The 45,898-nt window shown below is 65.1% G+C and carries 45 protein-coding genes; 22 read left to right on the top strand and 23 right to left on the bottom strand.

Annotation, left to right across the window (positions count from 1 at the left end; translation table 11 throughout):
* Positions 1-168 precede the first annotated feature (168 nt).
* Positions 169-1,281 (bottom strand): alginate lyase family protein, encoded by a 1,113-nt coding sequence (locus KBI52_RS16545; RefSeq protein ID WP_210808773.1) that lies wholly within the window; start codon positions 1,279-1,281, stop codon positions 169-171.
* Between the two features lie 230 nt (positions 1,282-1,511).
* On the bottom strand, positions 1,512-2,672 hold the full coding sequence (locus tag KBI52_RS16540; RefSeq protein WP_210808771.1) for a DUF2778 domain-containing protein: 1,161 nt from the start codon (positions 2,670-2,672) through the stop codon (positions 1,512-1,514).
* 301 nt (positions 2,673-2,973) lie between these two features.
* Here KBI52_RS16540 and KBI52_RS16535 point away from each other — a divergent pair, with 301 nt between their 5' ends.
* Entirely contained in the window at positions 2,974-3,594 is a 621-nt protein-coding gene (locus tag KBI52_RS16535; RefSeq protein WP_173946528.1) for a class I SAM-dependent methyltransferase, read from the top strand.
* Between the two features lie 41 nt (positions 3,595-3,635).
* Here the strand turns inward: KBI52_RS16535 and KBI52_RS16530 are convergent, their stop codons facing one another.
* Positions 3,636-3,788 (bottom strand): DUF1127 domain-containing protein, encoded by a 153-nt coding sequence (locus KBI52_RS16530; protein WP_371823179.1) that lies wholly within the window; start codon positions 3,786-3,788, stop codon positions 3,636-3,638.
* Between the two features lie 37 nt (positions 3,789-3,825).
* Entirely contained in the window at positions 3,826-3,978 is a 153-nt protein-coding gene (locus tag KBI52_RS16525) for a hypothetical protein (protein ID WP_173946529.1), read from the bottom strand.
* Positions 3,979-4,250: 272 nt separating this feature from the next.
* On the opposite strand from KBI52_RS16525, the gene KBI52_RS16520 reads away from it, so the two are divergent.
* A complete protein-coding gene (locus tag KBI52_RS16520; protein WP_210808769.1) occupies positions 4,251-4,916 on the top strand; it encodes a class I SAM-dependent methyltransferase in 666 nt (221 codons plus the stop codon).
* Between the two features lie 123 nt (positions 4,917-5,039).
* Here the strand turns inward: KBI52_RS16520 and KBI52_RS16515 are convergent, their stop codons facing one another.
* The gene (locus KBI52_RS16515; RefSeq protein ID WP_173946531.1) at positions 5,040-6,050 is read right to left on the bottom strand and encodes a zinc-binding alcohol dehydrogenase family protein; all 1,011 of its coding nucleotides are present in this window, start codon (positions 6,048-6,050) and stop codon (positions 5,040-5,042) included.
* 136 nt (positions 6,051-6,186) lie between these two features.
* Between KBI52_RS16515 and KBI52_RS16510 the strand changes: the two genes are divergently transcribed.
* A complete protein-coding gene (locus KBI52_RS16510; protein ID WP_210808767.1) occupies positions 6,187-6,963 on the top strand; it encodes a hypothetical protein in 777 nt (258 codons plus the stop codon).
* 212 nt (positions 6,964-7,175) lie between these two features.
* Here KBI52_RS16510 and KBI52_RS16505 read toward each other — a convergent pair whose 3' ends face one another.
* A complete protein-coding gene (locus KBI52_RS16505; protein WP_173946533.1) occupies positions 7,176-7,874 on the bottom strand; it encodes a GntR family transcriptional regulator in 699 nt (232 codons plus the stop codon).
* A 169-nt stretch (positions 7,875-8,043) separates the two neighbouring features.
* Here KBI52_RS16505 and KBI52_RS16500 point away from each other — a divergent pair, with 169 nt between their 5' ends.
* The 8 genes from KBI52_RS16500 (at position 8,044) to KBI52_RS16465 (ending at position 18,414) form a co-directional block, all read left to right on the top strand.
* Positions 8,044-9,984, top strand: a complete 1,941-nt coding sequence (locus KBI52_RS16500; RefSeq protein ID WP_210808765.1) for an ABC transporter substrate-binding protein — start codon at positions 8,044-8,046, stop codon at positions 9,982-9,984.
* A 72-nt stretch (positions 9,985-10,056) separates the two neighbouring features.
* Positions 10,057-11,043 carry an ABC transporter permease gene (locus tag KBI52_RS16495; protein WP_173946535.1) on the top strand — a complete coding sequence of 329 codons (987 nt, stop codon included), beginning with the start codon at positions 10,057-10,059 and terminating at the stop codon, positions 11,041-11,043.
* On the top strand, positions 11,040-12,194 hold the full coding sequence (locus KBI52_RS16490) for an ABC transporter permease (RefSeq protein ID WP_210808763.1): 1,155 nt from the start codon (positions 11,040-11,042) through the stop codon (positions 12,192-12,194). Before KBI52_RS16495 ends, KBI52_RS16490 begins: the two co-directional genes overlap by 4 nt.
* Entirely contained in the window at positions 12,191-13,891 is a 1,701-nt protein-coding gene (locus KBI52_RS16485; RefSeq protein WP_210808761.1) for an ABC transporter ATP-binding protein, read from the top strand. The genes KBI52_RS16490 and KBI52_RS16485 overlap by 4 nt, the downstream gene beginning before the upstream one ends.
* Positions 13,892-13,895: 4 nt before the next feature.
* On the top strand, positions 13,896-15,104 hold the full coding sequence (gene manD, locus KBI52_RS16480) for a D-mannonate dehydratase ManD (protein ID WP_210808759.1): 1,209 nt from the start codon (positions 13,896-13,898) through the stop codon (positions 15,102-15,104).
* 12 nt (positions 15,105-15,116) lie between these two features.
* Positions 15,117-16,271: a mandelate racemase/muconate lactonizing enzyme family protein gene (locus KBI52_RS16475; protein ID WP_210808757.1), complete on the top strand. Its 1,155-nt coding sequence runs from the start codon at positions 15,117-15,119 to the stop codon at positions 16,269-16,271.
* A 58-nt stretch (positions 16,272-16,329) separates the two neighbouring features.
* The gene (locus tag KBI52_RS16470; RefSeq protein WP_210808755.1) at positions 16,330-17,223 is read left to right on the top strand and encodes an NAD(P)-dependent oxidoreductase; all 894 of its coding nucleotides are present in this window, start codon (positions 16,330-16,332) and stop codon (positions 17,221-17,223) included.
* A 294-nt stretch (positions 17,224-17,517) separates the two neighbouring features.
* On the top strand, positions 17,518-18,414 hold the full coding sequence (locus tag KBI52_RS16465) for a DMT family transporter (protein WP_210808753.1): 897 nt from the start codon (positions 17,518-17,520) through the stop codon (positions 18,412-18,414).
* Between the two features lie 6 nt (positions 18,415-18,420).
* On the opposite strand, the gene KBI52_RS16460 is transcribed toward KBI52_RS16465, so the two are convergent.
* The 7 genes from KBI52_RS16460 to KBI52_RS16430 form a co-directional block, all read right to left on the bottom strand.
* Positions 18,421-19,431 carry an ornithine cyclodeaminase family protein gene (locus KBI52_RS16460; protein WP_247654441.1) on the bottom strand — a complete coding sequence of 337 codons (1,011 nt, stop codon included), beginning with the start codon at positions 19,429-19,431 and terminating at the stop codon, positions 18,421-18,423.
* A complete protein-coding gene (locus tag KBI52_RS16455) occupies positions 19,416-20,270 on the bottom strand; it encodes an alpha/beta fold hydrolase (RefSeq protein WP_210808751.1) in 855 nt (284 codons plus the stop codon). The genes KBI52_RS16460 and KBI52_RS16455 overlap by 16 nt, the downstream gene beginning before the upstream one ends.
* 82 nt (positions 20,271-20,352) lie before the next feature.
* The gene (locus KBI52_RS16450) at positions 20,353-21,111 is read right to left on the bottom strand and encodes an ABC transporter ATP-binding protein (RefSeq protein ID WP_173946543.1); all 759 of its coding nucleotides are present in this window, start codon (positions 21,109-21,111) and stop codon (positions 20,353-20,355) included.
* On the bottom strand, positions 21,108-22,046 hold the full coding sequence (locus KBI52_RS16445; RefSeq protein ID WP_210808749.1) for an iron chelate uptake ABC transporter family permease subunit: 939 nt from the start codon (positions 22,044-22,046) through the stop codon (positions 21,108-21,110). Before KBI52_RS16445 ends, KBI52_RS16450 begins: the two co-directional genes overlap by 4 nt.
* 16 nt (positions 22,047-22,062) lie before the next feature.
* Positions 22,063-23,025 (bottom strand): ABC transporter permease, encoded by a 963-nt coding sequence (locus KBI52_RS16440; protein WP_210808747.1) that lies wholly within the window; start codon positions 23,023-23,025, stop codon positions 22,063-22,065.
* Between the two features lie 104 nt (positions 23,026-23,129).
* Positions 23,130-24,062 carry a siderophore ABC transporter substrate-binding protein gene (locus tag KBI52_RS16435; RefSeq protein ID WP_210808775.1) on the bottom strand — a complete coding sequence of 311 codons (933 nt, stop codon included), beginning with the start codon at positions 24,060-24,062 and terminating at the stop codon, positions 23,130-23,132.
* 107 nt (positions 24,063-24,169) lie between these two features.
* Complete coding sequence (locus KBI52_RS16430) at positions 24,170-26,293, bottom strand: TonB-dependent receptor domain-containing protein (RefSeq protein WP_210808745.1); 2,124 nt, start codon at positions 26,291-26,293, stop codon at positions 24,170-24,172.
* A gap of 346 nt (positions 26,294-26,639) precedes the next feature.
* Here KBI52_RS16430 and KBI52_RS16425 point away from each other — a divergent pair, with 346 nt between their 5' ends.
* The 3 genes from KBI52_RS16425 to KBI52_RS16415 all read left to right on the top strand — a co-directional run bounded on the left by KBI52_RS16425 (position 26,640) and on the right by KBI52_RS16415 (position 29,131).
* Positions 26,640-28,082: a glycosyl transferase family protein gene (locus KBI52_RS16425; RefSeq protein WP_262265655.1), complete on the top strand. Its 1,443-nt coding sequence runs from the start codon at positions 26,640-26,642 to the stop codon at positions 28,080-28,082.
* 131 nt (positions 28,083-28,213) lie between these two features.
* Complete coding sequence (locus KBI52_RS16420; protein ID WP_210808740.1) at positions 28,214-28,723, top strand: CopG family transcriptional regulator; 510 nt, start codon at positions 28,214-28,216, stop codon at positions 28,721-28,723.
* Positions 28,724-28,975: 252 nt separating this feature from the next.
* The gene (locus tag KBI52_RS16415; protein WP_173946548.1) at positions 28,976-29,131 is read left to right on the top strand and encodes a hypothetical protein; all 156 of its coding nucleotides are present in this window, start codon (positions 28,976-28,978) and stop codon (positions 29,129-29,131) included.
* A 327-nt stretch (positions 29,132-29,458) separates the two neighbouring features.
* Here the strand turns inward: KBI52_RS16415 and KBI52_RS16410 are convergent, their stop codons facing one another.
* Positions 29,459-29,608 carry a hypothetical protein gene (locus KBI52_RS16410; protein WP_173946549.1) on the bottom strand — a complete coding sequence of 50 codons (150 nt, stop codon included), beginning with the start codon at positions 29,606-29,608 and terminating at the stop codon, positions 29,459-29,461.
* Between the two features lie 236 nt (positions 29,609-29,844).
* Between KBI52_RS16410 and KBI52_RS16405 the strand changes: the two genes are divergently transcribed.
* Positions 29,845-30,024 (top strand): hypothetical protein, encoded by a 180-nt coding sequence (locus KBI52_RS16405; protein ID WP_173946550.1) that lies wholly within the window; start codon positions 29,845-29,847, stop codon positions 30,022-30,024.
* 492 nt (positions 30,025-30,516) lie between these two features.
* Positions 30,517-30,690 (top strand): hypothetical protein, encoded by a 174-nt coding sequence (locus KBI52_RS16400; RefSeq protein WP_173946551.1) that lies wholly within the window; start codon positions 30,517-30,519, stop codon positions 30,688-30,690.
* 234 nt (positions 30,691-30,924) lie between these two features.
* On the opposite strand, the gene KBI52_RS16395 is transcribed toward KBI52_RS16400, so the two are convergent.
* Complete coding sequence (locus KBI52_RS16395; protein ID WP_247654440.1) at positions 30,925-31,221, bottom strand: hypothetical protein; 297 nt, start codon at positions 31,219-31,221, stop codon at positions 30,925-30,927.
* A gap of 56 nt (positions 31,222-31,277) precedes the next feature.
* Between KBI52_RS16395 and KBI52_RS16390 the strand changes: the two genes are divergently transcribed.
* The 3 genes from KBI52_RS16390 to KBI52_RS16385 all read left to right on the top strand — a co-directional run bounded on the left by KBI52_RS16390 (position 31,278) and on the right by KBI52_RS16385 (position 32,747).
* Positions 31,278-31,430, top strand: coding sequence for a hypothetical protein (locus KBI52_RS16390; protein WP_173946552.1), 153 nt, complete (start codon positions 31,278-31,280; stop codon positions 31,428-31,430).
* A gap of 81 nt (positions 31,431-31,511) precedes the next feature.
* Positions 31,512-31,646: a hypothetical protein gene (locus tag KBI52_RS33470; protein WP_256439494.1), complete on the top strand. Its 135-nt coding sequence runs from the start codon at positions 31,512-31,514 to the stop codon at positions 31,644-31,646.
* Positions 31,647-32,165: 519 nt separating this feature from the next.
* On the top strand, positions 32,166-32,747 hold the full coding sequence (locus KBI52_RS16385; RefSeq protein ID WP_247654439.1) for a Crp/Fnr family transcriptional regulator: 582 nt from the start codon (positions 32,166-32,168) through the stop codon (positions 32,745-32,747).
* A gap of 91 nt (positions 32,748-32,838) precedes the next feature.
* Here the strand turns inward: KBI52_RS16385 and KBI52_RS16380 are convergent, their stop codons facing one another.
* The 4 genes from KBI52_RS16380 to KBI52_RS16365 all read right to left on the bottom strand — a co-directional run bounded on the left by KBI52_RS16380 (position 32,839) and on the right by KBI52_RS16365 (position 38,276).
* The gene (locus KBI52_RS16380) at positions 32,839-33,435 is read right to left on the bottom strand and encodes a transglutaminase-like cysteine peptidase (protein ID WP_210808736.1); all 597 of its coding nucleotides are present in this window, start codon (positions 33,433-33,435) and stop codon (positions 32,839-32,841) included.
* 235 nt (positions 33,436-33,670) lie between these two features.
* Positions 33,671-34,765 (bottom strand): patatin-like phospholipase family protein, encoded by a 1,095-nt coding sequence (locus KBI52_RS16375; protein WP_247654438.1) that lies wholly within the window; start codon positions 34,763-34,765, stop codon positions 33,671-33,673.
* Between the two features lie 118 nt (positions 34,766-34,883).
* The gene (locus KBI52_RS16370) at positions 34,884-36,203 is read right to left on the bottom strand and encodes an HlyD family type I secretion periplasmic adaptor subunit (RefSeq protein ID WP_210808734.1); all 1,320 of its coding nucleotides are present in this window, start codon (positions 36,201-36,203) and stop codon (positions 34,884-34,886) included.
* A 150-nt stretch (positions 36,204-36,353) separates the two neighbouring features.
* On the bottom strand, positions 36,354-38,276 hold the full coding sequence (locus KBI52_RS16365) for a type I secretion system permease/ATPase (protein ID WP_210808732.1): 1,923 nt from the start codon (positions 38,274-38,276) through the stop codon (positions 36,354-36,356).
* Between the two features lie 250 nt (positions 38,277-38,526).
* On the opposite strand from KBI52_RS16365, the gene KBI52_RS16360 reads away from it, so the two are divergent.
* Positions 38,527-39,252 (top strand): Crp/Fnr family transcriptional regulator, encoded by a 726-nt coding sequence (locus KBI52_RS16360; protein WP_173946557.1) that lies wholly within the window; start codon positions 38,527-38,529, stop codon positions 39,250-39,252.
* Positions 39,253-39,258: 6 nt separating this feature from the next.
* Here KBI52_RS16360 and KBI52_RS16355 read toward each other — a convergent pair whose 3' ends face one another.
* From KBI52_RS16355 to KBI52_RS16345, 3 genes are all read right to left on the bottom strand, one after another.
* The gene (locus KBI52_RS16355; RefSeq protein WP_210808730.1) at positions 39,259-40,266 is read right to left on the bottom strand and encodes an adenylate/guanylate cyclase domain-containing protein; all 1,008 of its coding nucleotides are present in this window, start codon (positions 40,264-40,266) and stop codon (positions 39,259-39,261) included.
* Between the two features lie 25 nt (positions 40,267-40,291).
* A complete protein-coding gene (locus KBI52_RS16350) occupies positions 40,292-41,713 on the bottom strand; it encodes a serine/threonine-protein kinase (RefSeq protein WP_173946559.1) in 1,422 nt (473 codons plus the stop codon).
* A 62-nt stretch (positions 41,714-41,775) separates the two neighbouring features.
* Complete coding sequence (locus tag KBI52_RS16345; RefSeq protein ID WP_247654437.1) at positions 41,776-42,546, bottom strand: DUF3365 domain-containing protein; 771 nt, start codon at positions 42,544-42,546, stop codon at positions 41,776-41,778.
* Between the two features lie 183 nt (positions 42,547-42,729).
* Here KBI52_RS16345 and KBI52_RS16340 point away from each other — a divergent pair, with 183 nt between their 5' ends.
* On the top strand, positions 42,730-44,079 hold the full coding sequence (locus KBI52_RS16340) for a peptidoglycan-binding protein (RefSeq protein WP_210808728.1): 1,350 nt from the start codon (positions 42,730-42,732) through the stop codon (positions 44,077-44,079).
* A 143-nt stretch (positions 44,080-44,222) separates the two neighbouring features.
* Here the strand turns inward: KBI52_RS16340 and KBI52_RS16335 are convergent, their stop codons facing one another.
* The gene (locus KBI52_RS16335; protein ID WP_210808726.1) at positions 44,223-44,678 is read right to left on the bottom strand and encodes a hypothetical protein; all 456 of its coding nucleotides are present in this window, start codon (positions 44,676-44,678) and stop codon (positions 44,223-44,225) included.
* Between the two features lie 129 nt (positions 44,679-44,807).
* On the opposite strand from KBI52_RS16335, the gene corA reads away from it, so the two are divergent.
* On the top strand, positions 44,808-45,821 hold the full coding sequence (gene corA / locus KBI52_RS16330; RefSeq protein WP_173946563.1) for a magnesium/cobalt transporter CorA: 1,014 nt from the start codon (positions 44,808-44,810) through the stop codon (positions 45,819-45,821).
* Positions 45,822-45,898 lie beyond the last annotated feature (77 nt).

The following is a 45,898-nucleotide window of genomic DNA, read 5'->3' as shown; positions in this document are numbered from 1 at the left end:
GACACGGGAGGAGGGGGGCGCGACAGGCAGAGGGTGTCAGGACGGACGGAGGGTGTCGGGACGAGCGGAGGGTACCATTACGGGCCGAGGGTGGCGGGACGGCCGCGGGAAGACGGGAGAGGTGTGCCGGCCCGGAGGTGCGGGATCAACCTGCGCTCAGAACCCCGCTCAATCCTCGTCGTGGAACAGCAGCGTCGTGTTGCCGCCGATGCCGCTGGACGCGACGGGGCGTTTCGCGCTCAGGATCGCCGCGGCCTTCGGGGAGGGATGCCGGTTCTCGTGGATCTCGAGCCACGCGATGCGATGCGGCGGCACGGTGCCGTCCCCGGAATAGGGCTCCTGCGGGGTGCCCGTGGCCTTCTCGAAGAAGGCCGGATCGTCCAGCGACTCCACCACGCGGTTGACGAGGCGCGACAGGGCGCCGCCATGCTCCGCGTAGAGATCGACGCCCTGGCTGTGCGCGAGCTCCGCGGTGGCGACCAGCGGCTCGACGGCGAAGACATGGTAGTCCCGGGCGCGCTTGCCGCGGTTGATCTCGAGCGGGAGCGTGCCGTCGGGCGTGACCTGCGCGAGGCCGATCCGGGAGCTGTCGAGGCCCCACTCGGTCAGCCGCCTGTCGCCGCTGGCGATCCCGGCGGCCGTGGCGCTCAGGCCCGCCCAGTACCGGTGATTGTTCCGGCCCGAAACGCCCTTGCCCACGTCCTTCGCGTCGGCGATCTGCCGGCCCAGCGCCTTGAGCCAGCCTTCGACGCGCTTCTTCTGCTCGTCGTCGAGGCCGGGCGCGTTGCGGATCTGCAGATAGGCCAGCGCAAAGCCGGCGAGCGCTTGGCCCAGATTGAAATGCGCCTGCCGGGAGCGCAGGTCGGTCATGGCCTTCGCCGAAGCCCAGTGATCGAGCCAGGTGAGCGCGCAGGCCGCGGCGGCCGTGTTCTTCGGGGTGGATTTCACATAGGCGTTGGCGATCCGCGCCAAAGTCTTGCCGTAGGCGCGCAGGGGCTCGACGGCCTCGGAATAGGCCTCCTCGGCCTCCTCGTCGATGGTCGCGCGCCGGGCGTCGTCCTGCCGGTATTTGCTCTGGGTATCGAGGGTGATCACCGGTGCGTCCGGCGCGTCGCATTCGTATTTCGGCTTGGCCTGCACGGCGTCCTTCGCGGGTGCCGGAACGAGATAGCCGGCGCCCTGCGCGTGCGACGGTGCAATGCTCGAGAGCACTCCAAGAAGAGCCGCGACGGCGAGCACGGGTCGAAGCACATGACGCGACACAGCCCATACCATCATCATTCGCAAACCCCCGTCGCGCCGTCCCCGGTCGGCGGGGCGATCATGAACTAGGTGCAGGACCGCGCAATGCCAGACGGCCGAACCTTCGGAGGTAGACGATCCATTGGGGGTAGGGTGGGCCGATCCCGGCGGGTTATGGAGGGAGCAGCAGCGCCATCGACACCCTTCCCGCGTCATGGCCGGCTTTGTGCCGGCCATCCAATGCGATGACAGACCGACGATGGTCGTCGTCAAATCGCCCGGTCGGAGCGCCGGGCCGTGCGGCTCCTGGCGGCGAGAGGAGGCACGAGATCCTGCCCGCGCCCGGCGGTGACGACCAGCCGCTTCACCTCGCCGCGCAGGTAGGCCTGCAGGAAGCGGTCGTAATTCCTGAAGGACACGCAGCCGTTCGAGTCGCCGCGCGGACCGAGCATATAGGTATGGGCGAGAATGCCGTCGCGGCCGTAGATGGCGGCGCTGCCGCCGACCGGCGTGAGGCGAAGCGCGCGCACCCCGTGGAACAGCGCCTCGCGTTCGGTGACCATGTAGGTGCCCGGCGGCGTCGCGCCCCTCATCCGCACGTTCACGTGGCGCGGATTGTCCATCATGTCACCGAGGCCGGAATGGGCCTCCAGCCTTTCGCCGTTGGGCATGATCACCACCTGGGCGCTGATGTCGTAGACGGCGGTGCCGCCGCCGCCGGTCTCGGGTGCGGGAACGAAGCGCGATGTCGGCGCGATGCTGCCGGTGCCGTTGTCGAGGGACGCGTAGCTGAGCGCATCCGCCGGCGGGGAGGCGGGCTTGATGCCGAAGAATTTCTCAATGAAGGAGCGGGAGTCGGCGGGTGCGGCGGCCGATGCGCTGGCGGCGATCGCGGCCCGTTGCGTCATCGGGGCGCGAACCGGCGCGTTCGCCATCTGGGTGGCCGCCGCGGGCCTGGCGGGGAACAGGTCGGCCGGGCGCGGCACGGGCAACGGCACGGGTGCGGACGGAGGGACCGGCGCGGGCTGAACGGCTTCCGCCACATCCTGGACCGGTGCCGGCTGGGCGGGCCCCACCGGCGGCGGGGGAGCGACCGGCGCAAGGCTTGCCTGGCGCTGCACGGGCGCTGCGAACTCAGCCGGCAGCGGCGTGTTGCGGGCGAAGCGATGCGCCTCGGTGGTGATCAAAGGCGTCGGGCTGACCAGCGCCGGATCGAGGTTCGCCACGGCCGCCACCCGAGCCGTGTCAGGGGCGGCGACGCTGCTCACGGGTCCGACCGCCGGCGCATCGCTCTGGCGGGCGAAATCGACGAAGTAGGCGAGAGGGCTCATCGAGATCGCCACAAGAGCCGCCGTCGGAAGGAGATTGCGCCGCTTTCTGCGCGGGCTGCGGGGGGCGCGGCCGCCCGACGGATAGGAGGTGTGCAACATGGCGAACTCTACGCAACAACTCGATTGCGCATGATCGGCGTCGAGCCCGGGATGGCGGCGAAACGGATGCCGGACGGGTCGGGGCGTTCATGCGTGAAGCAATATCTTCACGAGCCTGATTAGACGACGGCTTGGTTAAATTAGGGATAACCGGGCGCGCTTCTGTCGTCGGAATGTGGCGCCCTTCTGCTCAATTCGCGGCAGCGAGACGGCGTGCGCTGGCTCACAGATCCCCCTGTGCGCGCGGGGTATGGATAGGACAAGCGGCGCTTTTCCATTTTTTCGAACAGGAGACCTCGAAATGGGGTTCTATGCACGTCACATCGGCCCGCGCTTCGTCAGCTGCCTGTGCGGGATGGAGGGCATCACGGCCGAGCGCGAGAAGGTCGTTCCGCAGGCCTCGGGCGTCGTGCTGGAGATCGGGATCGGTCCGGGGCTGAACCTGCCGCTCTACGACCCGGCCCGCGTGATCCGCGTGATCGGGGTCGATCCCATGGCGGAGTTCCTGAACCTGGGCCGCGAGCGCCGCCGCCATTCACCGGTTCCCCTCGAGGTCATCCGGGCCCCGGCCGAGGCGCTGCCGCTCGCGGACGGCATCATCGATACGGCGGTGATCACCTATACTCTGTGCTCGGTGGAGGATCCAGCCCAGGCACTGCGCGAGGTGCGGCGCGTTCTGAAGCCCGATGGCCGCGTGCTGTTTCTGGAGCACGGCCTCTCGAGCGATGCCGGCGTGGCGACCTGGCAGCACCGGCTCAATCCGATCTGGCGCCGGCTGGCGGTCGGCTGCAACCTGACCCGTCCCGTCCAGCAGCTTCTCGACGAGGCCGGATTCACGATCCGCCGCATCGAGCACTATTACCTCGACGGCGCACCGCGGCCGGTCGGCTTCCTCTGCCAGGGCGTCGCGCAGGCCGCCTAGGCGCAGCCCCGCGCCAGGGACCAGGGTCCCCGAGGCGGAGACTAGCGGGAAGCCTGGCGGGCGACGACGCGGATGTCGCGGCGACCGAGGCCGAGATCCGCCAGTTCGCGGTCGTTGAGCGCTTCGAGTTCGCGGAAGGTCTGGCGGTAGCGGCGCCAGGAGGCGAGGCGGGCGAGGATCATGGACGTGATCATGGATGTATCTCCGTAAGGGGTGTTCCGGCTCTCCGGATTACCAGTCGAGCCCGGGGTGACGACGGGCCGCCTCGCGCTGCATCTGGCGGGCCTCCGACAGGATGCTGCGGAAGAGGCGAAGGAAGCTGACGATGATCATCATGGTCTCCTGAGCGAGGGGCCTGGTCGGCCGGGCGGTGGGTCGAGCCACGAAGCCGTGTCTCATACTTTGGTATAGGTAATATGGATGTTTTTGTGCGCCGCAAAAGACCGATTATCGGCATGATCGATATGCACTGCTCGCATGCTATAATGGTAAACGCTTTCTTGCTATGCGCCATGCGCCCGTTCTGAAGGCAGACTGCCTCGGTGTTGAGCAGCGGGGTGCAACCGTCTCGTCCGGTCTTCCTGAACCTTGTCGGCAGGAACGCTGTTGTTCCTGGAGGGCAGGATGCCCACCATCCATGAGGAGCGAGGCCCGGAATGACGCAGATCCGCGAGGCGCTGGTGAACCGGATGTGGCGCGGTCAGGATCCGTTCCGGAACTTTCCGGCCCGGCTGTACCGGCAGGACCAGCAGGGCTGGGGCTCGCAGCACCCCTACCTGACCGACGCGATCGAGACGCTGCGGCCGTCGGTGGTGGTCGAGGTGGGGGTCTGGAAGGGCGGTTCGGTCATCTCGCTCGCCTCGACCATGAAGGCGATGGAGCTCGACGGGGTCGTGATCGCGGTGGATACCTGGCTCGGCGCCTGGGATCACTGGAACAACGACGAGTGGTTCGCACACCTGAACTTCATCAACGGCTATCCGGCGCTCTACCACACTTTCGCGGCCAACATCGTCGGGGAAGGCCTGCAGGATTACGTGCTGCCCCTGCCGCTCGACTCGGTGAATGCCGTGCATGTGCTGAAGCACAACGACGTCCGGCCGGACGTGGTCCACATCGATGGCGGCCATGACGAGCACGCGGTCACGTCGGACCTGCGCGAATGGTGGCCGATGATCCGGCCCGGCGGCGTGCTCATCGGCGACGATTATCCGCACTGGCCCGGCGTCAAGCAGGCGTTCGACGAGTTCTTCGCCCCCAAGGGCAAGGTCCCGTTCGAGTTCGATCCGCCCAAGTGCCGGATCTTCAAGGACCCGGCCTGATCTCCTGCGACCGGCTAAAGCATCGGACCCAAAAGTGGACTTGCACCTTTGGGTCCGATGCTTCTTTCTGAATGAGCGGATCATCGGGCGCGGACAGCCGGATCCACTTTTCCGCACGATGCGCTAGATCTCGACCAGCGCCTTGATGACCCCGGCTTCGGGAGCCGACCACAGGGGAATGAGCCCCGGCGCGTCGTCGAGGCCGCCGCGGTGGCTCGCCAGCGCGGCCGTCGGCACGCCGCCGCCGAGCATGACGTCCAGCACGGTCTCGAAATCCTGCCGCGTGGCATTGCGGCTGCCGAGCAGCGACGTCTCGCGCTTGTGGAATTCCGGGTCGTTGAACGTGATGTCGGCGCGCACGATCGACAGCAGCACGTAGGTGCCCCCGTGGCCGACATAGGAGAAGCCCTTCATCATCGCGTTCGGGTTCCCGGTCGCGTCGATGACGACATCGAAGAAGTCGCCGTCGGTGATCGCCTTGAGGCGGTCGCCTACATCGGGCGACACCTCCACCACGTGGTCGACGCCGAGCTCGTCGCGGCAGAAGGCGAGCCGCAGGGCATTCATGTCGAGCACCGAAATCTCGGCCCCGCGGGCCTTCGCGAAGATCGCCGCCGCGATTCCGATCGGGCCGGCCCCCACCACGGCGACGCGGCTTCCGGGGCCCGCTCCCGAACGCCGCACGCCGTGAGCGCCGATCGCCAGGAATTCGACCATGGCGGCCTCGTCCAGGCCCAGGCCCGTCACCGGCACCACGTTGCGCTCCGGCACGGCGATGTACTCGCAGGCACCGCCGTCGCGATGCACGCCGAGCACCTGCAGGTGCTGGCAGCAATTGGTCTTGCCCTGGCGGCACGCGCGGCACGTGCCGCAATACAGGTAGGGCTCGATGCAGACGATGTCGCCGGTCTTGAACGCGCTGCCGCTCGGTGCCTCGGCGATCTCGCCCGCAAGCTCGTGGCCGATCACCCGCGGGTATTCGAGGTAGGGCTGGTTGCCCTGGACGATGTGATAATCGGTTCCGCAGATCCCGACCCGCCGGATGCGCACCAGCACCTCGCCTGGGCCTGCGCTCGGGACATCCCGCTGGATCACGCTCAGGCGTCCGGGCTCGTCGCAGCGTAGGGCTTTCATTGGCGTCTCTCCCAGCGGGTCTCTTGCTCGTATTGCGTGAGCTTATGGCGGGAGCGGCAAAGCGCAATGCCCATATTCACCTCGACGCGTCTTGCCGCTACAGACGGGTGGCGATTCACACGAGACGGCCATCCGCATGTCGACCTGGCGAGACGAGAAGAACCAGAAGGCGAGGGCGCGACTCGAGAAGCGCCTCTCGGCGCTCTTTCCCGCCTGCGTCCTGTCACACGCGCTGCGGCAGCCGCTGATTCCGCCGACCCAGCGCCGCGCCGTGGAATCCTACTGGCGCCATCGCCCGCTCCTGGCCGACCGGCTCGCCCGGGCGCTCGCGGCCCGGAGCGGCCAGCCGGCCGGTTGGCAATGGCGTCTCGGCTCCGACAAGGACACCGGGCTGCCGCTGTCCTTCCGCGCGCCGCCGGCGCCGTATCGGGAAGCAGCCTTCGCCCGGGGACCGGGGCATTGCTGCGTGTGCGGGCAGCCGGTCTACCGGCTGGGCTGGCATCGCGACCTCTGGGATGACGGCAAGCCGAACCGCAACGCCACCTGGCACGCCGCCTGCGTGGTCGCCTGGCAGTTCTGGACGTCGCCGCCCGATCACCTCCGGATCCTCAAGCTGCGCCAGCAGCGGCGCTGCGCGACGAGCGGACGCCGCCTGCTCAGGACCGCCGAGGTCGATCACCGGGTTCCGCTCTTCGCCATCTGGTCCGAGCATCGCTCGACGCCGTGGCCGGCGCTGCTCTCCTTCTGGGGGGCGCCCAACCTGCAGGTGATCAACCGGGCGGCGCATGTGGAGAAGAACGCCGAGGAGGCCGCGGGCCGGGCCAGGCGGCGGATTTCCGAGCTTGAACCCACCCTGGAAGAAGAGTTCGCCGCGCCCCTTGCGGATGGCGATCCGATCCCCATATCAGGCTGACCCAGCGGACATTGTTGTGGACTTCGACAGCGGCGGGCGTCACCGCCAGCGTCGATGGGACCGTGCCAGGACGGATGTACTCCGGCATGGTCCGTTCCTGCGCTTGCCTGACGATGCAGGCGCCCGTCTGGACCCCATCAGCCCAGGCCCGTAGCAGGCGCGGCGAGAGATGCGAAGGCATCCTGCCCGTTCGCCCCGGAGCCTGGGCTTTTTCATGTCGGCGTGGACAGGCGGGCGAGGCGCATGCGTTCCATGATGTGACGGCCGGACCCGCCCACGTGCCGGGCGATCACCTGGGCGGCGCCTTCGGCATCCTGCGCCTTGATGCAGGCGATCAGCTCGCGATGCTCGTCGAGAACGTTCGATTGGCGGCTGAGCGACGTGGGAAAGCGCCGGCTGATCGCCCAGAGGATCTGCCGGTGGCGCACCCACAGGTCGACCGCATGGCGGTTGTAGTGCCGGTCGTACATGAGCTGGTGGAATTGCAGGTCGAGATTGGAGTGCTTCATCTCGTCGCCGAAGTTCAGCGCCTCGATCTCCGCCTGAATGCGCTCCAGCTCCTCGATCTCGGCCTTCGTGACGATCCCGACGAACCAGCGGGTCAGGGCCGGCTCGATGAGGACCTCGATCTCGCAGATGTCCCGCACGAAATCCTCGTCGATGGGCCGCACGCGTGCGCCGCGGTTCGGCGTCATGATGACGAAGCCTTCCCCGCGCAGCTGCTGCAGGGCCTCCCTGACGGGGTTGGTCGACGTACCCATGCGGGTCGCCAGCTCGGACACCTTGAGGCGCTCGTTCGGCTTGACGCGCCCATGGATGATGTCGTCCCGCAGGCGGTCGTAGACCGAAGACCCGGACTCCTCGTCGTCACGCTCAGGGGCGGCTTGTCGGATGCTGGCGATCGTTCTCATGGCCATGTTTCTTTATTCGCATTTCCTGGCTCTGCCAAGGACGAAACATCATAAACGATACATTCGCATTGACAAATAATGTACGATTTGAAAGCCTCCCGGTACGGCAGCTCCAAGGCGGCCGTTCGGGAGGAAACCGGCGGAAAGCCGGCCAAGAGGAGAAAACGCGATGGGCTATCCGCACAAGCTGCCCGGCCTCGTCATGTCGACGGGTCTGCTGGGCGCCATGCTTTTGGGCGCGCTGTCCCCGGCCGGGGCGGCGGATTACAAGCAGGCTCCCATGCTCGACGAGCAGGTCAAGGCCGGCAAGCTTCCGGCGGTCTCCGAGCGTCTTCCGGAACACCCCTATGTGGAGACGATGGTCGAGGGCGTCGGCAAGTACGGCGGCACCCTGCGTACCACGATCCTCGCCAACGGCGACCAGTACAACCTGACCCGCACCATCGCCAACGAGCTCCTCGTGCGCTGGGATCCGCAATGGAAGAAGGTCATGCCGTCGCTCGCCGAGGAGTTCAAGGCCTCCGACGATGCGACCACCTACACGTTCAAGCTCCGCAAGGGCCTGAAGTGGAGCGACGGGAAGCCCTTCACGACCGACGACATCATGTTCTGGTACGAAGACGTGTTCATGAACAACGCGTTGTCGCCCGCCAAGAACCCGACCTTCACGGTGGCCGGCAAGCCCGTGAAGGTGACCAAGATCGACGACCTGACGGTGGAGTTCAAGTTCGAGTCGCCCTACGGGCTCTTCCTGCAGCAGCTCGCCTACGGCCAGGGCCATCTGCCCGTCATCTATCCCAAGCACTACCTCAGCCAGTTCCACGAGAAGTACAACAAGGAAGGCATCCCGGCGCTGCTGAAGGCCAATCCGGCGGCCGGAGACTGGGTGGCGCTGTTCAATTCCAAGGTTTCGCTGACCTTCCAGCCGCCCTATTGGCAGAACCTCGCGCTGCCCACTCTCAATCCCTGGGTGCTGACGGTTCCCTACGCGGACAGCGAGCGCGTGGTCGCGACCCGCAACCCCTATTACTGGAAGGTCGATACGGCCGGCAACCAGCTCCCCTACATCGACGGCATCACCTGGGCCAAGCTCGACGACCCGCAGCTCATGGCGCTCAAGATGACCTCGGGCGAGTTCGATTTCGCATTCCGCCACATCAACAACTCCACCTTCAAGTCTGTGCTCTTCGACGGCCAGAAGACCGGCAACTACCATTTCGTGGACGTGAAGGACCTGCCGGCGAACGACGCGGTCATCCTGCTCAACCTGAACTCGACCGATCCGGTCAAGCGCAAGATCTTCCAGAACAAGGATTTCCGCATCGCGCTCAGCCATGCCATCAACCGGCAGGAGATCATCGATCTCGTCTATGTGGGGCAGGGCGCTCCGGCCCAGGTGGCCGTTCAGCCAGAGCACGAGCTCTTCAACGAGCGCGAGGCGAAGCAGTACACCGAGTACGATCCCAAGCGCGCCGCCGAGATCCTCGACAAGGTCATGCCGAAGAAGGACGCCGAAGGCTTCCGCCTCGATGAGACGGGCAAGCGCTTCACCATCAACTTTATGGTCGCGGACGTGTTCGGCCTGTCCTACCCGGACGTGATGCAGATGGTGCAGCAATATGCCAAGGACGTCGGCGTTGACATCCAGCTGCGTACCACCGACCGCGCACGCCTCAACACCATGTGGTCGGCGAACGAGCAGGACGCCTATATCTGGAACTGCGTCGGCGGCCTCTCCGAGGTCTACACGGACCCGCGCTGCTACATGCCGTTCCAGAAGGCCGACATCTTCTTCGCCATGAAGTGGAGCGAGTGGTATTCGAACCACGCCACAGGCGAGGAGCCGCCGGAATCGATCAAGGCCCTGATGGCCGCCTATGACAAGGTGAACGCCGCCGTCACGGACGACGACCGCCGCCAGAAGATGAAGGAGTTCCTCAATCTGTCGGCCGACAACTTCCTCAACATCGGCATCTCGCGGCCCATGCCGAAATACATGATGACGTCGAACAACCTGAAGAACGTCGTCAACGGCATTCCGATCACCGGCAACCTCTGGCACCCGGCTCCGACGCTGACCCAGTGGTATTTCGACAAGCCGGCCAAGTAAGGCGCCGTCCGGTTCCGGCGGCAGGTTCGCTGCCGCCGGAACCCTCTTCGATTCCATCGAACGGTCAGGTTCATGCTTCGCTACATTGCCAAGCGAATGGTGTTCGCGATTCCGACGCTGTTCGCCGTCTCCATCGTGGCCTTCATCATCATCCAGCTCCCGCCGGGCGACTATCTCACGACCCTCATGGCCGACTGGGCCAGCCAGGGCGGCGCCGTGGAAGCCGGCACGGTCGCGGCCATGCGCGAGCGCTACGGCCTCGATCAGCCGATCTACTTCCAATATTACAAGTGGATCGCCGGGATTTTGACGAGGGGCGATTTCGGCATCTCGTTCGAGCTCGGCAAGCCGGTCACTGAACTCATCTGGAACAGGCTGGGCTTCTCGCTGCTGCTCTCGGTGCTGACGCTCTGCTTCGTCTGGGCGATCGCCATCCCGATCGGGATCCTGTCGGCGGTGCGCCAGTACTCGATTTCCGACTATGCGGCGACCTTCCTGGCCTTCTTCTTCCTGGCCGTGCCCGACTTCCTGATGGCGCTCTCGGCCATGTACATCATGTCCGCCTGGTTCGGTCAGAGCGTCGGCGGGCTGTTCTCGCCCGATTACGTCGATGCTCCCTGGAGCTTCGGGAAACTGGTGGACTTCGCCCAGCATGTCTGGCTGCCGGTGATCGTGATCGGCCTCGGGTCGCTCGCGGCGCTCGTGCGGATCATGCGGGCCAACCTGCTCGACGAGCTCTCCAAGCCCTATGTCACCACGGCCCGGGCCAAGGGCATGTCGGAGCTGGAGCTCCTGCTGCGTTATCCCGTGCGCCTTGCCCTCAACCCGCTGATCTCGACCCTGGGCTGGATCCTGCCGGCCGTCATCTCGGGCGAGATCATCGTGTCCGTGGTCATGAGCCTGCCGACCACGGGACCGCTGCTGCTCCGGGCGCTGCTCGCCCAGGACATGTATCTCGCCGGCTCGCTGATCCTGCTGATCTCGGTGCTCACCATCATCGGCACGCTGATCTCGGACATCCTGCTCGCCATCACCGACCCGCGGATCCGGCTCCAATGACCGACATCACCAGCCTTCCGCCCGAAACCACCGCGTCGCTCGACCTGCACGGCCGGGACATGGCCGTCGCCGGCCAATGGCGCCTGTTCTGGCTCAAGTTCAAGAAGCACAAGATCGCGCTTCTGAGCCTCGTGGTGATCGTGTTCATGTATCTGGTCGCGGCCTTTGCGGACTTCATCGCGCCCCTCGATCCCAACGCCACGAACTCGCGCTTCACCTACGCGCCGCCGCAAAGCCTCTCGCTGTTCCAGAACGGCTCCTTCCAGCCGCATGTGAACCAGCTCAAGATGACGCTCAACACCGAGTCGATGCGCCGGGAGTTCACGCCCGATCCGACGAAGCCGCTCCCGGTCTCGTTCTTCGTGCCGGCGCAGCAGCCCTATTATCTCCTGGGCTTCATCCCGATGAAGACCAAGCTCTTCGGCCTCGCGAGCCCGAAGCCCGGCGACAGCCTCTACGTCTTCGGCGCCGACCGGCTGGGGCGCGACATCTTCTCGCGCGTCGTCCACGGGGCCAAGATCTCGCTCTCCATCGGACTCGTGGGCGTCTTCATCAGCCTGATCCTCGGGGTGACCATCGGGGGCATCTCGGGCTTCTTCGGCGGCTGGGTCGATCTGGCGATCCAACGCCTCATCGAACTCCTGCGCTCCATCCCGACCATTCCTCTCTGGATGGGCTTCGCAGCCGCGATTCCGGTCGGCTGGCCGCCGCTGCGAACCTATTTCGTCATCACGCTGATCGTCTCGCTGATCGGCTGGACGAGCCTCGCGCGTGAGGTGCGCGGCAAGTTCCTGTCGCTCAGGAACGAAGATTTCGTGATCGCCGCCCGCCTCGACGGCATGAGCGAGATCGGCATCATCTTCCACCATCTGGTTCCATCTTTCATCAGCCACATCATCGCCACCCTGACGCTCGCGATTCCGTCGATGATCCTGGCCGAGACGGCGCTCTCGTTCCTGGGCATCGGCCTGCAGCCGCCGATCATCTCCTGGGGCGTCCTCCTGCAGGAGGCGCAGAACATCCGCGCGGTTGCGCAGGCGCCGTGGCTGCTGTTCACGCCGGCCACCGCGATCGTGATCTCGGTCCTTGCCCTCAATTTCCTCGGCGACGGCCTGCGCGATGCCGCCGATCCCTACGAGTCGGTATCATGAGCACGACCATGGACACGATCCTGGAGGTCAGGGACCTGAAGACGGTCTTCCCGACCCGCACCGGCCTCTTCCAGGCGGTGGACGGGGTCTCGTTCGACTTGAAGCGGGGTCAGACCCTCTGCGTCGTCGGCGAATCCGGCTCGGGCAAGTCCGTGACGGCACGGTCGATCCTGCAGATCGTCGACCGGCCCGGCCGCATCGAGAGCGGCTCGATCCTGCTCACCCGGCCCGACGGCTCGAAGACCGACCTCGCCAAGCTCGACCCGCGCGGCCGGGAGATCCGCGGCGTGCGCGGCAAGGAGATCGCCATGATCTTCCAGGAGCCGATGAGTTCACTCTCGCCGGTTCACCGCATCGGCACGCAGATCGGCGAGGCCCTGCGCATCCATTTCGGCACGCCCAAGCACGAGCAGCGCGAGCGCGTCCTCGAGCTGCTGCGCCAGGTCGAGATCCCGCGTCCGGAATCGGCCATCGACCGCTATACCTTCGAGTTCTCGGGTGGCATGCGCCAGCGCGTGATGATCGCCATGGCGCTCGCCTGCAACCCGTCGGTGCTGATCGCCGACGAGCCGACCACGGCGCTCGACGTCACGACGCAGGCCGAGATCCTCGACCTCATCAAGAAGCTTCAGAAGAGCCACGGCATGGCCGTGCTCTTCATCACCCACGACATGGGGGTCGTGGCCGAGATCGCCGACGAGGTCTTGGTCGTGTATCGCGGCAAGGTGATGGAGCGAGGACCGGTCGAGCAGATCTTCCACGCCCCGCACGACGCCTATACGCGCCGGCTCATCGGGTCGGTCGTCAAGCTGGAGACGAAGGCGGAAGCCCGGCTGGCGCGCGCTCCGATCCCGGCCGGGACGCCGCCGCTCCTCGAGGTGCGCAACCTTTCGCTCACCTTCCCGTCGGGCGTCAAAGCGGTCGACGACGTATCGCTGATCGTGCGGCCCGGCGAGACGCTCGGCATCGTGGGCGAGTCCGGTTCCGGCAAGACCACGATGGGGCGCTGCCTGCTGCGCATCTACGACGCGCAGGAAGGCGCCATCGACTACCGCCGCCCCGACGGCCGGACGGTTGATATCCGCACGGCCGACAAGGCGGACCTGGAGAAGGTCCGCCGCGAGGTCCGGATGATCTTTCAGGACCCGGTCGGGTCGCTGAGCCCGCGCAAGACCGTCGGCCAGATCATCGCCGAGCCGCTCAAGATCGCCGGCGTAAAGGGCAGGGCGCTCGACGAGCGTGTCGCCGACCTCATGCAGCAGGTCGGGCTGGAGCCCGCCTGGCGCGAGCGCTATCCGCACGCCTTCTCCGGCGGCCAGCGCCAGCGCATCGGCATCGCCCGGGCCATCGCGCTGAAACCCCGCCTCATCGTGGCCGACGAGGCGACCTCGGCGCTCGACGTCTCGTTGCGCTCGCAGATGCTCGATCTCATGATGAAACTGCAGGACGAGCTCGGCCTCTCCTACGTGTTCATTTCCCATGACATGTCGGTGATCCGCTACATGTGCGACCGCGTCGCGGTCATGTATCGCGGCAAGATCGTCGAGGTGGGCGACACCGACCAGGTCGTCAACGATCCGGAGCACGGCTACACGCGGGCGCTGCTCTCCGCCATTCCCCATCCCGATCCCAGCAATCGGCGCATGCACAACCGCTTCCGGTACGAACCCGGTCGCACGCTTTCTGCCAACGGATAAACCGATGAAAATCACCGACGTCAAAATCATCGTCTGCTCGCCCGGGCGCAACTTCGTTACGGTCAAGATCGTCACCGACGAGGGACTGACCGGGGTCGGCGACGCGACGCTGAACGGCCGGGAGCTCGCCGTCGCCTCCTACCTCAAGGACCATCTCGCGCCGCTCCTGATCGGTCGCGATCCGAGCCGCATCGAGGACATCTGGCAGTACTTCTACCGGGGCGCCTACTGGCGCCGCGGCCCGGTCACCATGGCGGCGATCGCCGGCATCGACACGGCGCTGTGGGACATCAAGGCCAAGGCGGCCAACATGCCGCTCTATCAGCTCCTCGGCGGCGCGAGCCGCGAGAAGGTGCTGTGCTATACCCACGCCCAGGGCCGCGACATCGCCGAGGCCGTCGAGGCGGTCGGACGGCGCAAGGAGCAGGGCTACAGGGCGATCCGCGTCCAGGTCGGCATCCCCGGGCTCCCGGACGTCTACGGCACGGGCGCGAAGTCGGTCACGAACAACGCCCTCGACGACGCCGTCCCGCACGAGGAGACCTGGTCGACGTCGAAATACCTGCGCTACGTGCCCGAGCTGTTCACGGCGGTGCGCGAGGCCCATGGCTGGGACGTCGAGCTCCTGCACGACGCCCATCACCGCCTCACGCCGATCGAGGCCGCGCGGCTCGGCAAGGATCTGGAATTCGCACGCCTGTTCTGGCTCGAGGACGCCGTGGCGGCCGAGCACCAGGAGGGCTTCCGGCTGATCCGCAAGCACACGACGACGCCCCTCGCGGTCGGCGAGGTGTTCAACACCATCTGGGATGCGCGCCTTCTGATGGAGGAGCAGCTGATCGACTACATCCGCATGACCACCGTGCATGCGGGCGGCGTCACGGCGCTGCGCCGCATCATGGATTTCGCCAGCGTCTACAACGTGCGCACTGCCTGCCACGGCGCCATGGACATGTCGCCGATCTGCCTCGGCGCCAACCTGCATCTCGACCTGTGGGTGCCCAATTTCGGCATCCAGGAATATTCCGGCTATCTGCCGGAGATCCTCGAGGTTTTCCCGGGCGCCTGGAGCCTATCCGACGGCTACCTGCATCCCGGCGACGCGATTGGCCATGGCGTCGACATCGACGAGAGACTGGCCGAGAAATACCCATACCAGCGCGCCTATCTGCCGGTGAACCGTCTCGAAGACGGCACCCTGTGGCATTGGTAAACCGAGGACACGATGAAGATCACCGCGATCAAGAGCTATGCCGTCAAGGTCGGCATCCGCAACCAGCTTCTGGTGAAGGTCGAGACCGACGAGGGCATCTTCGGATGGGGCGAGAGCGGCCTGTCCGGCCGCGAGAAGGCCGTCGTCGGCGCGCTCGAACACTACGCCGAGTTCCTGCGCGGGCGCGATCCGTTCAGGATCGGGGCCCTGTGGCAGGAGATGTACCGCAGCCAGTATTTCGAGGGCGGCCGCGTGCTGCAGGCGGCGATCTCGGCCATCGACATCGCGCTCCATGACATCAAGGGCAAAGCCCTCGAGGTGCCGGTCTACGAGCTGCTCGGCGGCAAGCAGCGAGACCGGATCCCGACCTTCGCGACCACCTTCGCGGAGCCCGGCCCGGCCATGATCGAACAGGCGCAGATGCTCGTCGAGCACGGCTGGACGGCCATGCGGCTCTCGCCCGCGGGCCATGAGAACAAGGACATCTACGAGCCGCGCGAGCACATCGCCGCCACGGCGAAATGGTGCGTGAAGGCCCGGGAGGCGCTCGGCGACGATGTCGTTCTCGGCATCGACTACCACCACCGCCTCAGCGTCGCGGAAGCCGCGAGCTTCTGCCAGAAGATGCCGTCCGGCACCCTCGACTTCCTCGAGGAGCCGATCCGTGACGAGTCGCCGGGTTCCTATGAAGCGCTGCGCCGCCTCACCGACATCCCCTTCGCCATCGGCGAGGAATTCGCCTCGAAGTGGCAGTTCCAACCCTATATCGAGCGCGACATCCACCAGTATAACCGCCTCGACGTATGCAATGTCGGCGGCCTGACCGAGTCGATGAAGGTCGCCGCCTGGAGCGAGACGCACTACGTCGACATGATGCCGCATAATCCGCTCGGGCCCGTCTGCACGGCCGCGACCATCCATTTCTCGGCGGCGGTGCCGAACTTCTCCTGGCTCGAAACCCGTGCGAGCCCGGCGGAGACGCATCTCGGCTTCGACAACTCGGAGTTCTTCCCGGTCCAGCCGCGGCTCGCGGGAGCGCATTACGTCGTGTCCGATGCGCCCGGTCTCGGAATCGAGGTGAACGAGGAACTGATCGCCCGCCAGAGCTTCGAGTTCTGGGAGGCGCCGCATCTGAGGCGGCGGGACGGCTCGGTGACCAATTGGTGACACGCGGACGCCGCAGCGCGATACTGACGTTCGACCATCCCGGAGGGTCCGCTCGATCATGACGTCCTCAAAACCAGTCCGCTCGGTCCTCATCACGGGCGCGGGCGGCAATCTCGGCCGGAAGCTCATCGCGCATCTCCTGACACAGGAATGGTGCGAGCGGATCGTCGCGCTCGATCGCTCGGTGCCTGCAGCGCCCCCCTCCGAGGACCGGGTGCAATGGGTCGCAGGCAACCTTGCCGATCCCTCTGACACGCAATGGCATCGAGCTTTGGCCGGGATCGATGCTGCTGTGCATTTTGCCGCGCAGAACCCCTATCCGGATGCGCCCTGGAGCGATGCCTGCGCGTCCTTCGACATGACCCTGGCCCTGCTTGGAGCGGCCGGACGGGCAGGCCTGCGGCGGATCGTGTTCGCCTCGTCGAACCACGTGATGGGGCAGTACAAGGATGCGCCTCTCGCCGACACTTTAACGCCCGGCAGTCTGACGACGTCCCTGCAGCCGGGGCCCGGAACGCGCTGGTTCAACGGTCGGGAGATGCTCCAGGGCACGGCCTATGCGGCGTCCAAGCTGATGGGCGAGCGCGCCTGCCTGGCCGAGGCGCATCGCTCGAACGGCGCTTTGACCGCCGTCTGCGTGCGGATCGGCTGGTGCCAGCCGGGGGAGAACCGGCCGGAGACGATCAACACGTCCGGCCTGCCCGGTGAGGAGCCGAACGTCGGTCCGGACACGGAGCGGGATCTGCGCTGGTTCCGCAACATGTGGCTCTCGAACCGGGACTTCACGGCCGTCATGGAGCGGGCGCTCCTCGCCGACGCCGGATCCTGGGCGCAGCCCGGCATCGTGGTGAACGGCATGTCGGTGAACCGCGGCATGCCCTGGGACATCGAGACCACCCGCCGGCTCATCGGCTATGAGCCGCAGGACGACATCTGGGATCATGTCGGGTGAGGCTCGGTCCGGGATCGAGAGGCAGGGGCCGACGGGCCTCGTGTACCGATCCGCGCCGCCATGGCCGGGCTTGTCCCGGTCATCCCGATACGAAGCGTGCCGCGCCTTCCGGATCGAGATCACCGGCACAGAGCCGGTGATGATGAAGGAGAGGATGTTCGGGCAGGTTCCGACGTGGGGGAGATCCGGCTGCGGAATCGTTGCCGTGGGGTGAACGTCCCCAACCCGGAAGGACATGCCAGCCCTACCGAACCGGCATTTGTGGCGAAGCCCGGGGCCACGTTATCCATCATCATGACCCTGCGTGATTTCTCCCTGATGATCCTGGTCTGCCTGCTGTGGGCGGCTCATACGGTGGTAAGCAAGATCGTCGTGACGGACATGGCGATCCCGCCGCTGTTCTACGCGGCCATCCGTTATGGGATCGTCGCCATGCTGGCGCTGCCCTGGCTCCTGCCCATGCCGCGTCCGACCTGGCGCATCCTTCTGGTCGGGTTCCTGATGGGAGGCGGCGGGTTCGCGCTCTTCTTCCTTGGCATCAGGACGGCGAGCCCCTCGAGCGCCGCCATCGTGTCGCAGCTCGGCCTGCCGATCACCACGCTCCTGTCGGTCATCTTGCTCGGGGAAAAGGTCTACTGGAGGCGAGGCCTGGGCATCGCGCTCACGTTCATCGGGGGCGTCCTCGTCATGTGGGATCCCGCGGGCGGCTTTCCCATTTCCGGAGGGCTCGCGCTCATTCTGGGCTCCGCCGCGGCGGGCTCGCTGGCGGCCGTTCTGATGAAGCAGATGGAGGGCGTGAAGCCGCTGCGCTTCCAGGCCTGGATCGGCCTCGCCTCCGTGCTGCCGCTGACCTTCCTGTCGGCCGGGCTCGAAGCCGATCAGTTTCTCAAGGCCACGAATGCCGGCTGGGCCTTCCTGGCGGCCCTGCTGTTCTCCGCCCTGATCGTGTCGCTCGTGGCGCACACCATCTATTACGGGCTGATCGGCAAGTATCCGGCCAACCTGATCGCGCCGCTGACGATCATGAACCCGCTGATGACCGTGGGCATGGGGATCCTCATCACGGGCGACCATTTCGATCTGCGGATGGCGATCGGCACCGGCATCGCGCTCTGCGGCGTGCTCATCATCACCCTGAGGCGCAACCACGTCATGCCCCTGGCGGCTCTCGTGTGGGACCGCCAGCGGTAGCGACGCTCAATCGAGAGATGCCTCGACGCCCAGGCCTCGGGCTCTCGCCTCACGCCAGCAGTGACCCGCGCAGGCGAGGTCCTGGGCGGCGATGCCGAGGGAGCGGTAGAGCGTGATGTCGTCGGCCGAACCGCGGCCGGCTGCCTTGCCGGCGAGAACCTCGCCGATCTCGGCCAGGACGTGGTCGCGTCCGATGCGGCCGCTCTCGATCGCCCGAATGACCTCGCCGGCCTGGGCGAAGGTGGAGGCGCGGTAGTCGACGAAGAGCCGCGAACGCGCCACCATCTCCTCGTCGATCTCGCGCTTCGACGGGATCGAAGCGCCGACCACGTTCAGATGGGTGCCCGGTGCCACCCACCCGCCCATCAGGACCGGCTCCGACGACGACGTGACCGTGCAGACGAGGTCAGCGCTTCCGACGGCCGAGCGGACATCGTCGAAGACCTCGATCGTGACGCCGGGGTGGCGTTCCGCAGCATGGGCCGCGAAGGCCTCAGCCTTCGCGCGCCGGCGCCCGGCGACCCGAACGTGCCGGATTGAGGGCCGCACGCAGAGCATGGCCTCGAGATGGTGCTCGGCCTGCTCGCCGGCTCCGATCATTGCGAGAGTGCCGGAATCCGGCCGGGCCAACGCCCGCGTCGCAACAGCGCTGGCGGCGGCCGTGCGGATCGCCGTCAGGAGGCCGGCATTCATCATGGCGATCGCCGAGCCGTGCTCTGGCTCGAACAGGACGATCGCGCCCTGGTGCGACGAAAATCCGGCGTCCGGATTGCCCGGAAACAGGCTCACGAGCTTGACGCCGAAACACGCCTCGGTCTGTCCGTGACCCGGCAGGAGGGCGCCCGGCATGACGCCCATCCTGTTGGGCTCTCCCACGTCGACCACCGACCGAAGCGGCAGGTTGGCGGCCCCGGCGGACACGGCGATCATCGCGTTTTCAACGATCTCGATGGCGTCGGCCATCGGCAGGAGGGACCGAACGTCCCTGTCGGAAAGTACGATCATCGTGAGCGCCATTCCCCGTTGTCCCAGCCGTCGCCCGTGACAGGGAGGCCGAGTTGCTCCTCGAGCAGTGAGACATAGAGTTCCGGTCGCACGACATAGGGAAAGTGTCCACCCCACTCGAAGCAATAGGCGACCGATGGCTTCAACCGCGCCCGCACCGCGTCGCGCATGGGCTGTGGGATCAGCGGGTCATCGGCGGCTTCGATCGTCGCGATCCGGTCGCACGGCAGGTCGAGCGGGGGCAGTTCGGGTCCGCGCTTCAACGCATTCAGCCGCGTGCGCAGTTCCGGCTCAGGGATGCGTCCCTCGACTTCGGCCATCAGGAGGTCGATCAGTTCAGTCTGTTCGGGATGTCTCTCGCGCCAGGCGCCGAGGCCGCGGCCGAACCCGGCGCGGATCTCCTCGATGGGCGCATGGTCGAGGTCCGAGGAGTAGGGTGGTCGGGACCCGACATCGGCGACGGAATGGAGCGTATTGGCGGCGATCAGACGCTCGGCGAGGTGCGGATGGGCTGCAGCGAAGTACTGCGCCACGTAACCGCCGAGGGACGAGCCGAGCACGGTGACCCGGTCGTGGCCGAGCCGGCTGCACAGCTCGGCGAGATCGCCCACCCACTCGATCACGCCGCCGCTCGCCGGAAAGGTGACGGCAACGATGCGGGCGCGGTCCTTCAGCGCCTCGATGGGTTGCCAGAAGATGTCGCCGCGGCCGAGCGTGCCCGGGATGAGCAGCAGCGCAGGGCCGCTGTCGCCGGCCTCAACGTATCCCCAGTCCCGGCCGCCGATGAGGATCCGCCGTTCGGGATGGAGCGCCGCGAAGCGGTCGCGGTCTGCGATCAGGCGGTTGGGCATGCGGTCGAGGCCTCCACGGTCCCACGCAGTCTACACCAAACTGGAGCTTTGTACGCTCGATAGGCCGGGTACCGTCCCGGGCTCACAGGTAATAATTCGAGATCCTGTAGCCGCGGACCTCCTGCACCTCGACATCCATGTCGTAGACCGCGCGGATGACATCGCTCGTCATGATGTCGGCCGGTCTGCCGTGGCGGACGACGGCGCCGTCGCGCATGGCGACGAGGTAGTCCGAGTAGCAGGACGCGAAGTTGATGTCGTGAAGCACGAGGACGATGGTTTTGCCCAGGTCGTCGGCGGCCCGCCGCAGCAGCTTCATCATGCCGACCGCGTGCTTCATGTCGAGGTTGTTGAGGGGTTCGTCGAAGAGCACGTATTCCGTGTCCTGGCAGAGCACCATGGCCACATAGGCCCGCTGGCGCTGGCCGCCGGACAACTCGTCGAGGAAGCGGTCGGCCAGCGGCTCGAGATCCAGATATCCGATGGCCTTGGCCGCGAGGGCCCGGTCCTTCTGCGTGAGCCGGCCCTTGGAATATGGATAACGGCCGAACTCGACGAGATCCCGGACCGTCAGGCGGGACGTCACGCGGTTGTCCTGCCGCAGGATCGACAGCCGCCTAGCCAGGACGTCCGAGGGGGTCTGCGTCACGTCGAGCCCGTCGACCGCCACCGTGCCGGTGCTCAGAGGCAGAAGACGGCTGATCATCGACAGGAGTGTCGACTTGCCGGCCCCGTTGGGCCCGATGATGGACGTGACGCCGCTGCGGGGCAGGTTCAGCGAGATGTCGCGCACCACGATGGTGTCGCCATAGGCCTTGCTGACGTTCGAGATCTCGATCAACGGGTCGTTCCTCTGATCAGGAGGGCGAGGAACACGATCCCGCCCAAGAATTCGATGACGATGCTGAGCGCCGTGTCGAAGGCGAAGATCCGCTCCAGGACGAGCTGTCCGCCGACGATGCAGATGACCGCGATCAGGCTGGCGACCGGCAGGACGAAGCGGTGCTTGTGCGTTCCGGCGATCTGGTACGCGAGATTGGCCACAAGGAGCCCGAAGAAGGTCACCGGTCCGACCAGAGCCGTGGACACGGACACGAGCACCGCCACCAGGATGAGCACGATGGTGGTCACCCGGCCGTGGTCGACGCCCAAATTGATCGCGGTCTCGCGGCCGAGAGCCAGCACGTCGTAAGCGTGCATCAGGCGCCACCCGACCACGGACACGGCAACGACCGCGGCGGCCGAGATGGTCAGCAGGTTCCCGTCGACGCTGTTGAAATTGGCGAACAGCCGGTCCTGCAGCACCACGAACTCGTTGGGATCGATGATCCTCTGCATGAAGCCCGACAGGCTGCGGAACAGCACGCCGAACACGATGCCGACGAGCAGGAGCAGGTGAAGGCTGCGGCTGCTGCCGGCGAAGAGCCACCGGTAGAGCAGGCCGGAGAACGCCACCATGGCGGCAACCTCGATCCCGAACAGCAGACGCGGGTCGAGGGCGCTCACGCCGGCAGACCCCAGGGCGAAGATCAGGCCGGTCTGGATCAGCGCGTAGAGCGCATCGAAGCCCATGATCGAGGGCGTCAGGATCCGGTTGTGGCTCACGGTCTGGAACAGCAGGGTCGACACGGCGATCGCATGGGCGACGAGCACCATGGACAGGATCTTCGTGCCGCGGAAAGCAAGGATGAAGTCCCACCGTCCCTTGGCATTCAGGGTCATGAACAGCACGATCACCCCGGCCGCGATGGCGGCCAGGATCAGGAGCGTTCGCATCGGTCGCCGGTCTGTCCTAGGCAAGGCGCGTGCGCCCCTTGAGCAGGAGGACCAGGAAGAGGGCGCCGCCGACAATCCCCATGATCGTCCCGATGGGAACCTCATAGGGGTAGTACACCACCCGGCCTGCCACGTCGCAGACGAGCACGAGGCCGGCCCCCATCACGGCCACCCAGGGCAGGGCGCGACGCATGTTGTCGCCGACCAGCATGCTCGCGACGTTCGGAACGATCAGGCCGAGGAACGGCATCATGCCGACCGTGACGACGATGGTCGCCGTCACCATGGACACGATGACGAGGCCGAAGGACACGATGCTGCGGTAGTGGAGCCCGAGATTGGTAGCGAAGTCCCGCCCCATCCCGGCCAGGGTGAGCCGGTCGGCCGCCAGATACGCCAGGAGGGTCAGGGCGAACGTCACCCACAGCAGCTCGTATCGGCCGCGCAGAACCCCGGAGAAGTCGCCGGTCGTCCAGGCGTTCAGGGACTGCATGAGGTCGAACCGATAGGCGAAGAACGTGGTGACCGCGCTGATGATGCCGCCCAGCATGATGCCGACCAGCGGCACGGTCAGGACGGAGCGCAGCGGGACGAGCCGCAGGATCCGGAGGAACAGGGCCGTTCCGGCTAGGGCGAAGCCCGTCGCCACGAGCATTTTCCCGAAGACCGGCATGTCGGGGGCGAACAGCGTGACGACGAGGAGGCCGAGGCTCGCCGACTCGACCGTGCCGGCCGTGGACGGCTCGACGAAGCGGTTCTGGGTCAGCATCTGCATGAGCAAGCCGGCGACCGCCATCGCCATCCCGGCCAGCACGAGGGCGACCGTCCTGGGGATGCGCGACACCACGAGGATCTGGGCGGAGCGGTCTCCGTCCTGCGGTGACAGGAGCGCGGACAGTGACAGGTCGCCGGCTCCGATCAGCAGGCTGATCAGGGTCAGGACCACGACGACGGCCAGGGCAAGGAGGAGGGATCTCACGGTTGCTCAGAGAACTTCGGGCGGGCCATCCGGCCCGGGGTTTCACACGCGAAAGCGGACCGCCAGGGGGCGATCCGCGCTCGATCGACATCCGGGGCAGCGGGTTACTTCTTCGCGACCGCCTTGGCAATCTGGTCGGCGCTGGCCTGCAGGGCCGTGATGCCGCCGCCCGTCAGGTACCAGTTGACGGGATCCAGAAATACGACCTGACCCTTCTTCCAGGCCGTGGTCTGGGCCACGAGTTCGTTCTCCAGGACCTTCTTGGCCGCACCGCCATCGCGCCCGACCACGACGTCGCGGTCGATCACGAAGAGCCAGTCGGGATTGGTCTTGAGAATGAATTCAGCCGTCACGGCTTGGCCGTGGTTGGTGGTGGCCAGCCCCTCGACGGCAGGCACCACGCCGAACTCGCCATGAAGGATGCCGAAGCGCGAACCCGGCCCGTAGGCGCTCATCTTGCCCCCCGTCGTCAGCACGAGCAGACCCTTGCCGGCCTTGGCCGTCTCCTGACGCAGGTCGGCCATGGATGTCTCGAGCTTCGCGAGCCGGGCGTCGGCTTCGGCCTGCCTGTCGAAGATCCTGCCGAGAAGCTGAACGTTGCGCTTCACGCTGCCCATGACGTCCTTGGGATCGACGGTCAGGTCGACGGTGGGGGCGATCTTGGCCAGATCCGCGTATCTGGCGCTGGAACGGCCGCCCACGATGATCAGGTCCGGCTCGGCCGCATTGACGGCTTCGTAATCCGGCTCGAACAGGGTGCCGACCTTCTGGTACTTGTCGGAGCCGTACTTCGCCAGATATTCGGGGAACCGGGCGGTCGGCACGCCCGCCACCTCGACGCCCAGGGCGTTCAGCGTATCGAGGGACGCCAAGTCGAAGGCGAGAACCTTCTTCGGCTTCGCCGGAACGCTCGTCGCGCCCTTGCTGTGCTGGATCGTCAGGTCCTGCGCATGAGCGCCGACCGTCAGGAACCCGAGGGCGAGGGTTCCGGCAATGAGGGCCGCCATGCGGCGAGGGAAGCGGGCTGAGACAGTCATCATGACTCCAATTCTCCTGTTATCGATCATCCTGCCCGCTCGGGGGCTCAGTCGTCCTCGTGGTTGTGGCCACTCCCGCATCGGGGTGTTCATTCGCCATTCCTTGATCAGAAGGTTGCGGACATGCCCAGCCAGAGGCGGCGTCCTTCCACCACCGTGTTGTAGTCGGTGGGTTCGATCTCCTTGTCGAAGATGTTGTAGATGGCAGCGTTCAGGGCGAGCTTTTCCGTGAAGTTGTAGGTGATGCCGGCATCCATCGTGGCGTAGGCATCGTATTTCCGTCCCGCGACGCCGTTGATGAGAACCGGTGTGCCGTTGGTCCCGATGCGGGCACCGCCGACGATCTCGGAGCCGTGGTAGTTCACCGCCGTCCAGGCCGACAGACCCACCACGGGCGTGATCCAGTCGATGCGGGCATTGGCCATGTTCCTGGGCGTGCGGGTGAGGGGGAAGCCCGCGAAGTCTCCGGTCTGCTGCTCGGAATCCGTGAACGTGTAGCTGCCGCGGATCGAGATCGTGTCCGTGGCCCTCCAGCTGGCCGCCAACTCGACACCCTGGATGATCGCATCGTCAATGTTGTAGTTGTACCAAAGGCGGTAGTTCGGATCCTCGGACCACCGCACCGGATTGCCGGCGTCGTCGAGCACCAGCGCGTTGCTGATCTTGTCCCTGAAATCCGTGTAGAAATAGGTCGCGCTCGCGGTGAAGCCGTCGAGGCTGTCCCAGAGGGCCGCAACCTCGTAGCTGGTGCTCGTCTCCGCCTGCAGGTTGGGATCCGCCAGGATCACCCCGCAGGTCCCGTCGGGACCGTAGGTGCAGCCTGCGCCGCCCGTCGTGTAGGCGTAGCCTGGTGCGATCTGGCGGATCTCGGGCGCGCGAAAACCGGTCGACACGCCGCCCTTCAGGGTCAGGTTCTCGGTGGCGTGCCAGACCGCGTAGCTGCGGGGGCTGAAATGGGCGCCGTAGATCTCGTGATGATCCATGCGCAACCCGTTCGTGAACGACAGCGTCTCGGTCAGACGCCACTCGTCCTCGGCGAAGAGAGCCCACTGGTTGATGGAGAACGTCTCGTCGATTCCCGTTCGGCGACCAGGATTCTGGTCGCTTAGAGAGGCGTTCGTGAACTGCCCGCCGGTCACCAGCGTGTGGGTCCCCAGAAGGTCGAACGGCGTCGTGAACTTGCCGTCGACGATCGTGTTCCGGATCTCGGGCGAACGGGGATTCTTGGCGAATGCAGAGGTGCGTGGATTCTCCGTGTAATTCCTGCGCTCCGCCCATTCCTGCAGGATCGAGAAGGTCGAAGTCGTGCGACCCCAGCGTCCCTCGTGGGTCAGCGACCAGTACTTGCGGTCGTTGTCGTTGTAGGTGTCGTTGGCGGATGTCTCGAGCGTGCCCCACTTGGACGCGTTGCGGCGGATGCGCGTGAACCCGCTTTCGAGCATGATGTCGTGGTTCTCGTTCGGTGTGAACGTCAGCCGTCCACCCGCATTCCCTTCACGCGCTCCCGTGATGCCGCTCAGGATCTCGTCCTCGGCACGGCCGAAGCCGCGGCCCCAGAGCTGAAGACCCAGCATGCGATGGATGAGCGGCCCGCTCGTGTAGAACGACCCTTGAGCCGAGTTGCCGAAATATTCGTGCTGCTGGAGCGTGGCGTCCGCCTTGACCGAGGTCGTCCAGCTGTCGGACACCTTGCGGGTGATGATGTTGATGACGCCGCCCATGGCGTCCGAGCCGTAGAGGGAGGACATCGGGCCGCGCACCACCTCGATCCGGTCGATCGCCGTGACCGGCGGGATGAAGCTCTGCTCGAAGCCCGAATTTCCGTTGGTGCGGGCGTCGCGCGTGCTCTGCCGCTTTCCATCGACCAGGATAAGCGTGTAGGTTCCCGGAAGGCCGCGGATGAAGATGTCCTTCTCGTTGGCGACACCGGTCACCGTCACGCCCTGGACTTCCCGCAGGGCGTCCGCCAGGTCGCGGAACGAGCCCTTCTCGAGCTCCTCGCGGGTGATGACGGAAATGCTCGCCGGAGCATCCTTCACGGTCTGCTCGAAGCCGGATGCCGTCACGACGACCTGATCCAGATTGATCACATCGTCGTTACCGGACGTCACAGCGCTGTCGGTCGCCTGCGCGAAGGCCACGTCCGGCATGAGGAGAAGCGCGGCTGACAGGCTGGTGCAGGCGAAGAGCGCAGCGAGCATCCGGCGCACGGGGCGTCTCGCGTCCTTCATGCGATGCGCGGCGAGATCAGGTTTTGGAGAGCTGAATGCGCAGACTGTAGAGCTCGCGAGTTCCGTCGCTGAATCACGGCTGGCCGAAGCGTCGTTGCCTCTCATCTGTCCTCATGCCTCTCACGTCGCAGAATGGTGAGGCAGCTACTAGGTTTTGCAGGAGAATGAGGTCAACGCCTATGTTTCAGACTCATTCTGAGTTCGGAAAAACGCAAATTATAACGGCTCTAAAGTAGTTGCGTGCAGCTTGAAAGATCTGTCGGAATGGGGAATAGCCATTCTGCCTCGAAAGACAGTCATATGATTGCCCGGCGTTGTGCGAATGGGATTTGACGACAGCATCATTGTGACCTCCACACCTGAAGAACCCTTTCTGAAACTCGGTCAGCTTCGTCTCCTCCTGGCGCTGGACGCCCTGCTTATGGAGGGCAGCGTCAGCAGGGCGGCTGAACGGATGGTGATGGGAACGCCGGCCATGAGCAGGCTGCTCGGGCAGATCCGCGAGATCTATGGCGATCCGATCTTCGTTCGCTCTGCGAGACGCCTGATCCCGACGCCGTTTGCGGAAAGCATGCGACAGCGCGTTCGTGCGCTGGCCGCGGAGGCCGAGGATCTTCTTCGACCGCAGGAGCGACCCCCGGATGGCTTGAACATCGACCCGGAGGCGTGGTCAGGCAAGCCGGTGATCGAAGCAGCCCCGCTGACGACCAGGCGGAGCATTCTGCTCGAAGGCGAACCGCTTCCCGAGTCCTTCGCACGCAAGCTCGCAGTGATCGGAGGGGCCGACGACGGACGGAAGCGGCTTGCAAAGCACATCGCAACGATCGGAGCCGGACTCGGGCACAGCCGACCCCTGACGATGGACGAGGCGAAAGATGCGTTCTCGGTCATTCTCGACGGCGAGGCGGACCCTGTACAGGTGGGGGCGCTGCTGACCGTCATGCACTTCAGAGGTGAGACTGCCGCCGAACTTGCCGGTTTCGCTCAGGCTGCGCGCACTCACATTGGGGTCGCAGGATCGGGGTCATCGTCCGTGGAACTGGACTGGCCGGCCTACATCTCGCCGAAGTCCAGGAGAGTGCCCTGGTTTCTCCAGGCCGCATTGCTGCTTGCGCAGTCGGGGCGTCGCATCCTGCTTCACGGCAGCGATGGAGGCGGCGGCATCCGGGGCAGCCTTGTGTCGGCGGCACAGAGCATCGGCATCCCTATTTGCTCGAATCCGGCGGCTGCCTGCGTCGCCGCTGCCGAGCACGGGGTCGCCTACATCCCGGTCGCGGCCCTGTCCTCGCAGATCCACCGGCTGCTTTCCCTCTACGGCGTGCTGGAGACGCGCTCGCCGATCAACTCCCTGATGCCGCTCCTCAACCCGTTCGGCGCACCCACGACCATGATGGGGGTCGTACGCCCCGCCTATCGTGAGCTGCATCGGGATGCGGGAATGCTCCTCGGATGCGGAACCATGACCGTTCTCGGATCGAGCCGCGACACGGCCGAGTCGACGCCCTTCCGCTCGAGCACGCTGCTTCGCCTTGTCGGAGGTCAAGCGGAGAACCTGTTCGTGCCCGCGCGGCCGGAGCCGCACGCCTACCCGCTGACGGGAATGACGAGCCAGGAATACTGGCGCGCCGTCTGGGCCGGAACGGCGCGCGACGAGCGCGCCACCGAGATCATCGTCGCCACGGCGGCGACCGCTCTTCTGACGCTGACGAGAGGCGCTCCGGGCCAGTTCGAGAAGTTCCGCGCGCAGGCAAGGGAACTCTGGGAGAACCGCAGGAGGCATATTCCCTGAGCGGCGCAGCGTTCTGCCTGCACCTGCACGGCTTCCAGCAGGAGTCACGGACCCGTGCCGTTCGGCCGAGCGGTCTACCGCTTGCGTGCTCGGGGCGCTAAAATGCCGCGAGCTCTTCCAGGGAGGGTATGATGACCGTCCGTCACGGGTTGATCGTCGCTTTGATGTCTCTCACAGGTCCAGGAAACGCCCTGATCGCGCCCGCCGGCGCAGCAGCCTTCACCTGCCCGGAGACCAGTCCCGACGGCGCGTCAGGGCCTTCACTCCCGCGTGCGGATCTTTATTCGGGAGCCGACGACATCACGGCGGGCAATCGGCTGGGCGAACTCATGGCCATCCTCCGCAGCAGCGGGCTGAAGCCTGCCCTGATCGTCGACCGACTGATCGGTGAGTATTGCCCGCTCGTCGCGGCCGACGCTGCCCTCTCGGATCGACAGAAGGCCAATCGGGTTCGGCGGTTCGCCCGTCTTGTGACGGGAATGGCCTACATGCCGGCCGATCCGGGCGAGGTCGATGTCCTCGTGCAGACGGCGTTGTCCCCGGGTCTGCTCGATCAGGTCGATGAAGCGGCAGGCCGTGCCGGGATGAGCCGAGACGCGTGGATCGATCGGGCGATCAGGAGCCAGCTCGCCAATCCGTAAGGATCCCCCTGCGACACCAAAAAAGTGCGCCTCGGTCGGGTGCCGAGGCGCTGAGATGAGGGAGGACTACGAGAATGAACTCATTCTAGCGATCCGAGCCTCGAAGGCTGTGAGCCCGTTCACACATGGCATCATGGATCTCTTCGCTGATCACCGGGCTTCCGTGCCGGGTGCCGCTGCGCGCTGTGTGACATTCGTCTCAGAGCGCGCAGCGCCTCCGGGTTAGTATGGATAACAAGTCAGGAGGTCGGCATGTGGGTCATCTCTCATATCGTGTTCGCGTATCTGCATTTCGTTCCCGGCGGAAACGGCGGCTGGACGCAGGGCAGCGACTACCCCCGGTTCTCGACCGAAGAGCGTCGGGACATCGCGATCCCGTTCGAAGGTTACTGGAGGCGGGTGAGCTGATCATCCCGCCCCATTCTCCATGAGTAGCCATGCCCGTCGCTGGTTGGGAGAGGTTCAGCCGACAGCCTCGATCCGGTCAGGAGCGCGAAGGAGCATCAGCCTCGGCTTGCTGAACTTCACCCAGAAAAGGGTGCCCCGGACATCCGTGGTGCACCGGATGCAAGGAAGATTTCCGTGAAATTCGTTGGAATGCGTCCCGCGCGATCCGTCGTTCTGGCGGACGCCAATCGTCTCGCGGTCGTTCAGTTATTCGATCGGGAGCAATGATCCCGGTCGAAGAGCCTGATGGTTCAGACCCCGCTCATATCTGCTGGGAACAATGGTTCCTCAAACGATCCGCCTCGGCAGAATGCCGGCTTTGACATCGGCCGCCGTCACGACTTTGCGGAACACGGCTTCCCGGAGATAGATCGAGTCGAAGACCGACTTGCAGTCTCTTTTCCGGATGGACACGAACGGTTTCCGATTGCGCTTCATGATTGGCTCCCAGTTCAGGATGGACCATTGGTATCCCGAAACGCCCTGCAGGACTGTGTCCGCCGTCACAATCCCGAGACTGGAGCCCGTTTTCTCCCTTAGGGCGGATAAGGCTCAGGGTTCAGGCAACCGCGCTCCTGCCTCCTCATCGAGCCTCTGTGATGCGGGTTACAGATGTGCACCGCCTTTCACGACACCATGTCGACAACCGAACCCTTACAGGCAGGAGTGAGCGCATGGACAGGTGCACACGATACTGGGCCCGCTACATGGACGCGATGGCACTGTCTCGTCAGGCGAGGGACCCGGCGGAGCGCCGGGCTCTGATCCGACAGGCTTACATCTGGCTCCAGCGATATTTCGAGGCCGAGGAGCGCGAGCTTGCCCGGCGATACATCGTGGCGGCGCAGCGATAACGCCGCTCGACTGATCACGAGGCCGCGTTATCGCCCACAAGGTCGGCATGGTCCGCGGGCGGAAGGACCGCTCCGCCCGAATTCCGCAATGGGATCGTCGATGGACTGCCTCCTGCAGGCGCGAAGAGACGCCTCTGGGCGGCAGGCTGATCTCGACACCGCACAAAGAGAAGCGCCCCGAATTTGGAACAGGGCGCCGAGTTGACAGGGAGGAAGGCTTTCAAGGTAACCGATCCCGCTCGGGCAGACTGTGCGCTGCATCACATCAGGGTCTGTGTGATGTCCGTCACGGAAGACCGGCAGGGATTGGGCGATGATGATCTCAACTGAAGGAGTTCATCATGACCATCACCATTCTTGATCCCCGATCCGGCCAGCAGGTGACCATTTCGCTTCCCGACAAGCCGGCGGGTTGCGTGAAAAGGCAGTGACGCATGTACTGGGCGGATCCTTCCGAAGGATGGTTCGCTCGATTCCTGCCGGATAAGACCGATGAACCTTAAACAACATTATCAGGACAAGGCCGCGAAGGCCGAGCGCCTCGCGGAGGATCCGTACCAGAAGGCGCAGTCTCGCGTCGAGTTTCGCTCGTTGGCACGCAGATGGCGTCACCTGGCGGAGATGTCGGACTGGCGCGCCCGCCGGTCGCGCTATCCCGAGCGCTGAGGTCATCAGGGGCATATGACCTTCAGCTGTATGATCCCCGTCCGGCTTGGCCGTCCGATCATTGCCGGAGAGGTCGCGTCAGCACGGGATTCCGTGCTGATCGCGGCTCCGCGCGGCACGGGTGTCTGCGGAGAGCCGCGGGACGGAGGCTTGTCTGCCGCCGGCCGCCCGCGCAGGCGCAGGAGGCTCGTGGCATCGAGAGGGAGTGCGCTTGCCTCGCCTGTCGCGGATCCCTCAGTGAAGGGTCGGCATGACGTCTGAGAAAGGGATGAGCAGCATCTCGTCGTCGTCCTCGTCGCTGACATAGACGTGCCAGTCGGCGAAGTCGCGTGCGCCATAGGCTTTCTCGACGAGGGCTCGCGCCAGGGTGAGGGCTCGGTCGCGAGCCTCGATCAGGTCGAGAACCTCCGCTCCGTGACGGTCGATCAGGATTTCGCCTGGGCCTGCGCAGTGGAAGTACAGATAGAACATTTGAGCCTCCATCTCGATGTTTCCACTCTCCCACAGGAAGGATCCGTCTTCTGTGCTCATGATCACGGTTCCCGGAAAGGGCCGGTGGCATGGTCGGCCTCACATGGAGTTCGAACATGTCCCGTCGCATCCTCTGTCTACTCGCCCTCCTGTTCGTGGCCGACGCCATCGCGGTGAATGGCCGCGCTCCGCGGCCCGTCGTTCTGTCTGGCAAAGAGATGCTCGATGTGACCCGGTTCACCCGTCTGCAGGTTTCCCCCGCGGCCTGAGCCGCCCCCCTCTGTGTGACCACCGTCACAGAACACCATGCTCATCTCGGACACCGTAGGAGCACATGAAAGGAGATTGCCATGGTTCTCATCGTTCTCGATCGATGGACCGATCAGCCGGTGATCGTTTCCGTCCCGGTCCGCCCCGCCGTCCGGAAGGACGAACCCGCGGTCGTCATCCGTCCCCGTCAGTTCGCCGGCAGGAGCCCGTCATGAAACCCTCCAAACTCTCGGCCATGCGGCGGGCGCGCCGCCGGATTCTCCAGGAGCTCGCAGGAGGCAAGCCTTAACCGACGCGCAACAAAGCGTAGTCCGTCAAGCTCTAAGGCAAGCTCTCGGGGCGTTCAGCCGGCTCAAGCACGGAAACTTGGCCAGAACAACTGAGCCGGCCGGCGGTTCATCCGTATGGCTTCAAAATTACATAACATACCACGCCAGCCGAGACGGGAGGTTCGCGTCTAATGTCCAGCTGAATTCCTCCGACGTTCCTGCGGTTGAGAATCTCCCTGTCTCTTGTTGAGACTATTCCTCTTTCATCTATAGTTGCCTGGTTTCCGTCTTGGATTGCGATCTCTGTTGGTGAACTCATACAGGGGAGGCGTGAAGGTGCGTCTCGATGGAGAACAGATCCGGAAGGATTTGCCGTTTTTTTCGGCTCTCTCCGTGAGTTCGTTCTTTTCCGCGCTAGGCCCGGACGAAATTGCCCAGATTGCGGCCTTATGCACGTCCCGAAAGATGCACGACGGCGAAACCTTGTTTCTCAAGGGAGATCCGGGCGATGCCCTCTATGGCGTCCGTCGCGGGCAGATCACCATCACGACGACGACGGATGCCGGACGACAATTCACGCTCAATATTCTCGGGCCGGGCGATATCTTCGGCGAGCTCGCCCTGTTGGACGGACACCCGAGGAGTGCCGATGCGGTTGCGTCCGGCAGTGTCGAGCTGTTCATGATCCGGCGAAGCGACTTCCAGGATCTGCTGAAGAGGCGACCGGAAATCACCACGCGGATCATCGAACTGCTATGTGAGCGCGTACGGTTCTCGAGCGAACGTCTGGAAGAGGCTTCTCTCCTGTCTCTCCGATCCCGATTGGCGCGGCGCCTGCTGAAGCTCGCGGAAGATTTCGGCGATGAGATCGACATCACGCAGGAGGAACTCAGCGTGCTTGTCGGAGCGGGTCGGGAGACGGTCAATCGGCAGTTGCAGAAATGGCGGAAGAGCGGCGCTGTCGAGCTCGGACGAGCCCGCGTGAAGATCATCGACATCCGGCGCCTTCAGCAGGAAGCCGTCGAGCGTGACCGGGATTCCCAATGACGTGCGGTTTAACTTGGCCGCAACAGCCTGAATGCACGGATCCCGGCTGCCCTGGGACAGGCGCCCCCGGGCAGACCCGAGGAGGCAAGGGCTACCTGTCGGAAGACGAGGTCAGCGACGTACCGGCCTGTTCGAGCGTGAGGAAGACCCAGCCTGCGGTCTCGGCGCTTTCACGCTTGATGTAGCGATAGTGGGTGCTGAACCAGGCCAGCACATCATCCGTCTTGTTGTCCAGGATGAAGTCGCCCCGATCCGTGCGGACGGTCAGAACCGCGTGACCCTCGCCGTTCTCGTCGATCACCACGGTCATGCGCATGGCTCGGCGCGGAAGACCGGCCTCGACCAGCATCCTGCGCTTCAGGAGCTGGTAGTCCTCGCAGTCGCCCAGACCGTCGCTCGGGTAGCTCCACAGATCGACGACGCCCCAATGGTTCTGGTCGGTCACCGGGATCAGGGAACGGTTCACCGAGAGGTTCACCGAAGAGAGGAGAGTCGCGATCTCCACGGTCAGCGGCAGGAACTCCGGTTCCTTCAGATCGACGGCGCATTCCTCCGGATGGCGGCTGCAGAATGCAACCCAGCCGGGCAGGGGCGGAGCTGCCTCATCCCGGAAGAGGTGAGGACCGGCATGGCCGGAACTTATCGCCGACAGCAGCAAGGCCAGAACGATCCAAATCCGTCTTCCCATGTCGATCTCCTCAGGAGATGCCGGTGATCAGACCGGGGAGGACCATTCCTCTTGGCCCGAACTGCTCATGGGATCAGACTGACCTGTTCCGCTTGGTCCTTCTGTGCACGTGATCACAAATTTCGGCTGGGTCGGACGATAGGGGGCATGTCCGATTGTGGGTCGCCCGGTGAGGACCAGCAGGATGGTCTCGGGTGCGCGACGGCAACGGTCGATCTCGGCCTCGCCTCGTCGCTCAAAGGTATCGGTGGCCGATGTCGATGGAAGATTCGAACCCGACTTTTGCGAAACTGGTCCTCAGCCACGCGTCGGCCTTTTCGCGTCCGATCGCATGCAGATCGGTGAGGAAGCTCCAATCCGCGTTCAGCTTCGAGGCGGCGCCCAGGTGCTGCATGACGTCGTCGGCTTCGACGGCATGCAGGCGCACCTCCCTGATATCGGGCGCCAGAACCCGCCCTTCCTCCACGAGCCTGTTGAGGAAGTCGACCGCGCGAACTTCTCTCATGAGCGACGAGTTGAAGCTGATCTCGTTGATCCGGTTGAGGATCTCGGCGGCCGTCCTGGGGACGGTGGGCCGGCTGATCGGATTGATGTGAACCACCACGATGTCGGATGTCTCGCATCGATAGATCAGCGGGAAGAGGGCCGGATTTCCCATGTAGCCCCCATCCCAGTAATACTCGTCGTCAATCCTCACGGCCTGAAAGATGAAGGGCAGGCAGGTCGACGCAAGCACCACCTCGGCGCTCATCTCATGGTTCTCGAAAACCCGGATCTTCCCGGAGCGAACATTGGTGGCCGAGAGAAACAGTTTGACTTGAGGATCCGACCGCAGACGCTCGAAGTCGACCGTTCGTTCGAGCACGTGGAGAAGCGGATTATAGTTGAACGGGTTCAACTCGTAGGGCGAGACCACCTGCGTGAGCATGTGAAAGAGCAGAAAGACCGGCGAAGTTTCGAGGCTGTGACTTCCGGTGAGGCGATCAAATGCGGAGGGTTGAACGGGGCTGAGGAGGGCGGCTTGCGAGATCTGCCGCCAGAACTCCCCAAGCGCCTGGCGCGCTCCCTCGCGCCCGCCATTGATCAGCCCATGGGCACAGACCACGGCGTTGACCGCTCCTGCGCTCGTCGCGCTGATGCCCTCGATGCCGATGGCGTCCTCTTCCAGCAGACGGTCCAACACGCCCCATGCAAAGGCGCCATGGGCACCTCCCCCCTGAAGGGCGAGATTGACTGACTTGACCTCCTGCCGCGGCGCTGAGCGTCTCGTCCGGGAACTGCGGCTGTCTGCCCTGTTCATGGTCGCCTCGGCGTCGGGATCGTTCAGCATTCTGATCGAGAGGATCTTACATGACGTCGGTCCCGTCTGACGAGGGCATGGATCGGGTCGTGCTGCCCGGACGCTCGCACAGGATCCTGCACGGGCGTCCGACGACGGACTTCTCGGGTTACTCTTCACGGAAGGCGACGGCGAGCCGATCGGTGAGCGGCTGGGTCAGGTAGGTGATGATCCGCCGGGTCTCCCCGCGGATCAGCACCTCGGCCGGCAGGCCGGGCGTCAGTTCCTTCCCCTCCAGCTTGCTTCGCTCTCCTGGAGCAATCGCGATCTTCACGGTGAAATAGGCCTGTCCGGATTCGCCGCTGACGACCTGGTCCGGCGAGACATTGGTGACCATCCCCTCGAGTTCCAAAGGCGTTGGGAGCTTGAACGAGCTGATATGGATGGTCGCCGGCTGGTCGATATGAACCTGATCGACCTCCTCAGGGCGGATTTTCGCGTTCACGATCAGCGGCTCGGCGCTGGGGATGATCGACATCAGCTTCTGCCCGGGGGCGACGATCCCGCCGATCGTGTGCACCATGAGCTCGTGGACGAGCCCGGTCCTCGGAGCCCGGATATCGAGCCGCTGAAGCCGATCCCGGGCGGCCGCAAGCTGCTCTTCCGTTTCGGCCAGGCTGGCGGTGACGGTCTGAAGCTGTCGCAGTACTTCCGAGCGGGCATTCTGAGTGAGCTCGGCAATCTTGAACTGGATCTCGGTGAGCTGGGACCGGGCACCCGCTATCCGGGCCTCGATGTCGCCCATCTCGCCCTTCAGGCGGCTCACCTCGCGTTCCGTCTGACGCAGCACCGGGCGCCGGATCAGACCTTTGCTGTCCAGCATGCGCTGGTCGGCCAACTCGGCGGTCACCTGGGCGAGCTCCTCCTTGAGGGCCCGGGACCTCTCGTTGAACCCGTCGATCTGCCTCTCGACCTGATGCTTGCGCTCCTGCTGCTGCGAGAGCTGGCTCAGGCGCGTGAAGCGCCGCTCGTTCATCAGGCCTTCCTCTGCCGCAAGAGCCGCTCTCAAGGCTGTCTCGGCCTGTTTCGACGGGATCGAGAGCTCCGGCCGCGCGATCGTCGTGCGGTCCAACTGCTCGGCCTCCAAACGTGCCTTCTGGGCGGTGAGATCGATCAGCTTGCGTTCGAGGATGCTCGCATCCGCCGTAACCTTCGCCGCATCGAGCCGGACAAGCACCTGTCCCTCCTGCACGAGCTCTCCTCCCTTGACGAGAATCGCCCCAATGACGCCGCCCTCAAGGTGCTGGACCGCCTGGGCGCTCGATTGGACTGCGAACGTGCCCGAGGTGACGACCGCGCTGTCGACCTTGGCGGCGACCGCCCAGCCGCCGATCCCGAAGAATACGATGAAGGAACTCAGGATGAACCAGCGCATCAGCCGGCGCATGGAGGAGGAATTAGCCGCAAGGTCGGTTTCGAACTCGGTCATGGTGCGCTCCATCGGGTGGGCTGCCGTCGTCGGCTGGGCAACAGGCAATTCCATTGTCAGGATTCTGCGTCGGTTTCGACGGACCGACGCTCGGTCCGGCATCACGTTGGCATGCGCGGCGCGCCCGTGCTGTGGCCCAGTTCACATCCGCTAGCTCGCGTGGCTGCTTGCCCGCTGGGTCCGGGTGGCGTCCAGACTGGTGACGGTCGCGGTGGCCGGGCCGGCGTCTCCGTTCGCCGGTTCTGCCGCCGCCGTGCCGAGACCATCCTGCGGACCCGATGCGGTGCTCGGGTCGGAACGGGTCGCGCCTGGCTGCGCTGTCGCGACGACAGAGGGAGCACCGACCGGTTGCGGACCCATCGCCTGAGCGGGCTTGTGCGGCTGCCCGATGCGCGGGAACAGAGCGGCCAGAACCTGCTCTTTCGGGCCGAACATCTCGGCGCGGCCGTTGCGGACTGACAGGATCTTGTTGGCGGCGAAGATGGCGCTCGGCCGGTGGGCCACGATGACGACGATCTTTCCGGCCTGTCGCATCTGTTGAATAGCGTCGTTCAGAGACTGCTCCCCGAGCGGGTCCAGATTGGAGTTGGGCTCGTCGAGCACGACGATGAAAGGATTGCCGAACAGGGCTCGGGCAAGCCCAATGCGCTGGCGCTGACCGCCTGACAGGATGGCGCCGCCTTCGCCGACCGGGGTGTCGTATCCCTTCGGGAACGCCAGGATCATATCGTGCACGCCAGCCATGCGAGCCGCATCCATCACCTGGTCGACGGTCGCGTCCTTCCGGAAACGCGCGATGTTCTCCGCGATCGTTCCATCGAACAGCTCGATGCTCTGCGGCAGGTGGCCGATGGCGTCCGCCAGCGCATCGGGCGAGTACTGAGCGATCAGGGCGTTGTCGAAGCGGACATCGCCCCGCGCGGTCGGCCAGGCGCCGACCAGGGCGCGAACGAGGGTGGACTTGCCGCATCCGCTGGGGCCGATGATCCCGAGAGCGTCGCCGGCTTCGATCTCGAATGAGACGCCCGACACGGTCGCGATGGTCCCGCCCGGGGGAACGATCGCGACATCCCGCACCGACAGGGTGTGGCGCGGCCGCGGCATGCCGTGCTGCTGCTTAGCCGCCTGGGGAAGCTTGGAGGTGAGCGCCCTCAGCCGGCGCAAAGCCTGCCACGCGGCCGAGGTGCTGCGCCAGTTGCCGATCACCTGATCGATGGGGGTGAGAGCCCGTGCGAGAATGACCGAGCACGCGATCATGGCGCCGGGAGACATCTTCGCCTCGATGACCAGGAAGGCTCCGAGCGCCAGCATCGCGGATTGCAGGACGAGCCGGACCGTCTTGGAGATTGCCCCGAACACACTGGCGTGGTCGGCGAGGTCGCGGGCGTGCGAGATCGAGTTCACGTAACCGCCGCCCCAGCGCTTGCACAGGTCGTCTCCCATGCTCATGGCGGCGGCTGCTTCCGAATTGCGCCTTGCATCCAGCAGGAGGGTCATGGTGGCCGCGTGCACCTGGTTCGCCGACTTGACCGTTCCTTTGGTGACGAGTTCGTTGACCATGCTGAGAATGACGAGAAACAGAGCGCCGGCTCCCGCGGCGAGGAACAGGATCGGACTGACCAGAAACAGGATCGCGAAATAGATCGGCATCCAGGGCAGATCGAGAAGCGCGACCGGTCCGGGACCCATGAGGTAGTTGCGGATGGAGGCTAGATCCTGGAGCGGATCGTGATTGCGGGCATGGGGTCCGAAATGGAGCGGCAGCTTCAGCGTCGCCTCGAACAGAGTGGGAGCCAGCCGGTGGTCGAACGTGATGCCGACGCGGGCCATGAGCTTGCCGCGCAACGCCTCCAGGAGGCCATAGAAGGCATAGAGCAGCAGAGCGAGCAGGGAGAGGGCTGCCAGCGTCGGGATGCTTTTGCTTGCCAGGACCTTGTTGTAGACCAGCATCATGAAGATGGGGCCGGTCAGCATCAGGACGTTTCCGAGACAGCTGATGACACTGATCCCGATCAGCGGCTTTTTGAGCGTGCGAAGAGCCGTCCGGAGTTGGACTTCGGCGCTGGTCTTCATTCCATTTCTCATCGCGAGCATCCCTGTTGCGACCCTCCGCACGCAATGAGACGGGCAACGGGGAGGGCGTCTGTGGGATGATCATGGGCCGGCTTCGCGCCGAGCACTGTGACGAGGATCACAAACGCCCATTTCGGCGGACAGCCCTGGCGGGATTGTCCGAACATCGCGGCCGGCGGTGCGCCTTTGCCCCTGGCCCGTCGAACGCTATGCTGGCAGGCCTCGTGCTCCACACCGTGGGAATTCGGTCATGCCAGACGTGCAACCGCCCAAACCGGCGACCGGCGCCGACAAGCTGGTCCATCTCGAAGCACTCGACATCTTCAAGGCTATCGACCCGTCGACGGTCGACCAGATCGCCCGCAGGGCTCAGAGTCGGACATTGGACAAGGGCGAGTTGCTGTTCAATGTCGGTGACACCTCCGACGCGCTCTACGTAATCGCCGAGGGCCGTATCCGGATCTGGACGGTCTCGGCTGCCGGCGCCGAAGTCACGCTCAATGTGCTGACCAATGGTGCCGTGTTCGGCGAGATCGGCATGCTCGACGGCGGCGTGCGGACCGCCGGCGCCTCTGCGATGCTGCGGACGAGACTGACGAGCATCGCCCGGCGAACCTTCTATGAGGCGCTGGACCGGGATCCGCAGCTGGTGCGCAACGTCATCGACCTGTTGTGCAGCCGGCTCAGATGGACCAGTGCCCGGATGGAGGATGCCACCCTGCGTCAGGCGCCGCAGCGCCTCGCCCGCATTCTCGGGCATCTCGCCCGGGATCACGGGAGGGCGACGGCTGGAGGTATCGAGGTCGTTCTCAAGCTGACCCAGAGCGAGATGGCTCAATGGACGGCCATGTCGCGGGAGGGATTGAACAAGCTTCTGAACCGATGGTCCGAGGAGCGCCTGCTGAGCCAGGATCGAGGCGGGCTGATCGTCCATGATCTCGAGCGGATCGACGAGATCGCGGAATTCGGCGAGTAGGAGGTGTCAGTGGCGCCGCCGCGCCACGATCTGCTGGGCGCGGGCGATGAACTGCAGACGCTCGTCTCGTGCGGGAATCTCGCGGGCAAGATCCTCGACGAGCTTGGCCGGATCCGCCAGCTCTGCCGCGTGCCGCTTCACGAGCAGGCCCGCGACGGGACCGAGATACACTGTGAGGGCATGAGCCAGCTCAGCGAGGCAGCCCTGAACGGCCCCCGGATCCATGGAAGTCTGACGAGCCGGCGGGACCTCCGGCTCCAGGGCGACGGGAGGCGCGGGATCGGGGGCCGCACGGCCGTGCGGGACGACGAGAGGGGCGGCCTTCGGAAGCGTGAGGGCCGGCGGCTCCAGGCAGGCGGCCGGGGGCAAGGGTGCCGGCACTGTCTCTTCGATGCGCGCCGAAGCCACTGACAGGACCGTCCGATCGAGCGGCTCGATCAGGCTCAGGGTCGCGTTCATATCACTCGATGATGGCGGCATCCCGACGCTGAACGTCGTGATCCGTCGCGGGCTGTGCTTGAGGTCGAACACTCCGCGCTCGCCGAAGGTCGCCGAGATGCGGGGGGCTACGGCTTCCATGACGGCTGCCGATACGAGAATGCCGCCTGGATCCGCCAAGCTTTCCAGACGGGCCGCAATCACGAGGGTCTCGCCGAAGGGCAGATCGTCCTGGAACAGGACATCCCCGAGATGGATGCCGATCCGCATGCGGACTGCATCGAGCTTCGTCATCGCGGCGAGACGCGCCTGGGTGTCGAGCGCGCAACGGACGGCATCGACCGCACTCTCGAAGAGCGCGAAGAGCCCGTCTCCCGGCATCCCGAAGAGCCAACCGCCGTGAGCCGCAAGCTCCTCCCGGGCAATGCGCCTCGTCGCCCACAGGGCGTCAAGGGTATTGGTCTCGTCGACGGACACCAGGCCGCCGAAGTTGGCCATGTCGGCCGCGAAGACCGCTCGTAGACGTCGAACTCGTTTGCCTGCAGGCTGCGGTGCATCAGGGGCCGGATCGTCCATCACGCTTTCATCGAGTGCCTACATGTCACTGTTTCGTCTCGCCAATTTTACCACGGATCTCAAGAAACCGCGCCCGGTCCCGCTCGTTGGGAATGAAATCTGAAAGGCGGCGATAGAAATCGTCTCGGCCGACCGCCTTCTCTGCCTGGCGGGCGACAAGCGTCGGCGCAACCGGGCCGATGAGCGGCAGGAGCGCTTCCGATACAGCCCGGATCTCGGTCAGCGATATGACGGCTTCCATTTGGGCAATCTTGAAACCCTTGTCGTCACGCAGCACCTGCTGGGCCGCCTTTCGGAAGGTCGACGCTTCGGCCTCGGTCTTGATCTTCTCGACGAGCAGATCGAGGAACGTATCGACGTCCATGGTCTCGTGCGAGGCCTGCCTTACCAGAAGATGACCGATGGGGCCGAGCGAACTGGCCAGCGAGCGCCCGAGCGCGTCGAGCGTCGTGGGGGTGAGGACCTCCGCCATGGTCTGGTTGAGCCGCTCCTTGGCCGGCGCGGCCTGCTCCTTTCCCGGCAGGTGGGAGAGCTCGGTCAGGTCGAGGGGAGGGAGGTCGGCACTGGGGCGCATCTCGATGGATGCATTGAGCGATACGATGAACTCGTCCGCCGTTTGGAAGCGATCCTCGGGGTTGCGGGCCAATGCGCGCTGAACGACCACGTCGATCTCCGGCCAAAGCTCGGGCCGATAGGTTCTTACCTCCGGTGGCGGATCGTTCATCAGCTTGCGCATCAGCTCAGGCAGATCCGCGGCGATGAAGGGCTTTGTGCCCGTCAGCATCTGGAACAGGATGACTCCGGCGGAGAAGAGATCGGCGCGAATATCCGCTGGGCGCCCGAGAAACCGCTCGGGCGCCATGTAGTTCGGCGTCCCGATGGGGATGCCGCCAGGCTTGGTGAGATCCAGGGCATCCACATGGGCCACGCCGAAATCGGACACTTTGATCGAGGCTGCCGAAGGGCAGAGAATATTGGCCGGTTTCACGTCCCGGTGAATGACGCCCTTCGAATGAGCGTAGCCGAGAGCGAACAGCAGCTGCGCCATGATCTCGCCGACCTGTCGGATCGGCAGCAGCGTCCCCCGGCGGATCACGTTCTCCAGCGTGCCAGCATTGACATATTCCATGATGATGTAGGGCGCGCCATCCTGCTCGACGAAATCGAAGACCGTGACGATGTTGGGATGCAGGCACCGCGCGGCGGAGCGCGCCTCGGTGGCGAACCGACGGAGCAGTTCGTCGTTCTCGTTCAGGTTCTCGAGAATCTCGGGACGAAGCGTCTTGATCGCGAGCGGGCGGTCGATCTGTTCGTCATAGCCCTTGTAGACAACACCGATGGCCCCACGGCCGATGACGTGGTCGAGGCGATACTTGCCGACTCGGGCGGGCATGCCGCTTGTGCCGCCTTGGCTGCTGCCCGTCCTCAGATCCTTATCTGCGGTCATCGGATGCAATTCCATGACGAGCGGTAATCTGGTTCTGTTGGGCCACGGATCAATCGTACTGCTCACTTTTCAAGCATCTTCAATGCGCTATCCAGGCTTCTGCGCATCCGGTTGAAGGATCGCGACAGGGATGCGATCTCGTCTGAACCCGGATATTCGAACTCGGCAACGGACGCGTCGCCCATACTCACGGCCTCGGCCGTCTTGGCCATGCGGGTCACCGGGCTGATCACGTAGCGGTTCAGCAGGACATTGAGCAGAACCAGCAGGACCAGGAAGATGACGCTCGATGTTCCGACGAAGAGAAGCAGGTTCCGCCAGATCGCTCCTTCGGCGATGTCCATGGGCACGGAGATGATCTGCGCTCCGATCGTCTCGTTGAGCTTCCAGCCGAATCCATTCTTGCTGCCGTAAAGGGCGACCATCGAGGTCGGAGCCCGATCGGGAGTCGAATGGCAGGTCAGACACGACTCGTCCTTGATCACCAAAGGATAGGTCGCCGTGTAATGCGAGCGATTGTTGATCGTCTGATAGCTGATATCCTTGGTGAGCTCGGGGTTGGCCCGGAGCTTCTCGATGACCTCTCGCTCCCAGTCCCGTGCAAGATCAGCCGGATTGGTCGGGTTGAGCGCAGCTTCCTTGTAGAAGAACTGAGGATAGAATCCCCGGAAGTTGCGGAATGCCGTCTGGGCCGAGAACGACGGGATCGTCTGCGGCAGGAACTGGACGCTCGAGTGCTCCGCGAGCAAGGGCTGGATCTCTTCCGACGTATAGCGGCGGACGGACAGCGCTTGGGCTCGCAGAACGTCGATCTGCGACTGGAGCTGATCCATGGCTTCCTGTCGGGAAATTTGATAGAATGGATAAATCGACAGGCTGAGCCCAAGCAGATAGCAAACGGCGAGAATGATATTGAATTTCAGCCGTAGTCCCACGGGAGATCTCCAACGGCTCGTGAGGTTAGTTTGCGTTACAACTACCGGATTTCATGATAGTGCAAGTCTTGGAGACGTGCCATGCATTTCGGTCTTGTGGGTGGATTTGCGGGCCGATCCCCTGTGCGCCAAAGCACATCGGGAGACCTTGATCGGGCGCACCCGATACTCTTTCTGGGGATCGCTGTCCTTGCGTTTTCCTTGCTGCTCGCGAGTGTCGTTACTGCTCATGCCTCCGGAAGGGTCGCTCTGGTCCTGACGGCGGAGGAATATCAGAAGCTTCCCAAGTCCAGCATCGGGACGAAGCGCGGTGCCGAAATCGCCGAGGCGCTGAAGGCCCGGGGCTTCGATGTCATCGTCAGTCCCAATCCGACCAACGCGACCGCCCGAGCCGGCCTGCGGGACTTCGCCGCCAAGGCAGAGGGTGCCGATCTGGCTCTGGTCGTTCTGATCGGTCACGGCATCGCCTGGGGCGGGCAGACCTTTTTCCTGGCGACCAACACTGAGATCGGCCGGGCGGCCGACCTGTTGTCCCGCGCGCTCTCGACCACAAACATGGCGCAGATCGCGGCACGGGCGCAGACGGGCGGCGTGTTCTTCTTCATGACGTCCCCGACCTTCGAGAATGCCATCGAAGGGCTGGATGCGCGGCCTCAATTCACCAGCGAGATTCCGAAGAACGCCGTCACGGCCTTCTCCAGCTCGGCACGCATCCCGGTATCCCGCATCGACGGGGCCGGCGAGCAGGCCGCCGACGCCCTGGCCAAGCTGCTCCAACAACCGAGTCCATCGTTCAGCGAAGCCGTCAAGGTCGCGTCGAACGGCAGCCTCGGGGCCGTGTTCGGGCAGGTGCAGGAAGTCAATCTCGCAAGGCCCGCTCCCGCTCCTGCTCCCGCGCCTGTATCGCAAACAGTCGCGTCGACATCGCCGCAGGCCGTGCCCATGGTCCAGAAGTCGGAGGACATCGAAGGACGGCTCGAAGCGGAGCGTCGGGCGCGGGAACAGGCGGAAACGCGTGCCCGTGACGAGCAGTTGAGGGCCGAACGGGCTCAGGCCGAGGTGATGAAGGCGCAAGCCGACGCCAAGAAGGCTCAGGCCGATGTGGAGCGGGCGCAGGCCGACGCCGAGAAGGCCAAGCAGGAGGCGAGGCGCGTCGAGGCCGAGGCGCAGATCGCGGCCGCCCAGGCCGAAGGATTGCGGCATGCATCCGTCGGGCCTTCCATCGAGGATTCGCAGCTCGGTCAGAAGCAGCGCCGCCTGATCCAGCAGCGGCTCCGCGATCTGGGTCTCTACACGGGTCCCGTCGACGCCATCATGGGGCCGCTGACCCGCGAGGCGATCATGGGCTACCAGAAAAGCCGCAACGCCTCCGTGACGGGCTATCTCACCCCCGAGCAGTACGACGCCCTCCTGCCGAAAGAGATGCAATAGGCAACGCCTCGCGGCTGGCGCGGCGCGTTCATCCGAGCTGCTGGTCTCGTGCGGGCGCTGCCCGTTCCTTGTGCGTCCGGACGCGGTCGGCCGCGCTCCAGGGGCGTTTCGCCAGCGTCGAGGCAACATGATCGCGGATCCGGCTATTCCCGTCCTGGGCGCTCCGTCCGGCGGGACTGGACGCGGATGCGGCCATGGATGACCTCGACCACCCGGTCGGTCTCCGCCGCGGCCGGGATCACGTCCGGCGATGGGGCGATGTCGCCCGCCGGTCCTGCGGCTTCCCAGCCCTCGGTCCGCCACTCCGCCTGCTGCTCGTCGAGATCGAGAATGCCCTCCTGGTCCAGGATCTCGACGACCTTTCCGACCTCCGGGGCCTGGCACCGCACGATCACCACGGTGCCGCCGCGCACCACGCCCTCCGCGTAGGCGTGAGCGTCGGCGCGGGACACCCCGAGATCCTCCAGGAGAGGAGCGAGATTGTGAGGTGTGGTCCAGATGTCCAAGTCGTCGGCCGGAATGCCCGCCTGCTTCAGGCGGTTCACCGCGGTGGTCGCGTGATGTTCGCTGTGGAAGAGGGATGTGACGGTCTTGGTCATCGGTCGATCCCCTGCAAGGGGCCAATGTACCACGCCGCCCCTGGATCGGCCACCTGTCCCCAGGGAGGCCGCGGGAGCGGCTTGCCCCGGCGGCGACAACGGGCCAGGATGGTTGCGCGTTGGATCGACATGGCAAAGCCTCTCAAGCGTGTTTCCGTTCCGTCCCTGGGCATGCCCGGCGTGGTTGCGTCCGCCGTCTATGCGGGTGGCCGACGTCTCAGGGAGATCCCCATCGAAGAGGCCGGGGAGTGGTCCAAGAAGCCCGGGCACGTGGTCTGGATCGGCCTGCACGAGCCCAGCCTCGAGCTCCTGAGGAGGGTCCAGGGGGAGTTCCACCTGCACGAGCTCGCCATCGAGGACGCTCTGAAGGCTCATCAGCGGCCCAAGGTCGAACAATACCACGATGCTCTGTTCGTCGTCGCCCGGACGGCCCAGATGGTGGAGGGGCGCATCGCTTTCGGCGAGACGCACCTGTTCGTCGGACGCGGCTACGTGGTCTCCGTCCGCCATGGCGCCTCGACGACCTACACGCCGGTCCGGCAGCGCTGCGAGGCGGCCCCGAAGGCGCTCGCGGAGGGCGAGGACTTCATTCTCTATGCGATCCTGGACTTCATCGTCGACAACTACATGCCGGTCATCGAGATGATCCAGGCCGAGGTGGAGGAGATCGAGGACAGCATCCTGACCGCGAGCCAGCCGCAGGACCAGATCGTCCGGCTCTATCAGCTGCGGCGCGATCTGCTGCGCCTGCGCAACGCGGCCGTGCCGCTGGTGGAGGTCTGCCGCCGGCTCGAGCAGCCAGGACTGCCCGGAATCGATGGCGCGATGCAGCCGCTCTTCCGCGACGTGTCCGACCATATCCGGCGGGTCCAGGAGGAGATCGAGTCGCTGCGGGAGGTGCTGGCCTTCGCGTTCGAGTCGAGCCTGATGACGGGTCAGTCCCAGCAGAACGAGATCACCCGGAAGCTCGCCGCCTGGGCGGCCATTCTGGCGGTTCCCACGGCGGTCGCCGGTATCTACGGCATGAATTTCGACGTGCTGCCCGAACTGCATTGGAAATACGGCTATCCCTTCGTGCTGACGGTGATCGTGGTGGCCTGCGCCTGGCTCTACTGGCGCTTCCGGGAGAAGCGCTGGCTTTGATGAGGCCGTGAGGCCAGCACCTGTGGGCCCGCAGCTTGCGCTGCGAGCCTGCAGGATGATCGAGGGTGGCGCGAGTG

The organism is Microvirga sp. HBU67558 (assembly GCF_018069605.1).
GTDB lineage: Bacteria > Pseudomonadota > Alphaproteobacteria > Rhizobiales > Beijerinckiaceae > Microvirga > Microvirga terrae.
Note: the sequence above shows the minus strand (reverse complement) of the source record. Positions and strands in the feature narration are given on the sequence as shown.

Coding starts and splice junctions, on each gene's coding strand:
- KBI52_RS16545 (WP_210808773.1), bottom strand. CDS start 1,281: ATGATGATGGTATGGGCTGTGTCGCGTCATGTGCTTCGACCCGTGCTC.
- KBI52_RS16540 (WP_210808771.1), bottom strand. CDS start 2,672: ATGTTGCACACCTCCTATCCGTCGGGCGGCCGCGCCCCCCGCAGCCCG.
- KBI52_RS16535 (WP_173946528.1), top strand. CDS start 2,974: ATGGGGTTCTATGCACGTCACATCGGCCCGCGCTTCGTCAGCTGCCTG.
- KBI52_RS16530 (WP_371823179.1), bottom strand. CDS start 3,788: ATGATCACGTCCATGATCCTCGCCCGCCTCGCCTCCTGGCGCCGCTAC.
- KBI52_RS16520 (WP_210808769.1), top strand. CDS start 4,251: ATGACGCAGATCCGCGAGGCGCTGGTGAACCGGATGTGGCGCGGTCAG.
- KBI52_RS16515 (WP_173946531.1), bottom strand. CDS start 6,050: ATGAAAGCCCTACGCTGCGACGAGCCCGGACGCCTGAGCGTGATCCAG.
- KBI52_RS16510 (WP_210808767.1), top strand. CDS start 6,187: ATGTCGACCTGGCGAGACGAGAAGAACCAGAAGGCGAGGGCGCGACTC.
- KBI52_RS16505 (WP_173946533.1), bottom strand. CDS start 7,874: ATGAGAACGATCGCCAGCATCCGACAAGCCGCCCCTGAGCGTGACGAC.
- KBI52_RS16500 (WP_210808765.1), top strand. CDS start 8,044: ATGGGCTATCCGCACAAGCTGCCCGGCCTCGTCATGTCGACGGGTCTG.
- KBI52_RS16495 (WP_173946535.1), top strand. CDS start 10,057: ATGCTTCGCTACATTGCCAAGCGAATGGTGTTCGCGATTCCGACGCTG.
- KBI52_RS16490 (WP_210808763.1), top strand. CDS start 11,040: ATGACCGACATCACCAGCCTTCCGCCCGAAACCACCGCGTCGCTCGAC.
- KBI52_RS16485 (WP_210808761.1), top strand. CDS start 12,191: ATGAGCACGACCATGGACACGATCCTGGAGGTCAGGGACCTGAAGACG.
- manD (WP_210808759.1), top strand. CDS start 13,896: ATGAAAATCACCGACGTCAAAATCATCGTCTGCTCGCCCGGGCGCAAC.
- KBI52_RS16475 (WP_210808757.1), top strand. CDS start 15,117: ATGAAGATCACCGCGATCAAGAGCTATGCCGTCAAGGTCGGCATCCGC.
- KBI52_RS16470 (WP_210808755.1), top strand. CDS start 16,330: ATGACGTCCTCAAAACCAGTCCGCTCGGTCCTCATCACGGGCGCGGGC.
- KBI52_RS16465 (WP_210808753.1), top strand. CDS start 17,518: ATGACCCTGCGTGATTTCTCCCTGATGATCCTGGTCTGCCTGCTGTGG.
- KBI52_RS16460 (WP_247654441.1), bottom strand. CDS start 19,431: ATGGCGCTCACGATGATCGTACTTTCCGACAGGGACGTTCGGTCCCTC.
- KBI52_RS16455 (WP_210808751.1), bottom strand. CDS start 20,270: ATGCCCAACCGCCTGATCGCAGACCGCGACCGCTTCGCGGCGCTCCAT.
- KBI52_RS16445 (WP_210808749.1), bottom strand. CDS start 22,046: ATGCGAACGCTCCTGATCCTGGCCGCCATCGCGGCCGGGGTGATCGTG.
- KBI52_RS16435 (WP_210808775.1), bottom strand. CDS start 24,062: ATGACTGTCTCAGCCCGCTTCCCTCGCCGCATGGCGGCCCTCATTGCC.
- KBI52_RS16430 (WP_210808745.1), bottom strand. CDS start 26,293: ATGAAGGACGCGAGACGCCCCGTGCGCCGGATGCTCGCTGCGCTCTTC.
- KBI52_RS16420 (WP_210808740.1), top strand. CDS start 28,214: ATGACCGTCCGTCACGGGTTGATCGTCGCTTTGATGTCTCTCACAGGT.
- KBI52_RS16415 (WP_173946548.1), top strand. CDS start 28,976: ATGTGGGTCATCTCTCATATCGTGTTCGCGTATCTGCATTTCGTTCCC.
- KBI52_RS16410 (WP_173946549.1), bottom strand. CDS start 29,608: ATGAAGCGCAATCGGAAACCGTTCGTGTCCATCCGGAAAAGAGACTGC.
- KBI52_RS16405 (WP_173946550.1), top strand. CDS start 29,845: ATGGACAGGTGCACACGATACTGGGCCCGCTACATGGACGCGATGGCA.
- KBI52_RS16400 (WP_173946551.1), top strand. CDS start 30,517: ATGAACCTTAAACAACATTATCAGGACAAGGCCGCGAAGGCCGAGCGC.
- KBI52_RS16395 (WP_247654440.1), bottom strand. CDS start 31,221: ATGAGCACAGAAGACGGATCCTTCCTGTGGGAGAGTGGAAACATCGAG.
- KBI52_RS16390 (WP_173946552.1), top strand. CDS start 31,278: ATGTCCCGTCGCATCCTCTGTCTACTCGCCCTCCTGTTCGTGGCCGAC.
- KBI52_RS33470 (WP_256439494.1), top strand. CDS start 31,512: ATGGTTCTCATCGTTCTCGATCGATGGACCGATCAGCCGGTGATCGTT.
- KBI52_RS16385 (WP_247654439.1), top strand. CDS start 32,166: ATGCACGACGGCGAAACCTTGTTTCTCAAGGGAGATCCGGGCGATGCC.
- KBI52_RS16380 (WP_210808736.1), bottom strand. CDS start 33,435: ATGGGAAGACGGATTTGGATCGTTCTGGCCTTGCTGCTGTCGGCGATA.
- KBI52_RS16375 (WP_247654438.1), bottom strand. CDS start 34,765: ATGCTGAACGATCCCGACGCCGAGGCGACCATGAACAGGGCAGACAGC.
- KBI52_RS16370 (WP_210808734.1), bottom strand. CDS start 36,203: ATGACCGAGTTCGAAACCGACCTTGCGGCTAATTCCTCCTCCATGCGC.
- KBI52_RS16365 (WP_210808732.1), bottom strand. CDS start 38,276: ATGAAGACCAGCGCCGAAGTCCAACTCCGGACGGCTCTTCGCACGCTC.
- KBI52_RS16360 (WP_173946557.1), top strand. CDS start 38,527: ATGCCAGACGTGCAACCGCCCAAACCGGCGACCGGCGCCGACAAGCTG.
- KBI52_RS16355 (WP_210808730.1), bottom strand. CDS start 40,266: ATGGACGATCCGGCCCCTGATGCACCGCAGCCTGCAGGCAAACGAGTT.
- KBI52_RS16350 (WP_173946559.1), bottom strand. CDS start 41,713: ATGACCGCAGATAAGGATCTGAGGACGGGCAGCAGCCAAGGCGGCACA.
- KBI52_RS16345 (WP_247654437.1), bottom strand. CDS start 42,546: ATGGATCAGCTCCAGTCGCAGATCGACGTTCTGCGAGCCCAAGCGCTG.
- KBI52_RS16340 (WP_210808728.1), top strand. CDS start 42,730: ATGCATTTCGGTCTTGTGGGTGGATTTGCGGGCCGATCCCCTGTGCGC.
- KBI52_RS16335 (WP_210808726.1), bottom strand. CDS start 44,678: ATGACCAAGACCGTCACATCCCTCTTCCACAGCGAACATCACGCGACC.
- corA (WP_173946563.1), top strand. CDS start 44,808: ATGGCAAAGCCTCTCAAGCGTGTTTCCGTTCCGTCCCTGGGCATGCCC.